General features: G+C 43.6%; 63 protein-coding genes and 1 pseudogene (2 of these 64 only partly in view). 25 read left to right on the top strand and 39 right to left on the bottom strand.

All coding sequences use genetic code 11. From position 1 onward, the window contains the following. Window positions 1-58 carry the 5' portion of a GNAT family N-acetyltransferase gene (locus tag C0J08_RS02765; protein ID WP_212654614.1) on the bottom strand. The gene continues 407 nt to the left of window position 1, outside the view, so 58 of the gene's 465 nt are visible here — the first part of the coding sequence; it begins with the start codon at window positions 56-58; its stop codon lies off the left edge, out of view. A gap of 120 nt (window positions 59-178) precedes the next feature. Between C0J08_RS02765 and C0J08_RS02760 the strand changes: the two genes are divergently transcribed. Continuing rightward, entirely contained in the window at window positions 179-946 is a 768-nt protein-coding gene (locus tag C0J08_RS02760; protein WP_212654613.1) for an ElyC/SanA/YdcF family protein, read from the top strand. Here the strand turns inward: C0J08_RS02760 and C0J08_RS02755 are convergent. The 7 genes from C0J08_RS02755 to C0J08_RS02725 all read right to left on the bottom strand — a co-directional run bounded on the left by C0J08_RS02755 (window position 943) and on the right by C0J08_RS02725 (window position 5569). After that, a complete protein-coding gene (locus C0J08_RS02755; RefSeq protein WP_212654612.1) occupies window positions 943-1455 on the bottom strand; it encodes a ferritin-like domain-containing protein in 513 nt (170 codons plus the stop codon). The two genes, C0J08_RS02760 and C0J08_RS02755, sit on opposite strands and share 4 nt — an antisense overlap. Before the next feature lie 423 nt (window positions 1456-1878). Further along, on the bottom strand, window positions 1879-2178 hold the full coding sequence (locus C0J08_RS02750; protein ID WP_212654611.1) for a helix-turn-helix domain-containing protein: 300 nt from the start codon (window positions 2176-2178) through the stop codon (window positions 1879-1881). Window positions 2179-2318: 140 nt separating this feature from the next. Further along, entirely contained in the window at window positions 2319-2852 is a 534-nt protein-coding gene (gene dhiA, locus C0J08_RS02745; RefSeq protein WP_212654610.1) for a type II toxin-antitoxin system antitoxin DhiA, read from the bottom strand. Further along, window positions 2846-3115: a type II toxin-antitoxin system toxin DhiT gene (gene dhiT / locus C0J08_RS02740; protein WP_212654609.1), complete on the bottom strand. Its 270-nt coding sequence runs from the start codon at window positions 3113-3115 to the stop codon at window positions 2846-2848. Before dhiT ends, dhiA begins: the two co-directional genes overlap by 7 nt. A 141-nt stretch (window positions 3116-3256) precedes the next feature. Further along, complete coding sequence (locus tag C0J08_RS02735) at window positions 3257-3919, bottom strand: anthranilate synthase component II (RefSeq protein WP_212654608.1); 663 nt, start codon at window positions 3917-3919, stop codon at window positions 3257-3259. A 7-nt stretch (window positions 3920-3926) separates the two neighbouring features. Next, entirely contained in the window at window positions 3927-5342 is a 1416-nt protein-coding gene (locus C0J08_RS02730) for an anthranilate synthase component I family protein (protein WP_011978489.1), read from the bottom strand. Further along, complete coding sequence (locus C0J08_RS02725) at window positions 5339-5569, bottom strand: Trp family transcriptional regulator (RefSeq protein ID WP_169458219.1); 231 nt, start codon at window positions 5567-5569, stop codon at window positions 5339-5341. Before C0J08_RS02725 ends, C0J08_RS02730 begins: the two co-directional genes overlap by 4 nt. Before the next feature lie 177 nt (window positions 5570-5746). Here C0J08_RS02725 and C0J08_RS02720 point away from each other — a divergent pair, with 177 nt between their 5' ends. Together C0J08_RS02720 and C0J08_RS02715 are read left to right on the top strand one after the other, a co-directional pair. Then, window positions 5747-6028: a type II toxin-antitoxin system Phd/YefM family antitoxin gene (locus C0J08_RS02720; protein ID WP_212654607.1), complete on the top strand. Its 282-nt coding sequence runs from the start codon at window positions 5747-5749 to the stop codon at window positions 6026-6028. Then, the gene (locus C0J08_RS02715) at window positions 6025-6312 is read left to right on the top strand and encodes a type II toxin-antitoxin system RelE/ParE family toxin (RefSeq protein ID WP_212654606.1); all 288 of its coding nucleotides are present in this window, start codon (window positions 6025-6027) and stop codon (window positions 6310-6312) included. The genes C0J08_RS02720 and C0J08_RS02715 overlap by 4 nt, the downstream gene beginning before the upstream one ends. 10 nt (window positions 6313-6322) lie before the next feature. Here C0J08_RS02715 and C0J08_RS02710 read toward each other — a convergent pair whose 3' ends face one another. Then, window positions 6323-8605, bottom strand: coding sequence for a tetratricopeptide repeat protein (locus C0J08_RS02710; protein ID WP_212654605.1), 2283 nt, complete (start codon window positions 8603-8605; stop codon window positions 6323-6325). 236 nt (window positions 8606-8841) lie between these two features. Between C0J08_RS02710 and C0J08_RS02705 the strand changes: the two genes are divergently transcribed. Both C0J08_RS02705 and C0J08_RS02700 read left to right on the top strand, forming a co-directional pair. Beyond that, window positions 8842-9153: a cupin domain-containing protein gene (locus C0J08_RS02705; RefSeq protein WP_212654604.1), complete on the top strand. Its 312-nt coding sequence runs from the start codon at window positions 8842-8844 to the stop codon at window positions 9151-9153. A 104-nt stretch (window positions 9154-9257) separates the two neighbouring features. Then, window positions 9258-10055, top strand: coding sequence for a GGDEF domain-containing protein (locus C0J08_RS02700; RefSeq protein WP_212654603.1), 798 nt, complete (start codon window positions 9258-9260; stop codon window positions 10053-10055). A 43-nt stretch (window positions 10056-10098) separates the two neighbouring features. Here the strand turns inward: C0J08_RS02700 and feoB are convergent, their stop codons facing one another. The 4 genes and pseudogenes from feoB to C0J08_RS02685 form a co-directional block, all read right to left on the bottom strand. Further along, window positions 10099-11595: a ferrous iron transport protein B gene (feoB, locus tag C0J08_RS02695; RefSeq protein ID WP_502711628.1), complete on the bottom strand. Its 1497-nt coding sequence runs from the start codon at window positions 11593-11595 to the stop codon at window positions 10099-10101. A 156-nt stretch (window positions 11596-11751) separates the two neighbouring features. After that, a pseudogene (locus C0J08_RS22830) lies at window positions 11752-12099 on the bottom strand (FeoB small GTPase domain-containing protein); the annotation flags it as partial. Continuing rightward, on the bottom strand, window positions 12062-12181 hold the full coding sequence (locus C0J08_RS22825; protein ID WP_212654601.1) for a FeoB small GTPase domain-containing protein: 120 nt from the start codon (window positions 12179-12181) through the stop codon (window positions 12062-12064). The pseudogene C0J08_RS22830 and the gene C0J08_RS22825, both read right to left, overlap by 38 nt. A 31-nt stretch (window positions 12182-12212) precedes the next feature. Further along, window positions 12213-12437: a FeoA family protein gene (locus C0J08_RS02685; RefSeq protein WP_212654600.1), complete on the bottom strand. Its 225-nt coding sequence runs from the start codon at window positions 12435-12437 to the stop codon at window positions 12213-12215. Window positions 12438-12704: 267 nt separating this feature from the next. Between C0J08_RS02685 and cysP the strand changes: the two genes are divergently transcribed. The 5 genes from cysP to C0J08_RS02660 all read left to right on the top strand — a co-directional run bounded on the left by cysP (window position 12705) and on the right by C0J08_RS02660 (window position 18057). Continuing rightward, a complete protein-coding gene (gene cysP, locus C0J08_RS02680; protein WP_212654599.1) occupies window positions 12705-13718 on the top strand; it encodes a thiosulfate ABC transporter substrate-binding protein CysP in 1014 nt (337 codons plus the stop codon). A 110-nt stretch (window positions 13719-13828) separates the two neighbouring features. Then, the gene (cysT, locus tag C0J08_RS02675) at window positions 13829-14689 is read left to right on the top strand and encodes a sulfate/thiosulfate ABC transporter permease CysT (protein ID WP_212654598.1); all 861 of its coding nucleotides are present in this window, start codon (window positions 13829-13831) and stop codon (window positions 14687-14689) included. 9 nt (window positions 14690-14698) lie between these two features. Further along, window positions 14699-15586, top strand: a complete 888-nt coding sequence (gene cysW, locus C0J08_RS02670; protein WP_212654597.1) for a sulfate ABC transporter permease subunit CysW — start codon at window positions 14699-14701, stop codon at window positions 15584-15586. Continuing rightward, window positions 15583-16689: a sulfate/molybdate ABC transporter ATP-binding protein gene (locus C0J08_RS02665; RefSeq protein WP_212654596.1), complete on the top strand. Its 1107-nt coding sequence runs from the start codon at window positions 15583-15585 to the stop codon at window positions 16687-16689. The genes cysW and C0J08_RS02665 overlap by 4 nt, the downstream gene beginning before the upstream one ends. Before the next feature lie 306 nt (window positions 16690-16995). After that, window positions 16996-18057 (top strand): GlxA family transcriptional regulator, encoded by a 1062-nt coding sequence (locus C0J08_RS02660; RefSeq protein WP_212654595.1) that lies wholly within the window; start codon window positions 16996-16998, stop codon window positions 18055-18057. 16 nt (window positions 18058-18073) lie between these two features. Here the strand turns inward: C0J08_RS02660 and C0J08_RS02655 are convergent, their stop codons facing one another. From C0J08_RS02655 to C0J08_RS02645, 3 genes are all read right to left on the bottom strand, one after another. After that, window positions 18074-19363, bottom strand: coding sequence for a TRAP transporter large permease (locus C0J08_RS02655; RefSeq protein WP_212654594.1), 1290 nt, complete (start codon window positions 19361-19363; stop codon window positions 18074-18076). Then, window positions 19360-19860 (bottom strand): TRAP transporter small permease, encoded by a 501-nt coding sequence (locus C0J08_RS02650; protein WP_212654593.1) that lies wholly within the window; start codon window positions 19858-19860, stop codon window positions 19360-19362. The genes C0J08_RS02655 and C0J08_RS02650 overlap by 4 nt, the downstream gene beginning before the upstream one ends. Window positions 19861-19926: 66 nt before the next feature. Then, a complete protein-coding gene (locus tag C0J08_RS02645) occupies window positions 19927-20952 on the bottom strand; it encodes a TRAP transporter substrate-binding protein (RefSeq protein ID WP_212654592.1) in 1026 nt (341 codons plus the stop codon). 408 nt (window positions 20953-21360) lie between these two features. Here C0J08_RS02645 and C0J08_RS02640 point away from each other — a divergent pair, with 408 nt between their 5' ends. From C0J08_RS02640 to hxpB, 4 genes are read left to right on the top strand one after another with little or no spacing between them, the layout of a single operon-like run. Beyond that, window positions 21361-22341, top strand: a complete 981-nt coding sequence (locus tag C0J08_RS02640) for a TRAP transporter substrate-binding protein (protein WP_212654591.1) — start codon at window positions 21361-21363, stop codon at window positions 22339-22341. Continuing rightward, window positions 22338-22850 (top strand): TRAP transporter small permease subunit, encoded by a 513-nt coding sequence (locus C0J08_RS02635; protein ID WP_212654590.1) that lies wholly within the window; start codon window positions 22338-22340, stop codon window positions 22848-22850. The genes C0J08_RS02640 and C0J08_RS02635 overlap by 4 nt, the downstream gene beginning before the upstream one ends. Window position 22851: 1 nt before the next feature. Further along, complete coding sequence (locus tag C0J08_RS02630; protein WP_212654589.1) at window positions 22852-24156, top strand: TRAP transporter large permease; 1305 nt, start codon at window positions 22852-22854, stop codon at window positions 24154-24156. A gap of 53 nt (window positions 24157-24209) precedes the next feature. Beyond that, a complete protein-coding gene (gene hxpB / locus C0J08_RS02625) occupies window positions 24210-24866 on the top strand; it encodes a hexitol phosphatase HxpB (RefSeq protein WP_212654588.1) in 657 nt (218 codons plus the stop codon). Between the two features lie 22 nt (window positions 24867-24888). Here hxpB and C0J08_RS02620 read toward each other — a convergent pair whose 3' ends face one another. Further along, entirely contained in the window at window positions 24889-25812 is a 924-nt protein-coding gene (locus C0J08_RS02620) for a histone deacetylase family protein (RefSeq protein WP_212654587.1), read from the bottom strand. Window positions 25813-25983: 171 nt separating this feature from the next. Here C0J08_RS02620 and C0J08_RS02615 point away from each other — a divergent pair, with 171 nt between their 5' ends. Beyond that, window positions 25984-28389, top strand: coding sequence for a bifunctional acetate--CoA ligase family protein/GNAT family N-acetyltransferase (locus C0J08_RS02615; RefSeq protein ID WP_212654586.1), 2406 nt, complete (start codon window positions 25984-25986; stop codon window positions 28387-28389). A gap of 7 nt (window positions 28390-28396) precedes the next feature. Here C0J08_RS02615 and fabA read toward each other — a convergent pair whose 3' ends face one another. The 3 genes from fabA to C0J08_RS02600 all read right to left on the bottom strand — a co-directional run bounded on the left by fabA (window position 28397) and on the right by C0J08_RS02600 (window position 30197). Beyond that, complete coding sequence (gene fabA, locus C0J08_RS02610) at window positions 28397-28885, bottom strand: bifunctional 3-hydroxydecanoyl-ACP dehydratase/trans-2-decenoyl-ACP isomerase (RefSeq protein ID WP_212654585.1); 489 nt, start codon at window positions 28883-28885, stop codon at window positions 28397-28399. Between the two features lie 14 nt (window positions 28886-28899). After that, complete coding sequence (locus C0J08_RS02605; RefSeq protein ID WP_212654584.1) at window positions 28900-29745, bottom strand: helix-turn-helix domain-containing protein; 846 nt, start codon at window positions 29743-29745, stop codon at window positions 28900-28902. Window positions 29746-29813: 68 nt separating this feature from the next. After that, the gene (locus C0J08_RS02600) at window positions 29814-30197 is read right to left on the bottom strand and encodes a septal ring lytic transglycosylase RlpA family protein (RefSeq protein ID WP_212654583.1); all 384 of its coding nucleotides are present in this window, start codon (window positions 30195-30197) and stop codon (window positions 29814-29816) included. 261 nt (window positions 30198-30458) lie between these two features. Between C0J08_RS02600 and C0J08_RS02595 the strand changes: the two genes are divergently transcribed. Then, window positions 30459-31559: an AbrB family transcriptional regulator gene (locus C0J08_RS02595; protein ID WP_212654582.1), complete on the top strand. Its 1101-nt coding sequence runs from the start codon at window positions 30459-30461 to the stop codon at window positions 31557-31559. Between the two features lie 61 nt (window positions 31560-31620). On the opposite strand, the gene cdd is transcribed toward C0J08_RS02595, so the two are convergent. From cdd to C0J08_RS02550, 9 genes are all read right to left on the bottom strand, one after another. Continuing rightward, window positions 31621-32022 (bottom strand): cytidine deaminase, encoded by a 402-nt coding sequence (cdd, locus tag C0J08_RS02590; RefSeq protein ID WP_349304781.1) that lies wholly within the window; start codon window positions 32020-32022, stop codon window positions 31621-31623. Window positions 32023-32032: 10 nt separating this feature from the next. Beyond that, on the bottom strand, window positions 32033-33001 hold the full coding sequence (locus C0J08_RS02585; RefSeq protein ID WP_212654580.1) for an ABC transporter permease: 969 nt from the start codon (window positions 32999-33001) through the stop codon (window positions 32033-32035). Window positions 33002-33010: 9 nt separating this feature from the next. Then, window positions 33011-34108, bottom strand: coding sequence for an ABC transporter permease (locus tag C0J08_RS02580; RefSeq protein ID WP_212654579.1), 1098 nt, complete (start codon window positions 34106-34108; stop codon window positions 33011-33013). Then, window positions 34105-35661 (bottom strand): ABC transporter ATP-binding protein, encoded by a 1557-nt coding sequence (locus C0J08_RS02575; protein ID WP_212654578.1) that lies wholly within the window; start codon window positions 35659-35661, stop codon window positions 34105-34107. Before C0J08_RS02575 ends, C0J08_RS02580 begins: the two co-directional genes overlap by 4 nt. A 92-nt stretch (window positions 35662-35753) precedes the next feature. Beyond that, window positions 35754-36746: a BMP family lipoprotein gene (locus C0J08_RS02570; RefSeq protein ID WP_212654577.1), complete on the bottom strand. Its 993-nt coding sequence runs from the start codon at window positions 36744-36746 to the stop codon at window positions 35754-35756. A 237-nt stretch (window positions 36747-36983) separates the two neighbouring features. Further along, window positions 36984-37802 (bottom strand): bifunctional DNA-formamidopyrimidine glycosylase/DNA-(apurinic or apyrimidinic site) lyase, encoded by an 819-nt coding sequence (mutM, locus tag C0J08_RS02565; RefSeq protein WP_212654576.1) that lies wholly within the window; start codon window positions 37800-37802, stop codon window positions 36984-36986. A 165-nt stretch (window positions 37803-37967) separates the two neighbouring features. Beyond that, complete coding sequence (rpmG, locus tag C0J08_RS02560; protein WP_011978459.1) at window positions 37968-38138, bottom strand: 50S ribosomal protein L33; 171 nt, start codon at window positions 38136-38138, stop codon at window positions 37968-37970. An 11-nt stretch (window positions 38139-38149) separates the two neighbouring features. Further along, complete coding sequence (gene rpmB, locus C0J08_RS02555) at window positions 38150-38386, bottom strand: 50S ribosomal protein L28 (protein WP_063332439.1); 237 nt, start codon at window positions 38384-38386, stop codon at window positions 38150-38152. A gap of 267 nt (window positions 38387-38653) precedes the next feature. Next, a complete protein-coding gene (locus C0J08_RS02550; protein ID WP_212654575.1) occupies window positions 38654-39568 on the bottom strand; it encodes a DMT family transporter in 915 nt (304 codons plus the stop codon). A gap of 126 nt (window positions 39569-39694) precedes the next feature. Between C0J08_RS02550 and C0J08_RS02545 the strand changes: the two genes are divergently transcribed. Then, entirely contained in the window at window positions 39695-40162 is a 468-nt protein-coding gene (locus C0J08_RS02545; RefSeq protein WP_212654574.1) for an Lrp/AsnC family transcriptional regulator, read from the top strand. A gap of 187 nt (window positions 40163-40349) precedes the next feature. On the opposite strand, the gene C0J08_RS02540 is transcribed toward C0J08_RS02545, so the two are convergent. Both C0J08_RS02540 and radC read right to left on the bottom strand, forming a co-directional pair. Then, window positions 40350-41414 (bottom strand): alpha/beta hydrolase family protein, encoded by a 1065-nt coding sequence (locus C0J08_RS02540; RefSeq protein WP_212654573.1) that lies wholly within the window; start codon window positions 41412-41414, stop codon window positions 40350-40352. Window positions 41415-41538: 124 nt separating this feature from the next. Next, window positions 41539-42213, bottom strand: coding sequence for a RadC family protein (radC, locus tag C0J08_RS02535; RefSeq protein WP_212654572.1), 675 nt, complete (start codon window positions 42211-42213; stop codon window positions 41539-41541). A 137-nt stretch (window positions 42214-42350) separates the two neighbouring features. On the opposite strand from radC, the gene coaBC reads away from it, so the two are divergent. The 4 genes from coaBC to slmA all read left to right on the top strand — a co-directional run bounded on the left by coaBC (window position 42351) and on the right by slmA (window position 45921). Then, complete coding sequence (coaBC, locus tag C0J08_RS02530; protein WP_212654571.1) at window positions 42351-43574, top strand: bifunctional phosphopantothenoylcysteine decarboxylase/phosphopantothenate--cysteine ligase CoaBC; 1224 nt, start codon at window positions 42351-42353, stop codon at window positions 43572-43574. A 38-nt stretch (window positions 43575-43612) separates the two neighbouring features. Next, window positions 43613-44071 carry a dUTP diphosphatase gene (gene dut / locus C0J08_RS02525; RefSeq protein WP_212654570.1) on the top strand — a complete coding sequence of 153 codons (459 nt, stop codon included), beginning with the start codon at window positions 43613-43615 and terminating at the stop codon, window positions 44069-44071. 287 nt (window positions 44072-44358) lie between these two features. Beyond that, window positions 44359-45267 carry an acetylglutamate kinase gene (gene argB, locus C0J08_RS02520; RefSeq protein WP_212654569.1) on the top strand — a complete coding sequence of 303 codons (909 nt, stop codon included), beginning with the start codon at window positions 44359-44361 and terminating at the stop codon, window positions 45265-45267. Window positions 45268-45327: 60 nt separating this feature from the next. Beyond that, window positions 45328-45921, top strand: coding sequence for a nucleoid occlusion factor SlmA (gene slmA, locus C0J08_RS02515; RefSeq protein ID WP_212654568.1), 594 nt, complete (start codon window positions 45328-45330; stop codon window positions 45919-45921). Window positions 45922-45967: 46 nt separating this feature from the next. On the opposite strand, the gene pyrE is transcribed toward slmA, so the two are convergent. Then, window positions 45968-46615 carry an orotate phosphoribosyltransferase gene (pyrE, locus tag C0J08_RS02510; protein WP_212654567.1) on the bottom strand — a complete coding sequence of 216 codons (648 nt, stop codon included), beginning with the start codon at window positions 46613-46615 and terminating at the stop codon, window positions 45968-45970. 119 nt (window positions 46616-46734) lie between these two features. Here pyrE and C0J08_RS02505 point away from each other — a divergent pair, with 119 nt between their 5' ends. Then, the gene (locus tag C0J08_RS02505) at window positions 46735-47511 is read left to right on the top strand and encodes an exodeoxyribonuclease III (protein ID WP_212654566.1); all 777 of its coding nucleotides are present in this window, start codon (window positions 46735-46737) and stop codon (window positions 47509-47511) included. Between the two features lie 96 nt (window positions 47512-47607). Here the strand turns inward: C0J08_RS02505 and C0J08_RS02500 are convergent, their stop codons facing one another. Next, window positions 47608-48528 (bottom strand): D-hexose-6-phosphate mutarotase, encoded by a 921-nt coding sequence (locus tag C0J08_RS02500; protein WP_212654565.1) that lies wholly within the window; start codon window positions 48526-48528, stop codon window positions 47608-47610. A 227-nt stretch (window positions 48529-48755) separates the two neighbouring features. Between C0J08_RS02500 and C0J08_RS02495 the strand changes: the two genes are divergently transcribed. Then, window positions 48756-49238: an ATP-dependent zinc protease family protein gene (locus C0J08_RS02495; protein ID WP_212654564.1), complete on the top strand. Its 483-nt coding sequence runs from the start codon at window positions 48756-48758 to the stop codon at window positions 49236-49238. A 14-nt stretch (window positions 49239-49252) separates the two neighbouring features. On the opposite strand, the gene C0J08_RS02490 is transcribed toward C0J08_RS02495, so the two are convergent. From C0J08_RS02490 to C0J08_RS02480, 3 genes are all read right to left on the bottom strand, one after another. Further along, on the bottom strand, window positions 49253-50215 hold the full coding sequence (locus tag C0J08_RS02490) for a GGDEF domain-containing protein (RefSeq protein ID WP_212654563.1): 963 nt from the start codon (window positions 50213-50215) through the stop codon (window positions 49253-49255). Between the two features lie 4 nt (window positions 50216-50219). Then, on the bottom strand, window positions 50220-51239 hold the full coding sequence (locus C0J08_RS02485) for a response regulator (RefSeq protein WP_212654562.1): 1020 nt from the start codon (window positions 51237-51239) through the stop codon (window positions 50220-50222). 170 nt (window positions 51240-51409) lie between these two features. After that, complete coding sequence (locus C0J08_RS02480) at window positions 51410-52594, bottom strand: GAK system CofD-like protein (RefSeq protein WP_212654561.1); 1185 nt, start codon at window positions 52592-52594, stop codon at window positions 51410-51412. 179 nt (window positions 52595-52773) lie between these two features. Between C0J08_RS02480 and C0J08_RS02475 the strand changes: the two genes are divergently transcribed. Together C0J08_RS02475 and C0J08_RS02470 are read left to right on the top strand one after the other, a co-directional pair. Beyond that, a complete protein-coding gene (locus C0J08_RS02475; RefSeq protein ID WP_212654560.1) occupies window positions 52774-53541 on the top strand; it encodes an IclR family transcriptional regulator in 768 nt (255 codons plus the stop codon). A gap of 29 nt (window positions 53542-53570) precedes the next feature. Further along, entirely contained in the window at window positions 53571-54491 is a 921-nt protein-coding gene (locus tag C0J08_RS02470) for a DUF808 domain-containing protein (RefSeq protein WP_212654559.1), read from the top strand. 16 nt (window positions 54492-54507) lie between these two features. On the opposite strand, the gene C0J08_RS02465 is transcribed toward C0J08_RS02470, so the two are convergent. The 3 genes in view from C0J08_RS02465 to C0J08_RS02455 are tightly spaced (at most 31 nt apart) and all read right to left on the bottom strand, a layout consistent with a single transcriptional unit that may run on beyond the window. Further along, entirely contained in the window at window positions 54508-55317 is an 810-nt protein-coding gene (locus tag C0J08_RS02465) for an HAD family hydrolase (RefSeq protein WP_212654558.1), read from the bottom strand. A 7-nt stretch (window positions 55318-55324) separates the two neighbouring features. Continuing rightward, window positions 55325-56083 (bottom strand): DeoR/GlpR family DNA-binding transcription regulator, encoded by a 759-nt coding sequence (locus C0J08_RS02460; RefSeq protein WP_212654557.1) that lies wholly within the window; start codon window positions 56081-56083, stop codon window positions 55325-55327. Between the two features lie 31 nt (window positions 56084-56114). Further along, window positions 56115-56647 carry the 3' portion of a glycerophosphoryl diester phosphodiesterase gene (locus C0J08_RS02455; RefSeq protein WP_212654556.1) on the bottom strand. Its footprint extends 241 nt past the window's final position, so only the last 533 of its 774 coding nucleotides appear in the window; the start codon falls outside the window, past its right edge — the gene reads right to left on this strand; it ends in the stop codon at window positions 56115-56117.

The following is a 56647-nucleotide window of genomic DNA, read 5'->3' as shown; positions in this document are numbered from 1 at the left end:
AAATGGCTAATACACCTGCATTATCTTGTGGAAATCTAGCTGGGTGAATGGAGAACATGTTGTTTCCTTACGTTAAAATTTGATAGCCAAAATAATACTGACAAAATGCACTGTAAAACAAAATTAATAGATTACTTTAAGGAACATGCAGACTCCTTTAATATCTAGGCAAACTAAAATGACAGAATTCACGAGATATAACTCAATGGGCATTGCGCTTTTTTACCTCAAGAAAACCATCGGCATGATGCTTATGCCCATTCCTCTCACTTTGCTGGCCATGTGTCTAGCATTGTTATTGATGAAAAAATGCCCAAAGTTCGCCAAGCTTCTTCTGTTCTGCGCCATACTTTTATTAGGCTTGACCAGCTGGAACCCAGTGGCAAATTCACTCATCGCCACAGTGGAACACGACTACCCTGTTTTCGATATTCAACAACCCGTGGATGTGGTGATCATTCTTGGCAGTGGGCACAAAGATCTCAGCCATATTCCTTCCGTCATGGCTCTTGGCGGTAGTGCTTTATTTCGACTCGAAGAAGGATTACGTATTTTGAAAGCCAACCCCAGCGCACAATTATTCGTTTCGGGTTATGCTGCAGGCATGACGGAGCCCCATGCAAAAGTCATGAAACAGGCCGCCATTGAGTTAGGAGTCCAGCCAGACAGAATCAAAGCCTTCCCCCTCACCAGAGACACGGAGGAGGAAGCTAAAAGCATGAAACCTTACCTAGAAGGAAAACGCGCCGCCTTGGTTACTGAAGCCTCACATCTAAAACGTGCGTCTATTTTCTTCGAAAAAGCCGGCATCAAGATTATTCCGGCTCCAGCCATGTACCTTAGTTCGGAAAAGAGCGACTGGCAAATCGACGCCGCCGGCAATAACAAAAGCCAACGCGCCTTTTACGAATGGCTTGGACGTACTTGGCAGTGGATTAAAGGCTAAAACTTATTTTGCCACTTTTGGAAAGCCGCCAAGTGATTCTCTGAAGCATCATGTAAGCGAATAAACACGTCTCTCACATCACTTGGTAAATCTTGTTTTAAAAAGCGTTCATACATCTCGATATTCGCGATTTCAGCTGCAACACCAACGGCAAATGTCTCGGCATAGCTCGCAGGCATCACCGCGCTTTCCACGCCACGATCCACTGGCAAGACGAAACCATACCGTTCAAACAAAGGCTCTAACCAAGAAATATGTCTTTCTTCGGCCTTAATAATATTAGTAAAAGGTTTCTGTCCACCAAAAGTACGAATCACCTCTTGGTATTCTCCTCGCGCTAAATATTCATCTTCCAAGGCATAATTCAGCATGGACTCCAACGTCAACACGTCATCAGCTTCATTCTGCGCGCCAGCAGCACCATAGCTTTCAGCTGAAGCAATAGACGGAAAAAAAACCATCACCCAAGAGACAAGTACACCACTCAACCATAATTTAACGCTCTTCATTTCACTCTCCTATCCAGCAACAATGCCAGTGCAATAACAAATATTAGAAATTACTAATATATAGATTAAAGCACAAATAATCAGTTACTCCAGCAATAGACAAAAATTTATTGACATAGATCGTGAAATGGATGGAAAAAATGATTCAGCCGAGTTAATTGTTATACGTCATGCTTCTTACTAGCATTTATACGACAAAGGAACTCATAAGGCTCAAGAATGAACTTTATATCTCATACGACCTTGATGAAAAAGATAACCAAATACCTCATGATGCTTGGTTAACACAACAAGTTAACGCCGCTTTCGAGAATATGGAAAACAGCCTTTCAGTATTTGTGTCGAACGAAGAAACCAATGCTCAGATGGCTGAGTTTAAAAAGATAATTCGAGCTAAAAATAATCCTTTATAATTACAGTGCCTTATAAATTAAACCCATAATGGCCATCTGGCAACTCAACATCCAACGTTAGTTTGCCACCAGCACCTTCTACATAACGTTTTAAGGTAGATAGCTTTACATCTCGTCCTTTGCGCTCCATACCTGCAATCGTTGGCTGCTTCACGCCTAGCGTGTTTGCCATATCCTCTTGAGTGATTTGCATGCGTTCACGCAACTGGGCGAGATGAATACCAAGTACCATGTCATCCGCTTTTTTACGGGCATTTTTTACTATTTCAGGCTTCTGATCTGAAATTAATTTATCAAGTGTTCTAGCCATTACTCACCTCGACTTTTTTGATTGGCTAACTTCCACAACTTATAGGCTTAAAACTATATTTTTCAATTCAAAAAAGCAGCACCCATCACTGAGCGCTGCTTGTTCTTCATTTATGAGCAGAAATTATTGAAGCCCATAGATTAATGGGAAACAATGGTCGAGTCTGGCAACGATTCCCCGACTTGCTCTTTGGCAATTTCAATCACGGCATGAGCAAGTTGTACCAAGGTGGCAAAGTTGGGCTTAGTTTCAGGTTTAAGAGAGCGATAAGCACTGGTGCGACTTTTAATACCCGCTCTTGCGATCACAACGCCATGCCCAAATAACTCAACATAGGAACGAATAGCAGCTTGCAAAATATCTGGGCGACCTTCTGTCATGGAGTCCCATGACGCCTGTTTAATCACCTCTTCCATTTGCTCTACATCAAACCGCATAGCAGCAGCCTGATAAGCGCCTTTTACGATGCTTCGTAATGTGCTCGCAGTCAGTTCATTACCATTCCAATTCAAGGCTCCATCTGCAGTTAAAGCAAAGCGTTTAAAGTCTTTCACGTTAGCAAATGGTGGTTTTGAAAAGTAATCTGATAAGTCTGCCTCACCTTCAAATCCGTCACTAAAGGTTAATGCTAAGGTGTGATCTTTAACCCAATCAACATCAATAATTTTTAACATACATCCTCCAATTTCCCCGAATTCTGACCCTTCACAGCTTTATTCCACATCTGCATAAACTGCTCTCTATACATACTGATATGAGTTTCAGCACGTTTACGCTGCTTATTAGGTAAATACCCTTCTAAACATTCACCGGTTTCTATAGCAATAATCAATTCGTAACCACCATATTTCACGTGTAAATGCGGTAGCTTGTGCTGTTGATTATCAAAAAAATATAAGCAAAACGACAATCCTAATAACGCATCGATTTCAGGCATCCTTACCCCTCGATATTTATATAGGTAAAACTATAGGACAGTCTCCTAAAAGAGACAAGTGCATATTATAGACACAAAAAAGCAGCGACCATTGCTGGGCGCTGCTTTTTACTATTTCAAAGGTACTAAACTTCTAATTAATCAAACTTGAAACAAGAAGTTTTTGATCAGGTCTTTTCCGCCTTCGGTAGCGAAGGATTCTGGGTGAAACTGGATGCCTTGGATTGGATATTCTTTATGTCGAACGCCCATCAGCTCGAACTCGCCTCCTTTGTGAATCGTGGCAATGTCTTTGAAGTCCGCTTCTTTTAACTCACCAACAGAAGCGGTAACTTCCAACACATCAGGGAAGCTTTCTGCCTCGGCGATAAGTGAGTGATAACGCATGACTTCCAGTTGGTCTGGAATGTCATGAAAAATACCTTCGCCGTTGTGAGTAATCGGGCTGGTTTTACCATGCATTGGCAAGGGCGCTTTCACGACTTTGCCGCCAAATACATGACAAATCCCCTGCATTCCCAAGCACACGCCCATTAATGGAATGGTTTTACCGAACTCTAGAATGACGTCGGCACACACACCGAAGTACGCCTTGTCGTCTGGGGAGCCAGGTCCTGGAGAAATGATGATGCGATCTGGCGCAGCGGCACGAATGTCGTCTAATGTTACTTCGTCGTTACGTTTTACGATTACGTCAAAGGCGTCGATCTCGCCACGGCTTTTCTCAGTTTCTAACACTTCACCAATAAACTGATACAGGTTGTAAGTGAAGGAGTCGTAATTGTCGATAATATAAACTTTCATGCTTCCCTTACTCCTGATTCGCTTTTGGTGCGAAGCTGTCTAACACGCGTTTGGTGCCAGCAAATTTACGTTGGATTTCTTCGTATTCGTCTTCGGCATTGGAGTCATACACATTGCCGCCACAGGTTTGCACATAGGCTTTGTTGCCCTTGGCAAACACAGTACGAATCGGAATAGCAAACATACAATCGCCATTGAAAGAGAACTGTCCAACCGCACCGCCGTAAGGACCACGACCATCGTTTTCTAAATCGTCGATGATCTTCATCGCTTCGATCTTCGGTGCACCCGTCAAAGTTCCTGCAGGGAAGTTGCTAGCTAACGCTGAGAACATGTCGTGATCTTCCGCCATAATGCCAACAATCTCACTAGAAATGTGCTGAACGTGGCTGAAGCGTTTAATGTCCATCAAACTACGCACTTTCACTGTACCAAAGCGCGCCACGCGGCCAATATCGTTACGATGCAGATCGACAATCATATTGTGCTCGGCGATTTCTTTTGGATCGTTCAACAAAGCACGGGCAAAGGCCGTATCTTCAGCAGCGTCTTTGCCACGCTTCGCTGTACCCGCTAACGGGAAGGTTTCCATTTCCCCTTGGCGCACGCGGAACAAGGATTCAGGACTCGCGCCAATGACTTTTTGCTCAACAAATTTAACGTAATACATTTGCGGCGATGGGTTCACTTCGCGCAATTGCTCATACAAATTAATGGTGTCGCCTTCCATATCAAACCACTTTTTAAAGCCCACTTCGCACTGGAAGACCTTCCCTTCGATGATGTCTTGCTTCACCTTGGCAACGGCATCCGCGTGATCGGTTTTGCTCATGGACTCGCCCGCAGGTGTCACCACAAAAGGGCCATTTTCAGGCGTCGGCTCAGCCATCATGCTATTCACTAATTCAACACGATTCCCAGTAGAATCGTCATCATAGTAGAAGTAGAAAACTTCGCCTGTCATCTTGTCTAGAATCAGACCATCTTTGTACAAACCAAAACGGAACGCATCAAACATATCGCTAGATTGTAGATCCAACGTCGGCTCAAAATAGTTCATGCTGTCATAACCGATATAACCCGTTAAACCACCAGCATAACCGCGCGACAAAATATTCTGCGGCACGATATCGCGCAGCAAATAATACGGATTATCGGATTCGAAAGACTCCGTGCTGCCATCACGTTCTTGAATAAACAACTGCTTACCTTCGGCCCAGATTAATTTTTCAGGGTCAAAACCAATAATCGAATGGCGGGATATGTAACTTTCTTCACCAAGGGATTCCAACATAAAACAGTTGTCAAAACGCTTCTCGACCTTTTTAAACAAATCAAAAAAATCGCAATCGGAACTGATAGTGACATACTTAGGTTTACGCGGTAGCGTGATGCGCTGCGGCTTTTTATTATATGAACTCATATCTCTTTTAATTCCTTCAATGCACGGGAACCACGGGTCACAGTGGCAATACCCACACCCAATTGTTTGGCAATATCTCGCTGCGGCACGCCTTCGTCTAACAAGGCAATAATCTTCAAACGACTTACCATTTCACTAATTTCATTCGGTGTCAGCAGCACTTTTAAACGCTTCTCTAACACAGATTCATCGTCTACTTCAGTTAAAAACTGGATCAAGTCCTTCATAGGATTCAACTCTCACAAGAAGGTTTGTATTCATGTACTAGTACATTATAGATTTTAAGGGAGATAAGCAAGATAGAAATACAGTATTGTTTAGGCGCGTCAAAAAATACTTCAACTTGTTAATATACAAATATTGCACTATATTTTGTACAAATAAACGTACAATGGTAACTTCACATGAGCCGCATAAATTTAGATCAAGACATACAACCATTATCAGAATTTCGTTCTGGTGTGACTTCATTTATTAAACAAATTAACGAAACTCGTCGCCCTTTGCTCATCACACAACATGGCAAAGGTGTCGCTGTCATGCTCGATGTGGCTGAATACGAAGCCATGCAAGAAAAAATAGAATTACTCGAAGAAATACGCACCGCTGAATCACAATTTGCCGAAGGATTAGGCATTTCGAATCAGGAAGCAAGAAAGCAAATCTTAGGACGCTTGAAAAAATGAAAGTAAGTTGGTCACCTCTCTCTATGGAAAAGCTTGGGCATGCTGCCGATTTTATCGCTCTAGATAATCCTAATGCCGCTGAGAAATGGGTAAACGATTTATTCGATAAAACAGACCTACTCAGCCACCAACCTGAAATGGGACGACTTGTCCCAGAGCTACAAAAAGCAAATCTCCGTGAACTCATTTTTGGTAACTATCGAATCATCTACATGATCAGCACCGAAATCCGAATATTAACGGTGCGTAACTGCCGACAGATACTCACCGAAAATGATTTATAGCCCTAATCGACTAGAGTTTAGAGATCTGATCTAACTCTTCTTTTAACTTAACCTTGTTGTGATGGTCTTCGAAATAGCGAGCAAAGGCTTCGACTTGTTCTTTCCGAGGTGATTCTAGGCTTTCAATGACTGAGCGAATAGGGTCGAAGCTCTGATCAATCTCTTCATCTGAAATAGCATAAATATGTCCTAGCACCTCATCTGTCGTCGAATCCTCGATAATAAAGCTCAGCATTTCCATTACAGCTCTTTGCTCTTTATAACCATCTTTCATAAAGGTAATCGCATCATATATCGCCTTTTTCGCTTCCTCTTTGCTATTTCCTGCAATTACCAACTCTGCTTTATTACATAAAGCAGTCACTACTTGTCTTTGTATAACGGCTTCTTCATTATCTTTGAATCGTTCCTGCAACGCGTCATACACCGTAATCGCTTCTTCTGAACGATTCAATTTACCTAACGCAACTGCTTTATAAAACAGTGCTTTCGCTATCGATTCCTGTAGCGCCAGTTCGTCACTGTCTTTGAATCGCTCTAGCAAGGCGTCATACACCACAATCTCTTCTTCTGAACGATTCAATTGGCCTAACGCAATCCCTTTGTTTACCAGTGCTGTCGCTATCGGTTCCTGTAGCGCCAGCTCGTCGCTGTCTTTGAATCGTTCCAGCAAGGCGTCATACACCACAATCTCTTCTTCTAAACGATTCAATTGGCCTAACCTATCCCCTTTGTTTACCAATGCTATCGCTACCTGCTCCTGTAGTGCCAGTTCGTCGCTGTCTTTGAATCGTCCCAGCAACGCGTCATACACCGTAATCGCTTCTTCTGAACGATTCAATTGACCTAACGTAGCGCCTTTGTTTACCAGTGCTTTCGCTACCTGTTCCTGTAGCGCCAATTCGTCGCTGTCTTTGAATCGCTCTAACAAGGCGTCATACACCGCAATCGCTTCTTCTGAACGATTCAATTGGCCTAATCTAATAGCTTTATTTACCAGTGCTTTCGCTACCTGTTCCTGTAGCGCCAATTCGTCGCTGTCTTTGAATCGTCCCAGCAACGCGTCATACACCGTAATCGCTTCTTCTGAACGATTCAATTGACCTAACGTAGCGCCTTTGTTTACCAGTGCTTTCGCTACCTGTTCCTGTAGCGCCAATTCGTCGCTGTCTTTGAATCGTCCCAGCAACGCGTCATACACCGTAATCGCTTCTTCTGAACGATTCAATTGACCTAACGTAGCGCCTTTGTTTACCAGTGCTTTCGCTACCTGTTCCTGTAGCGCCAATTCGTCGCTGTCTTTGAATCGCTCTAACAAGGCGTCATACACCGCAATCTCTTCTTCTGAACGATTCAATTGGTATAAAGTAATGGCTTTGTTTTTATAAGCTCTAGCAACATACATTTGAGTATCGAAATCATTCGATTCTTCATACAAAGTTACTAAATCCTCATAGGTTTTAATTTCTCTGTCTGGTAGACTACCTGCATCAAAAATCAGTCCTTTGAAGAACAAAGCCTTAGCATTCATTCTTTGATGTTTTAGCGAATTACTCTTTTGGGAACCGCGTATGACGCCATTAATTCGACGAAGAGCATCATCAATACGTTTATTATTTGCTAGAGAGTAAGCTTCATTTATATCGTTATCAGCAGCTTGTTCTTCCATGTCATCACGCATTTTTTCTAACTCTTTTTCATGATACTCCTTCTGCTCTTTCAACTGCTTACTCTGCTCATTCAGTTTGATATCAAACTTTTCTGTTAACTCATTTTCTTTTCTCTGTACCCATCCATCAAATGCATTCTCAGCTTCTAACTTAGCAGTTGCTATAGCTGCTAATCTTGCATTCCAGCTAAAAGCATATGCAACAATAGCGATCACAATACCCAATCCCCCAGCAACGATTCCAAACCAAGTTGTTGTCCATGACACTTGAGATAAAGAACTATCATAGGAGTCTTTTAAATCACCAATACGCCCACTCTGCTCATTTAGCTTTCCATCAACTCGCAATTGAGATTCTTCAAGGCGCACCTCTACTTTTCCAATCCGTTCTTTCAGTTCTTGGATTTGTCCTTTCAATGCACCAGTTTCATCGAGCACGTTGACTTTATCTTGAATAGATATTAGTTCCCGGTAAAACCACTCAGGAAGTTGGGAGTTCGATATGGGCGGTGCCATGTTTGAAGCACTTGGCTCTTTGGAGCTAAGCGCATCATCTGCCGAGAATGCAGCTGTGGTGGAAAATAGAAAGCTGATAAAGACAAAACGAATGAGAGAGATGAGCACTCTGAAACATCCTTGTGAGTAAATAAAAGTGGTACAAGAGTAGCGCCTAATGACACTTTCAGGCAATTCATACCGACCTTTTTAGCCATATAAAAACAACATATTCCCTCTCACCCCGATAAAACGTCGCTTTCACCGTCAAAGTGATGTTTTATCGCTTTCTCGATTGTCTAACGATTAAGTAACTTGTACTTTTTACTTATCAAACCATTTATCAACGTCCAAAAGGCCTACTCATGACATTCATCAAAGCCAAAGACTTCACTGCCGATCGCGCTTGGGGCGCGTTGGACATTGCCAATATGAATGGCGTGACGACGCGTTTGCACTGGACAGATCAGCCGTATAAATGGCATATCAATGATGGTGAAGAAGTGTTTGTAGTGTTAGACGGCGAGGTAAATATGCATTATCGAGTCGATGGCAAAGAGCATATTCAGCGGATGACGATAGGTGATATTTTTTATGCTGCAATTGGCACAGAACATGTGGCGCACCCAATTGGTGAAGCGCGTATTTTGGTGATCGAAAAAGAAGGCTCTATTTAAAGCGGAACTAGATAAATATATAACCCTCTTGTTTATCTTCACATTTTATTACAGAAGCACCACAGATCTAGACAACAGATACAATTATTGTGAGGTAAACAATAATGCGAACCTCACCAATGCTCCATCAGCCGTCTTCAGATTACAATCCACCATCCTCCCTTAGCACTACACAGGTTATCTTTCGCATTACTCTAATCATCATGGTGTGGGAATTTATCATCATGTTGGCATTAGGCTCTTTAACCATAGACGTTGGTATCTATTGGCTGGCCACATTGGATATTTTTATTTTATCTACGCTCTCTGCTCCTTGCATTTATTTGTGGGTAATTCGGCCTTTTACTCAGGCGCGAGATCAAGCCATTATGCAAATTCACTACTTGGCGCATACCGACCCTCTTACACAACTAGCCAATCGCCGTGGTCTAACAATTTGTTTAGAGAAGCTAGTCGCGTTGACAAATAATCATGACATATCTGGTGCAGTGCTTCTGATTGATCTAGATGGTTTTAAAGTTATTAACGACATTGAAGGTCATGCTGCTGGTGATGCCGTACTCGTCAAAATTGCGCAGCGTTTACATAACCATATTCGCCCTGAGGACAGTGTTGGACGTTTAGGAGGTGATGAATTTATGGTTCTATTAACCAACCTAAATAGCGATGAAGAAATCTCGCAAGACTTCGCTATGCAGGTAGCCAACCAACTTTGCGACAAAATTAAAGAACCCATTGCATTTGAAAATAGGTTGCTTAATGTTGGAGCAAGTATTGGTATTCGCATTTTGGGGTTTGAAGAGTTAGATACTGATAAAGCTATTAAAGACGCCGACACAGCCATGTACTTTGCCAAGCAAGCAGGTAAAAGCTGCGCGGTTGTCTACACCCAGCATCACTAATACCTGGGCTCTTTCTCAAGCTCTATCTTAGGCAGTATTCAAATCATCCAACAGCGATGATGTTGCTTTCTATCCTCGGTTTCACCCAAATTTTCAATCCTATAATAAAGAGAATTAAAAAGACGGCTGCAATGCCAATGGTGATCAACGAACGAATCGGATGATCGCCAAAAGTTAATAGCTGAAAGCTGAATACCGCAGCAACATAAGCCACCGTCGTACTCCAAGCTACAACCACGCTAGACCAAAGCATTCCACCTTCTTTTACCAAGGCGCCAATAGTCGCGGCACAAGGTGTATAAAGCAGTACAAAGACCAGATACGAAAACGCGCCTTTCCAACCTTCAAATAAAGACACCATGTTACGATGTCCAGGCGTCATGGCTTGGCCTTTGGCTTCGCTGACACTGGTCAAACCTAACGGGTCGGTTAATGTGGTTACAATGCCTGCAAGGTTACTGCCTAATAAGGTCACAGCGCCGACGATATTACTTATTGGGGATTCATATTCAATATTGCTCGGCTCATTGTCGGCATTGGAATACAAGGCATCCATAGTACCAACCACGGCTTCTTTAGCTAAGATACCAGTAAACACACCAACGGCCGCGGGCCAATTATCGTCACCCATGCCAATCGGAGAAAACACTGGCGTGATGACTTGACCGATTTCAGCCAAGGTAGAAGGCTTACCACCTTCGTCTGCGGCGCGCCAAGATGGCACTGAATTCAAAATAGTTAGAATCGCTGAAACAAGCACTATGGTCTTGCCAGCGCGCAGAATAAAGCTGCGCACTTTATGCCAACTCGACAAACCGACATTGCTCCAACGTGGACGATGATAATGGGGCATTTCCATCAAAACACTTACTCGTACATTACGAAATAATTGCTTTCTGAAAATCCACGCTGTACCAACCGCCATGATGATGCCAAACAGGTATAAACCGAACACCAGAAGCCCGCCGTACTCGCGGAAGAATACCGACACAAACATCACGTAAACGGCCAAACGCGCACCACAAGACATAAAAGGCGCCATCGCCATGGTCAGCATGCGTTGTCGAACATTGGTCAAACTGCGTGTTGCCATAATGGACGGCACATTACAGCCAAATCCTAATAACAAAGGAATAAACGCCTGACCAGGCAAACCAATCGACGACATAATACGATCAACAATAAATGCCGCTCGTGCCATGTATCCGCTGTCTTCCAAGATACTTAAACATATATAGAGGAAGCCAATGACAGGGATAAAACTCGCCACCAACTGAATACCACCGCCTAAGCCATTGGCAAGTATGATAATGATCCACTGAGGAATGCCTAACTGTGTTAACCAGTAGCTTGGAAAGGTCACAAACCAATATCCTGCAAACATATCGATAGGATCGATAAATAAGGTGCCAACACCAATAGCCACCGCAAACATGGCGTACATAGCAAACAAAAAGATCGGAATACCAAACCAAGGATGCAGCACGATTTGATCTATTCTGTCAGTAAAATTTTTCGCCTGCGCACGTCCTTTGGTCACGTTAGACAACCAGACTGCCACACTCGGAACGCTTAAAGAATCGGAATACTCATCTCTGAGGCTTCGTTGCAGGGCCAATTCACGATCCGTTGGCAAAGCATGAAAATGTACTAATAGTTGGCGTTGTAAATCAGTTACTGACAACTGATGACCATCAACGACTGGCACGCCGATATTCTTCGATAATATCTCTAGATTCGGCATGATATTCAGCTTGCGGGCCAAATCGGTCATGGTAAGCACAATCACCATAGGTCGACCCAAGGCGACCAGTTCTTGCGTCAATTTGAGGTTACGTTTTAAGTTGGTTGCATCCACTACATTAACGATAACATCGTAATCATTCTCGGTTAAAAAACGTCGCGCGATTACTTCATCCATGCCGCCAGTCTGGTTATTCAAACTGTAAATGCCCGGCAAGTCTGTCATGTCGACACGTTGATTCGAACTCGTGAAAAATCCAGTCTTACAATCCACTGTAACGCCGGCCCAATTGCCTACTTTTTTGCCGAGTTCCTGCCAGCTTATTAAATAAAGTCGTTTTCCCTGTATTTGGATTACCGACTAAAGTGATGTGGAATGTCATGTTTGTAGTGATCTCTTATTGAAGCTAAACACTAATCGCAGAGGTGAATATAGCTTGCGTCATCAGAATGAATGGCGACCAAAGTAGAGCCGACCTTTATTTGCAAAGAATGACCAAATGGTGCTTTCGTCATCAGCTGCACGGTTTCTCCGGGGTCAAAACCTAATGCTAAAAGCTGGCGTTGCATGTCTTCTTGAGGGTGTGACACAGAATGAATATTAGCAACATGGCCTTTTAACAACTCAGATAACACCATAAACGCTCCAAGGAACTGATAACAATTATTGATACTCAGTATATTATCACTAAGATCTTGTAAGAATAACCTGACAAGTAAGAACAAATATAAGAAAACGATGCATTTTTCGGCTTGCTCAACGATTTATAACAAAGCCTAAAAAAACCTTGGTAGAAAAGTCCTTATACTTATTCCATAAAAGTTTATAAAACACAGTTGTAATAACTAAATCTTTTAAGTAACCTTTCGGTCAATAACCATTTAAGCTTCTCTGATGAGGATACTATGAAAACTAAGCCACGTTTTTTGAAATCGATTATTGGTACATTATTGTTGAGCGGTGCTGTTCAAGCATCCGCTGCAGATCAAACGATTCTGAACACTTCTTACGATATTGCTCGTGAATTGTTCGCCACTTACAACCCGACCTTTGAAAAACATTGGCTAGAAAAAACGGGCAAAACCATTGAGATTAAACAGTCTCATGCTGGTTCTTCAAAACAAGCCAATGCCATCATGAATGGCTTATCAGCAGACGTAGTAACCTTTAACCAAGTAACGGATGTGCAAGTTCTGCATGACAAAGGCAAGCTCATTCCTGCTGACTGGAAAGACCAATTCCCAAATGCCAGCTCTCCTTATTATTCCACCACGGCCTTCCTTGTTCGCAAAGGCAACCCAAAGAATATTAAAAGCTGGGGCGATCTAGCACGTGATGACGTAAAATTGGTCTTCCCAAACCCGAAAACATCAGGCAATGGTCGTTATACTTTCCTTGCCGCTTATGGCTACGCACAAAAAACCTTCGGAAAAGACAACGACGCTAAGATCAATGATTTTCTAGGAACCTTCCTAAAAAACGTTTCTGTGTTTGATACGGGTGGCCGTGGTGCGACAACCACTTTCGTAGAGCGCGGCATTGGCGATGTTTTGATTACCTTCGAATCAGAAGTGAACAACATTCGTAACCAGTACGGTGCTGATAAATACGAAGTGGTCGTGCCAAAAACCTCTATCCTAGCGGAGTTCCCTGTCGCCGTTGTGACGAAAAACGCGAAAAGAAACGGCACTCAAGAGGTTTCTCATGAATACCTAAACTATTTATACAGTGAAGAATCTCAGCGTTTATTAGCTGGTTTCAATTACCGCGTACACAACGATGTGGTGAAGAAAGAATTCGCAGAGAAATTCCCTGAAGTAGAATTATTAACCGTAGAAAATATTGCTGGTGGCTGGCCAAAAGCGACTAAAGAAATATTTTCAAATGGTGGTAAACTAGACCAACTTCAGCGCCGCTAATATCAGAATGATAACCTCTAGCCGGATACGCTTGCGTGTCCGGCTTTTCTGTCTCTAACACAGCTGGCGTTTTATCAAATACTCTGATTACGACCATCATAGGCAAACACATGGCAACACATTTAAGCGCGGCCGATACCAGACCTCGCCATAAACGAGTCTTGCCCGGACTCAGTTTAAGTTTAGGTACATCTCTTCTCTTTATTAGTTTGATTCTATTGCTCCCAATGAGCGGCCTAGTCATGCAATCGGTCGATATGGGCTGGGATAGATATTGGCAAGTCATTAGCGACGAACGCGTGGTGGCCAGTTACAAAGTCACACTTTGGGCGGCTTTGCTTGCTTCGGTTTTTAACGGCTTTTTTGGATTATTGCTTGCTTGGGTGTTAGTGCGATACGACTTCCCCGGACGCCGTATTCTAGATGCCTTGGTGGATTTGCCTTTTGCCTTGCCAACCGCGGTTGCCGGTATCACGTTAGCCACTTTATATGCACAAAACGGCTGGTATGGGGAAATACTCGAAAGCCTAGGAATCAAGATTGCTTACACCCCTTGGGGAATTGTACTTGCCATGGCGTTTACCAGTATTCCTTTTGTTGTACGAACAGTACAACCCGTTTTGGAGGAGTTGTCTCCAGAAGAGGAAGAAGCTGGCATGACCTTGGGTGCATCCGATTGGTCGGTGTTTCGTCGAGTGATTTTTCCTGCCTTGTGGCCAGCCTTAATGACCGGCATTGCCTTGTCGTTCACCCGTAGTTTGGGTGAGTTTGGCGCGGTCATTTTTATCGCAGGCAACATGCCATACGTCAGCGAAATTACCTCTTTGATGATTTTCGTTAGCTTACAAGAGTTCGATTTCCCCGCCGCCAGCGCCATTGCTTCTGTGGTTCTCATGGCATCGCTTATTCTCTTGTTCGCCATCAACATCTGGCAGGCGCGCTATTTACGCCGCCTTCATGGACGCAGCTAGGAATCTATTATGTCATCTTCTAAATCGTCATCTGGGCAACACCAGCTGCGAGTCGGCGACAGCCCGCTGGTAAAAGGTTTGCTCATTGGTATTACCTTATTTTTGACCGCCATCTTGCTGGTTGTGCCGCTGATTGCCATATTCCAACAAGCTTTTGTAGAGGGCGCAGGGCATTACTTTAACAGCTTGCTGGAAGCCGATACCCTGCACGCCATTGGCTTAACCTTGTTCGTGGCCGCTTTAACCGTGCCAATCAACTTGGTCTTCGGCGTGATGTTAGCGTGGGCGGTAACCCGATTTGAATTTCCTGGCCGCAAAATACTGATGACCCTGATGGATATTCCATTTGCGGTTTCCCCAGTGGTCGCGGGTTTATTGTATCTCTTGTTGTACGGCAATAACGGCTGGATTGGCTCTTGGTTGTACGATCAAGATATCCAGTTGATGTTTGCATGGCCGGGTATTGTGATGGTCACCGTGTTTGTAACCTGCCCATTTGTTGCCCGAGAATTGATTCCTTTGATGCAACAACAAGGACGAGAAGACGAAGAAGCCGCCGTCATTCTGGGCGCTTCTGGCTGGCAGTTGTTCCGTCGCGTGACCTTGCCCAATATCAAATGGGCGCTGATTTATGGCGTCATTCTAACCAACGCTCGTGCCGTCGGTGAATTTGGCGCGGTATCTGTGGTCTCGGGCAACATTCGCGGCGAAACCAACACCTTGCCGCTGCACGTTCAGTTGCAATATGAGGATTACCAAGCCGCTGCGGCGTTTGCCAGCGCATCGCTATTGGCGATGATCGCCCTACTTACCTTGTTGTTGAAAGCCTTCATCGAATGGCGTCAGGAACGTAGTTTAAAAATTGAAGCTGAAAAAGAAAGACAGGTGACACAATGAGTATTTTGATTGAAAACATTTCCAAACACTTTGGGCAGTTTCAAGCCTTGTCACCTTTGTCAGTGGATATCAACGAAGGCGAAATGATTGGTTTGCTTGGCCCATCGGGCTCAGGAAAAACCACGTTATTGCGCATTATCGCGGGTCTAGAAGGCGCGGATACAGGTCGCATTCAATTTGGTAACCGAGACGTGACCAACTTGCATGTGCGAGATCGTCGCGTGGGCTTCGTGTTCCAAAACTACGCTCTATTCCGTCACATGACAGTGGCTGACAATGTGGCCTTTGGCTTAGAAGTCTTGCCACGTAAGGAACGACCAAGCTCGACTGAAATTAAAAATCGCGTCATGCATTTATTGGAAATGGTGCAGCTTGAACATCTTGCTAACCGTTTCCCGTCACAACTTTCTGGTGGCCAAAAACAGCGTATTGCTTTGGCACGCGCCTTGGCGACTCAGCCGGAAGTCTTGCTACTAGACGAGCCCTTTGGTGCGTTGGATGCCAAGGTTCGTAAAGAGCTGCGTCGCTGGTTGCGCGGATTGCACGATGAACTGGGCTTCACCAGCGTCTTCGTTACTCATGACCAAGAAGAAGCCTTGGAACTGTCTGATCGCGTTGTGGTGATGAGTAATGGCCACATAGAACAGATCGACCAACCTGATGCGCTTTACGCCTCCCCTAACAGCCGATTTGTCTTCGACTTCCTAGGCAATGCCAATGTCTTTGAAGGCAAAGTGGAAAACGGCAAATGGCAAAATCAGCAAGCCAGTATCGCTCTGCCAAATGGTGCGGAACAGAAAGACGGCCAACTCTACATTCGCTCCCATGAGTTCTTTGTATCAAGAGAACCGACCGCTCAATCCAACTTGCCTTTGCGTGTCATTGCCATCAACCCAATTGGGGCCGAAGTTCGCTTAGAACTGACGCCAATTGATTGGCAAAGCAACGACGTATGGGAAATCGATCTGCCTCACAAGGCGTTCGATAAAAACTGCTTCGAAAAAGGACAAACCTTATACGTCACGCCAAAAGCCGGTTATTTCTTTGCCCATGATGCACAGCAACCTGTGCTATTGAATTGGGAAACAGAGAAAGCAAATTGACTGAAAAATCGTAGTTTAAACAAGTAAAAAGCGATACTCATTGTATCGCTTTTCTTTGATAAGCTTGCTCAAAATGGAATAAAAACTTTTCTAAAAGGTATCATTCTTGTTTTATCCTTGGTGATTTTTCCACTATTCCAGAAAGCCATCCAATTAAAAAATATGGTAGCAAGCAACAAAAGCAACACGCCATTATGTAGGTAGCCTTTTTAGAATATAGATAGCTTATTAGATTAGCGGCATTTTTTTTGCATCAAAGATTGTGAGGCATTGTGCTTGTAAAAAATCTAGTAAGAGGTCAACGTAATGTTAGAAGCTAGTAGCAATCAAAATACGTGCTATTTTCAAAGTCATTTAAAACGCTCCAATCTCGCTTTTACACACTCCCCCCAATTTGAAGCAGTATCAAAACCACTAAGAAAAGTAAGCTTTGTATTGCTTGATCACTTTTCCATGTCGTCCTTTTCCGTAGCTTTAGATACGTTAGTGACGCTTAACCTATTACATGACAATCCTATCTACGAATGCAAAACCTACGGTGTAAACAGCAACAAGGCACTATCTGATATTTCTATAGAAATAGCAGCAGATGGCCATATAGAAGACATTGAAGTAAACAAAGACGCTATTTTAGTGATTTGTGGTGGCTTTCGTAACTCGCTCAGACCAGAACCATTACTTAACAAAGTATTAGTCAAAGCTGCCCAGTCAAATACAACCATCATAGGTATATGGAATGGAAGTTATTATGTCGCAGATAGCAAAATCAAAACAGGGAACACTATCTCTATTCACCAAGACAATAAAGCCATTATGGAAGAACGGTTTCCAAAGTTAAATTTATCGACATCCTCTTTTACTGAAGAAGGTTCTTTATTAACCTGCTCTGGTCCTAACAGCACCTTAGATATGATGCTCCATTATATTAAAAGCTCACACGGTACAGACTATTCACAAGCTATTGCGGAAGTAATTGGCTCTGATCGACCAACTAAAAAAGACATTAAAAAAACAAACCGTTTTCTGCTTCCAGAATCGCACATTCCAAACTGTATAAAAGATTCTATTCAGTTAATGGAAAACAATGTAGAAGACCCTTTAAGCATAGATGAGCTAACAAAACTGGTGGGCATTTCTCGACGACAAATAGAAAGACTATTCAAGAGTAATGTTGGCGTGACCCCTGCCCGTTATTACATGGAGTATCGTTTAACTCATGCTAGACAACTAATACAACAATCGAACCTTAGTATCTTTGAAGTATCCGTTGCTTGTGGTTTCGTAAGCTCTGCTCACTTCAGCCGTACTTACCATAGATTCTTTGGCCAATCCCCAATGGATTCTCGTCGTACATCTCAAGCGAGCTGAGCCTTCACCCGCTCCATCAATTCAAAATATTAGGTAACCACAAAACAATATCTGGAAACAAAGTAAGGACACCCACAGCAGCAAGAAGTATCAGCCAATATGGCAAAGAGGCTTTTGCTGCGCTAGTGACACTTACATCTCCTTTAGTAATAGAGCTAAGAACAAATAAGTTAAGTCCTACCGGAGGTGTAATCATGCCAACTTCCATTAATAAAGTAACAATGACACCAAACCAAACTGGATCAAATCCCATGCTGGTTACCATAGGAAAAGTAATCGGCAATGTCATTAATAGTAGTGAAATACCATCAAAAAAACACCCAAGCAAAAGATAAACCAGAACGACCATAACGAGTACGCCATATTTATCTAATCCTAGATCATTTATTGCTCCAACCGCAGATCTCGGTAAACCGAGTAAACTCACAGCTTGAGCTAGAATCACCGTCCCAACCAATATTAAAGCGACAGCACTAAACATCATCGATGCTCTACAGAACGCTTCCCAGAGTTTCTTCGTCGTCAAATCGCCCCAAAAGAAACCTAAAATAATGGCTACACCAACACCCATCGCAGCAGATTCTGTTGGCGTGGTAATACCCATGTAGATGGTACCCAAGACAAAAAATATTAATATGGGTAAAGGCCATACTTGCGCCAAACCTCTTATTGCATCTCCCCAGCTAAACTTTTCTTTTTCCTCAGGTGTAACAGAGCTACCAAACTTAGATCGAAAATATATCCAAGCAAAAAAACCAAATGAAATTAAGGCGCCAGGAATCAAACCAGCCATAAAAAGACGACCAATCGAAACATCTTGCGTTGCCCCATAGATCAATAAAGAAAGACTAGGTGGTATGAGTAATCCAAGAGTCCCCCCTGCTGCTAAGGTTCCTACCACCATATTGGAGTCATAACCACGCTTCTTAAGCTCTGGGTAACTCACAGAACCTATCGCTGCCGCAGTGGATGTACTCGAACCACTAACTGCACCAAATAGAGTACAGACTGCTATATTAGTGTGCAGCAATTTTCCTGGCACATTACGAAATAAAGGAACCAACCCGTTATATACCCGAGTAGATACTCCACTCGCCAATAAAATATCACCTAAAATAATAAATAGAGGCACTGCACTTAAAGTAAAATCTGAGAGCAAATTCCAAGCTGAATTAATCGCTAATGCGCTCGCACCACCAGCTTGAAAATGTAATAAAATAAACCCAGTTAATCCGAGAGCTGCACCTAGAATAGCGCCACTCCCCAATAAAACCGCTAAACTGGAACCTAAAATCAACCAACTCATACTGAATGCTCCGAAACGGGGCTATCTTTAAGGATGCGGAAAATAGCTCTTAACTCAACCAAAACACATAAAACCATTGAAATAGGCATTAAAGCCATCCAAGGCCAAAGTAAAATACCACTAACATCTGTTCGCGATGAAATCATGCGAGAAAAATCCATGAAGGCCCATGACTGATAAATAAAAACAATGGCAAAAGCGAATAAAATTAGCGAAGCAAAAATACGGCAGATACGCTGGGCACCATGACTTAATTTTTCAGTTACGATAGACAACTGTATATGTTCAGAACGGTCCATGACCAAAGGGAAGGTAGTAAAAGCCAAAGTAACAAACAGCAGCCCCGCCAACTCATCAGAAAATGAAATAGGCGAACCCACAATATAACGCAGTAATGAACTAACAAGGATCAATGCAGCCATAACGATGCCTGAGATGACCCCTATATAAAAAATGATCCGTATTAATCGATCAAACGCATTTGAAATAAAAGACATCATATCTCCTAATAAAAGGCACTTAGAAAGGCAAAGAAAGGGCACATTACATGCCCTTTATTGTCCTTACTTTTGTTGCTCTTTTGCCAATGTAGAGACAGTTTCATAATATTTCATGCCTTCAGGCCCAGAGGCTTCTGCCATATCTTTCCATGCACTCATCGCGGCACCAACGAAGGTTTGTACATCTTTTTTACTAAATGGTTCTAATATGGTGATCCCTAAAGATTTACGCTCCTCTCGTGCTGCGGCTTCTCGTTGTGGATCGACTGCAAGCAACTTGGTTTCCTTCCAAACTTCTTCACCCGCCTCGGTCAAAGCTTTTTGCTGATCTGCAGTGAGAGACTGCCATGTTTTATCACTTACCCCAAACATCCAAGGAGACGCCGCCCAAGGGTGAAGGTATGATTCATATTTGGTTACTTCTTGCAAAGAAACCGTTTTAGCTACAGTCGATAGATAATAAGCACAATCTACAACTCCTGTTTGTAATGCAAGATACATATCATTTTGACCAATAACTTGAGCAGATATGCCTAATTTTTTAAAAGTGTCGACAAGATGCCCTGACCACACTCGAACTTTTTTATCTTTTAACTGAGCTAAAGAGTTAACCGGCTCTTTACAATGCAAACCAACATCAAAAACTGGCGCCACAACACCACCTACAGTATGAATATCCCACTTTGCATAGGCATCTTTATATATTGAGCGCAATGTAGGTAGTAATGCCAAATGCTGCTCAGCTTTTGTAATGGCTCCTTGCGCATAAACAGATGCTAAAGCTGGCGCGTCTCTTTTATAATATTCACCATACATCAAAGCTAAATCAACCATTCCACCTTTCATTATTCGAAGCATATCAGCTTCTTTTAGGCCAAGAGATCCGGCATGATAAACATCGATTTGTAGTGATCCATTAGATTTTTCTTTAACTAAATCAGCAAACTCTTCTATATATTGAGCTTCTGGTCTTGTTTGAGCCAATCCACTATGGAATTTCAATACTCTAGTATCAGCTTGCACCTGAAGAGAAATACTCCAACCCAAAGTGGTTAATACCATCAAACACAAATAATTTACAAATTTCATATTTTCCCTTTCTCATTAAATGTTAAAAAGATAAAAAATGGATTAATAAATTACTTATAAATAATTTCAGACTTCATACCTCTTTATCTCGATAATATTGGAAATGAAGATAGAATAGATGAGCTAAGAATTACTTATAAATAACTTAATCATTTTCATAGTAAAGGCAGTCTAAAAGGCAAGATGACTCCATACGTCATTGCGCTGACTCCATACGACAAACGGAGTGTAAAGGTGATGAGAGGTATTTAAAAAAGGAGGTAGATAGTCATTACTTAATTAAACCAACTCAGCCTCAAACGTGTGAGAATTGTCGCATTGCGTCATCCTTTCGCCGCAATAAGTAACATAAGTAAAAGACAAGCGGTCTAGAGTCGATAGACCCCAACCGTTGAAGGAAAGAGTCGTATGCGCTATCCAAGTTTATTATTAGTTTCTGTCGCTTTGATCCAAGCTCCATTTGCTTTATCTGCCGCGAAGTTTGATTTCTCTAATGAATATAATGCGACATCGATTCATGCCGAAGGGGACAAATATTTTATTGATCAAGTAACGAAACTGAGCAAAGGCGACATAGATATTACGCTTCATACAGGTGGATCTCTTGGCTTTAAATCCGCTGACAATTTTTACGCTGTTGCCGACAATGCGATTCAAATCGCCGATACCTTAGCTGGTAGTATTGCCGGCATAGACCCTATATTTTTACTGTCTTCATTACCTTTTATCGTTGAAAATGAAGATCAAGCCGAAAAACTTTATCAAATAGCCAAACCCTATTACCAAAAAGTCTTTGCCCAAAATGGACAAATTCTGCTTTATGCTTCCCCTTGGCCAGCAAGCGGCATTTGGTCACAAAAACCAGTTACTACCAAAGCTGAATTGGCTAATTTAAAAATTCGTACCTATGACAAAAATGGCACATTAACCCTACGTGAAGCAGGCGCAGAACCGATTAAACTGTCTTGGGGGGATGTTGTTCCTCAACTCTCTACAGGTGGAATTAAAGCCGTTCTCACTTCAGCAGATGCAGGAGCAAGTGGTAAATTCTGGGAACACCTCGATAACTACAGCGCCATCCAATACGCCATTCCTCTTAACATGGTGCATATGAACAAAGAGGTATTTGATGACCTATCCACAGAAGAACAAAGCGCCATACTAAAAGCCGCTGCATTAACGGATAAGCACAATTGGCAAACGGTAAGAACTCGTGTCGCTGACAACTACAAAGAATTAGTTGCGCATAACGTTACTATTCATCAAAACCTACCTAAGTCTTTCATCAATTGGCTTCAGGAATCGGCAAAACCTTCTTTAAAAGAGTGGTTAGACGATACGGGGAAATCCGGTAGCGATATCATGGCGGATTTTGAGAAAAGTAAATGATAGTTCATTTATTATCAGGGATATCCAGACGGCTTAACCAGCTGTCTGGTGCTTTGGCAATGCTATTAATCGCCTACCTGCTGTGCCATATATTACTAGAGATTGTCTTACGCTTATTCGGCACCTCAACCTATGTTCTCGATGAATTTGTCGGTTACGCTATCGCCACCATCACTTTTCTTGGTTTAGGTTATAGCTTAGAGCGCGATGGATTGATTAAAGTTAATATACTCAGTGACCGACTTCCTGAGCGCTATCATTGGTTACTAGAGTCTGTTATTTCCCTTGTTTCCTTGGCTCTTTTTTCATGGATTTTATACTACTGGTACATCAATGTGGCCAGAAGCTTCAAACGTAATATCACCAGTGAATCCATTGCAGAAACACCATTATGGATCCCTGAGGGCATGGTATTGGTTGGCTTAAGTCTTTTGTGCTTAACACTCTTTGTCAGAACACTTGTCCTTATTTCTACCCATAAAGTTCCCCACATCGAGACAAACAAATAAGATGGAAATTGTATTATCAGCCGTAGGTGTCATTACTCTCATTCTCTTAGTACTTGGACTTGGAGTTTGGGTATTTTCCGGCCTAGCCATTGTTGCCTTGTTGTCGCTTATTTTCATTGGTGATGTAAGTTTGGATCGCGCTGGCGCCATACTCAGCCGTATTCTGTTTCGGTCCGCCAACTCATGGGAGCTATCCGCCATTCCGCTTTTCATCCTTATGGGTGAGCTGATATTTCGCTCCGATATCTCAGATCGTTTGTTTAGAGGGTTAGAGCCTTGGGCGAAAAAAATTCCTGGCGGCATTCTACATACCAATGTATTTGGTTGTGCGATGTTTGCCGCGGTCAGTGGCTCCAGTGCCGCCACAACCGCAACCGTTGGAAAGATCACCACAACTGAGCTCAAAAAACGGGGTTATGATAGAAAACTGTCTGTAGGCTCCTTGGCGGGAGCAGGCAGTCTTGGGTTGTTAATTCCACCCTCCTTAGTGATGATCGTTTATGGCATTCAGTCCGAAGTATCGATTAGTAAACTCTTCATGGCAGGCATTTTACCTGGCATTTTGATTGCCGCACTTTACTCTGGCTACATCGTACTAAGAGCCATTTTAAACCCTTCCTTATGTCCACCAGAGCAATCCCACACAGCCAGTAAACTGGAAAGTTTGGTATTGCTGTTACCCGTTATCTCCTTGATCGTTATCGTTATGGGCGCTATTTATACAGGTATCGCAACACCATCTGAAGCGGCGGCGGTCGGAGTGTTCGCCACTCTTATTATCTTGATAAAAGAACGTCAGTTGTCATTCAAAATGATCCAAGAGGCGATGATTGCTACCTTGTTGAGTTCAACCATGGTCTGCAGCATATTGGTATCAGCGGCACTTTTGTCGACCGCGATGGGCTTCCTACATTTGCCTTCTGAGCTAGCAAGCTATATCGCCAGTTTGGATCTTACTCCAGCATTTTTACTGTTAGCGCTGGCGGTGTTTTACGTCATACTCGGCTTATTTCTAGATGGTATTTCTATCACCGTAATGAGCCTACCCATTACCTTACCAATCGTCATCCAAGCTGGCTTTGATCCTATTTGGTTTGGTGTATTTCTTGTAATACTCATAGAACTTGGGCAAATAACGCCACCGGTTGGTTTTAACCTCTTTGTGCTTCAAGGCCTTACTGGGGAAAAGATAGGACAAGTCGCAAAAGCCGCTTTTCCATTCTTTGTACTGATGTGCCTAGCGGCATTAATACTTTGCTTAGTACCAGACATCGCCTTGTGGTTACCAACAGCGCTTTCAAATTAGAGCCTATCCATGTTAAATAAAGCATTAATCAACAAACAGAGAAACAGACGATTATGCAGGCAGTCATTTTTGACATGGATGGATTACTGATTGATTCCGAACCCTTCTGGAAACAAGCGGAGTTTGATGTATTTTCGTCTGTAGGTGTAAACGTGACCGAAGATTTAACTGCGCTTACCGCTGCAATGACAACAAGGGAAGTTACTGAATTTTGGTTTGCAAAACAGCCTTGGAAAGATGCTTCTCTTGAGGAAGTCGAGAATCGTGTCGTTGAGCGAGTCAAATATTTGATCGAGACTCAAGGGCAAGCCATGCATGGCGTTCACAACCTACTCAACTCATTACAAGAAGCCAAAGTAAAAATTGGCCTTGCCACCAACTCACCAAAAGACATTATACCCAGCGTATTGCAACGCCTTAATATTGCGGACTATTTTATGGCCTACAGCTCAGCAGAGGAAGTAACCAAGGGCAAACCCGCTCCTGATGTTTACCAACTAACACTGGAAAAACTTGGTATTGAAGCTCATCAATGTATTGCTTTTGAAGATTCTCTCGGCGGGGTCAAAGCCGCATTAGCAGCTGGAATAAAGCCTATAGCGGTGCCGCATACTGACGAATATGATCATGAAAAATTTGACCTCGCGTCATACAAACTTAGAAGTTTATCTGAATTCAATCATCAGATTGGTAAATCACTTTTGGCTTAATGTTAAAGCTCAATGTCGCATTTCAGAGCTTCATTAAACTTTTGACATGACAAAACGCCGCACGACCTAGCGCGTCTACGTTGTATCCGCCTTCCAAAACCGATACCACTTTGCCATCGCAATGACGATCGGCCACATCCATCAATAAATCGGTAATCCAAGTAAAGTCAGACTCGCTTAATCTTAGCTGCCCCATTGGGTCTTCTTTGTGGGCATCAAAGCCAGCGGAAATCATAATAAGTTGCGGTTTAAAGGCTTCCAGCGCTGGCAATAATTGCTCAGTCATGATGTTTTGAAAAGCCTCGCTGCCCGATCCTGCTGCCAGCGGCATATGAAGAATATTATCGTGAGACGCACCCGGGTCACTGTAGGGATAAAACGGATGCTGATAGCTGGAGGCATACAATACTTTTGAGTCGGTTTTAAAAATATCTTCTGTGCCATTGCCATGGTGCACATCGAAATCGACGATAGCGACACGCTCTAGACCATATTGTTCAATGGCATAGCGGGTTCCCACGGCAATGTTATTGAACAAGCAGAAACCCATGGCTTTGTCGTATTCCGCATGATGACCCGGTGGACGAATCGCGCAAAAAGCATTGTCCATCTCACCTTTCATCACAAGATCCACCGCTTTAATGACTGAGCCTGCGGCGTACAAAGCGGCATCCAAAGTATGCGGCATCATCAAGGTTTCTGGTTCTAATTCCACATGACCTTCTTCTGGCGCTCGGGCAAAAATGGAATCCACATAAGTTTCGTCGTGGGCAAGAAGCAGGTGTTCTCGGGTTGCGGGATCCGATTCCATGCGGCGTAAAAAATCCATCAACTGCCCCATGATTAAACGATTTTGAATGGCACCAAGACGCAAAGGAGATTCCGGATGGTCGGCTCCCATATTGTGCCTATCGCAATAAGAATGTGTGATGTACGCCGTTGTCATTGAAGGTCTCTGAATTATTATTTTTCGATATTCGCAGTCACTGTGTCTTATATCAAACCACAAACATAGTGAAACAATCTATCCTACCATGGTCTACAATTCGCTCTATAGATGAGTGTGATACAGTGCTTAATATCACTCTTGCCACACAAGAACTCAGGAGAAAACTCTGTGAGCCAACACGCATTACATCCGCTACTCGCCCCAAAGTCTATGGTAATACTCACCGGTGACGATGCAAACGATCCTCTAATGTTGGCTCTTTTGACTTCTCTTTCCCATGCGACAAAATCCTGCCCTGTGAGTTTAGTCGGCGTACAACCGGCTGGTGAATTCTCATTTCCGCTTTACACCACACTCAGCGAATTACCCAAAGGCCCAGATCTTGCGGTATTGGTTGGTGCTTATTCCAACACGGAAAAACCAGTCACCATGGAAGACATCATTGCGGATTGTGGTGCGGCTGGGATTGGCTCTTTACTTATGTTGTCTTGGACGGGAGACAGCCAAGAATCCTTGGTGGAGTCTCTTCGCAAACACAATGTGCGCTTACTCGGACCAAACAGCTTTGGCATTTGCCGCCCGAAACAAGGCGTATTTGCTTGGCTGGGTTTAACTCAACCCTTATCGGGGCGCTTGGCTCTGATGTCGCAATCAGGCACCGTCGCTAGTGCCTTGGTCGACTGGGCAACGTGGCAAGGCATTGGATTTTCTCAAGTGGTCGCCATGGGAACTCCGGTCGATGTGATGCCATCACAAGTACTGGATTATTTATCCACCGACTTCGATAGTCAGGCCATTTTGATGTATTTGCAGAAGATTGGCCGCCCCACACGATTTCTCAGCAGCTTACGCGCCACAGGACGAAGCAAACCTGTTGCCGTGGTCACCGAGCATTCCGTTGGTGCCGATGAGCGAGTACTCGACGCCGCACTCAGCCGAACGGGGGCAGTTCGTGGTCGACGTCTGAATGATTTGATTGCGGCCGCTTCGGTGATGACCAACGCTCGTCGGGTCAAAGAGGGTTCGTTACTCATTATTGGTAACGGTGCTGGCCCTGGCGAACTGGCCGCGCAACGTGCCATGGAGCTTGGCATTGACTTACTGACACCACAAGACGAACTGCACGACCGATTAGAAGCCACCATGGCGGGTCGAGGAGGTATTGGCCCTGTCACTACCGTTTGGGCCAGCAGCGCGACGGATCTCTTTATTAATCTTGCGGAAGATGCTCTACAAAGTGAAGAATGTGGTGCGGTGTTACTGACGCTCAGCCCAACGGCCTTGATCGACATCGACTCCTTGTTCGACTTGATTACCAAGCTACATAAAACACAGAAAAAGCTGGTGATGGTGTGTTTGCTTGGCGGTGGCAATATGACCACCATGCGTACTCGTATTAATGAAGCCGGTATTCCAACCTTTAGAACCCCAGAAACCGCCATTGAAGGCTTTCAATTCTTGGTGCAATTCCAACGCAATCAATTACTCGCGAAACAGTCCCCCGATAGCCACGCCTTTCGCTTTAAAATTGATGTTTCTGAGGCCACCAACACACTGAATCAGCTGTTTAAGCAGGGTGAAAAAACACCTCATGCGGACGCCTTACGCGATATTTTTGAGCTCTTCCATATTCGCTTAATCACACGTCGACAAGCATCAAATCTATTGTCTGCGCCCATTCATTTACGCGTTTTTCAGGACAAGGTATTTGGTCCTGCCATTGGCTTGTCCCTTGAGGGGGTGCAACAACATAAACACGCGGAAGCTGTTGCTCTACCGCCATTAAACACCATTCTGGCCAAAGACCTTATTCAGCGTGCCTTTCCTGGCGAAGAGTCGTTTGAGTTAGAAAGTTTACTGCGCAACTTATCCACCATGGTGTGTGAATTACCTGAGATAGAAACCCTAGAATTGGCCGATGTGAGGCTACACGACAGCGGCAGTGTGTACGCGGATGTCACAGCCCAGCTTAGGGTTTGCAAGAATTGGCGCCGCTATGAACATCTCGCCATTCACCCTTACCCAAGACAGTGGGTATCAGAGCGGGCATTAAAGAATGACGAGATCGCCACCGTTAGACCCGTTTTACCGAGAGATTCAGGAATTTTGGCCGATTTTGTGCGCAGCATGTCCCATGAAACGCGCTACTTTCGTTTTATCTCCAACATCGAAGAGCTGACACCGCGCATGCTCGCCAGCCTCTCGCATATCGACTATGACCGCGAAATGGCACTGCTTGCTGTGATTCAACGAGATGGACACGATGTGTTGATCGGTACTGCCCGCTACATCGACAACTTTGATGACCAAAGTTGTGAATTCGCCGTGGTACTTGGAGATGAGTTCCAAGGGCTAGGATTGGCGTCCTACCTCATGCGCCGACTCATGCAAGTCGCCGCAGACAAAGGCATTCGAGTAATGAAAGGCATCGTCTTGGCCGAAAACAAACGCATGATCGACTTCTGTCGTCACCTAGGCTTCACCATCCAACGAGATCCAGAGGACTTCGGCCAAGTTGTTGCGAGTATCAAGCTGACGCCCAAGCTTCTCAAAGAAACAGAAACAAAGCTTTAATCTTGATTCAGCGGATCAAACCAACTTTTAAATCATGTGCTTCGTAAATAATATCGCCACCTAGTAATACGTAGCCATCAGCAATTCCCATTCCTAAAGGGGCTTTTTTAACTCGTTTAATATGAATTTTATATTCGATAAATGAAGCTGTTGGATAAATTTGACCTGTGAAGCGAACTTTACCAACGCCTAAAGCACGACCCTTTCCCGGCAAGCCAGACCAGCCAAGAAATACACCTAACAATTGCCAAAGAGCATCCAAACCTAAACAGCCAGGCATTACAGGATCACCTTTGAAGTGACAGTCAAAAAACCAATGCTCAGGTCGAATACTAAATCGCGCTTCCAATAAACCTTTATTATAAGACCCGCCAGATGAATCAATTTGAGTAATTTCATCGATCATTAACATTGGTCCGCTCGGCAGCTGAGCGTTTCCCTCACCAAAAAATTTACCTTCAGACATTGCTAATATGTCAGTATTCGAAAACATCATCATCTCCTTCTATTTCAGAAGAGTATGTTGCGTTCCTTTTGATGGGGCTTGTAAAAAGCGGACATGAATTGCTGAGTTTGTAACGACAATGACGATAAATCATGCTGATTCAAAGATCTCAAAATATGAGACTGGTCGTAGAAACCCAGATCTAATCCACAATGAAAAATCGATACATTCTTTTTATAACAACAACTTAGTAAGCTTTGAGAACGTATGAGCTGTGAGAATGACTTCGTTGATAAACCCGTATGCAGTGAAAATAATCGATTTAGATGCCGCCGACTTAATCCAACTGACTGAGCCAAAGTTGTCACACTAATACTACCTAAACTTTGATAAATAAGCGTTAATGCGTGACTTAATGCTGGTGGAGGTTGCTGGAATAACGACTTTAAAAAAAGAGACTCACATAAAACAACTCGTTCTGAAAAAGTTTCCTTTTCGTATAATCGCTCGCTCAAATAGACAAACTCTCGGTGCGATAAAAAGTCATCTCCAACAAGCGATTGTGTAATCTCCAATAGGTCGACATCAAAAAACTGTCTTAGCGAACCCGGTGCAAACCAGACCCCAAAATAATCACCCGGCTCTATGAGTTGAACTTCCAAAATAGATAAACGAGTTCCCCCAACCCAACCACGAAGTGGAGAAAAAAGCAGAACATTTGTTCCATCAGGAATCATTGAGTAGGGAGTTGGTTGCTCAACCCTTACTTGAAGAAAAGCCAAGATAGAGTTCGACAATGCAAGAATTGGGCGCTGCATATCTACAGATAAACCGAAATGGGACATACCTTGAGCAGTCAACGTCGGTTGGAATGGCGTATAACTTTGAGTTAAAGGTGTTTGAATATGCATTAAAACTCAACCCCTATATTTCCCAATACTTACAATCAAACTAAACAGTCTAAAATTGATGTAACAATTTAACGCAACACTTCAATTTCTACCTCGATAACCCCATGACGTGTGTTACCAATACGCTCAAAAGCCGATTTACTTAGGTCAATAATTCGGCCACTGACAAATGGCCCTCGGTCATTAACTCGCACCACGACACTTTTGCCATTATCTACATTGGTGACTTTTACCTTAGTACCAAAAGGCAGACGTTTGTGCGCGGCGGTCATGGCTTTTTGATTAAACCTTTCACCGCTAGCGGTTTTACGTCCTTGATACTTATTCGCGTAGTAACTGGCACCACCGCTCTCTTCGAACCCAACCGCATCCGAGCGGCTGATTGGGCCACTTGCACAAGCGGTTAAAAAAAGAGATAAGATCACACAACATAAGATACTGATTTTTCGCATTGTTTTTACTTTTCCTGTAAGCAAGTTTTCAATCGGCCGTCATCTTAGCAGATCCTACGCTTCAACAAACGCAAGTTAATGCAACATCCGTCAGGGTCTTGTCAGTCTTGTAGAGTATCTTTTCATATTTTAAAAAATTAACACACAACACTGGCAGCATAAGCTTAAAATATGCTTACTATCACCATTAAAGATCAATCAGAGCAAAGCGATTGAGGTATACTTTTTGACATGCACGCAGACGGATCTTAACCACTAGAAATGGCTTCATTTTTTACTAAACATTTCCCACCACTCTCAAGCTGGCCCGTTATTTGGCGCTTTATCGTCTTACTTATAGGCTCTTTTCTGCTTGTTGTTCTGTTTGAATTAGCCCATATACCGGCGGCACTGCTACTTGGCCCCATGATCATGGCCATTAGTATGGCAATTAGTGGTGCTGGCATCGCTTTGCCAAAACCAACTTTTTTGATGGCACAAGGCATGGTGGGCATGATGATAGCAAACAGCCTCCCACTTGCCGTCTTTGCTAAAATCTCTCTGGAGTGGCCCCTATTCCTGATTGGCACAGTATCCACTATTGTCGCGTCAAGCTTCTTAGGGTGGTTACTGAGTCGGAGTCGGTTATTGCCTGGCACAACAGCCATTTGGGGATCTTCACCGGGTGCTGCCGCAGCCATGACGGTTATGTCTGAGTCCTATGGAGCCGATATGCGGCTGGTGGCCTTCATGCAATATTTGCGTGTGGCTTGCTGTGCTGTTGCCGCCACCATTGTGGCTACCGTGTTTCATGTCGATGGCTCAGCCGCTGTAGCAATAGACTGGCTTGGCGTTTCCTCATGGTCTGGGTTTGCCATTACACTCAGCATCATTGCTTTAGCGACCATTGTGGGAGTAAGACTACGCCTTCCCAGTGGCCCATTACTGCTTTCATTGGCTGTAGGTTTGGTCATTAAGTTTTCTGGCATACTGCCTATCGTCTTACCCCAGTGGTGCCTCGCCATCAGCTTTGCCATCTTAGGTTGGAGCATAGGTTTTCGTTTTACCCGCGCAGTTCTAAAACACGCTTGGTATGTCTTCCCTCACGTCCTAGGAGCGATTCTGGCGTTGATTTCGATTAATGCCTGCTTGGCCGTACTGTTGATTCTATTTGCCGATATAGACCCGCTTACTGCTTTTTTAGCCACCAGCCCAGGTGGAGCTGACTCGGTGGCCATTATCGCAGCTTCAACCAATGCGGATGTGTCCTTTGTAATGGCGATGCAGGTTGCTCGATTTTTGTTGGTATTACTAGCGGGGCCTATGCTCGCCCGCTGGCTTTCAAGGAATGAAACAGCCAAAGACCACAAACAAACTCCATAAAAAAACCACCCGAAGGTGGTTTTTATTAACGTTATATTTCAACCAAGAAATGCGAACAAGGTTATTGCTCTAAATTTTCAGGGCCAAATGAATAAGGCAACAACTCATTCATGGTGAAGGATTTTCTCACGCCTTCAGCACCACATATGTGGATCTGGGTATCTGCAGAAGCGAACTCGCGAATTTTCTGACGACAACCACCACACGGTGTGACCAAAGCATCGCCATTTCCAATCACATAAATATCTTTGATCTGCGTTTCGCCACCCAATACCATGGATGCAATCGCACCCGCTTCCGCACAAGTTCCTTCAGGAAAAGCGGCGTTTTCTACGTTACAACCAGAATACACTTGGCCATTCGCCGTTAGAATCGCAGCGCCAACTTGAAAGCGAGAATAAGGCACATAGGCTTTATTCATCGCTTCTGTTGCCATCTCAAGCAGCTCAGTACTCTGCTTCACATCAGCCACTCTATGCCCGCTCTTTCACATAGGGTCGGCCAATCGCTTTTGGCCCAATTGCTTTGCCGATAAAGCCAGCTAATAACAACACAGTTAATACGTAAGGCAAGACTTCGATGGCTTGAACAGGCACTTCGCCAATCCCCGGAATCACCACACCTTGCATGCGAATGGCCACGGCGTCCAAGAAACCAAACAGCAAACAAGCAAGCAAGACAGGAACAGGACGCCATTTACCAAAGATCAGTGCCGCCAAAGCCATATAACCTTTACCCGCACTCATGTCTTTCAAGAAGCCTGCGTTATGAGCGGTAGACAGATATGCGCCAGCAAAGCCACACAAGATGCCACAAATAATTAACGCACGGTAACGAATGAAAGACACCGAAATACCCGCTGTATCGACCGCATGAGGATTCTCACCCACGGCACGAAGACGCAAACCAAAGCGGGTTTTATAAACCACCCAGTAAGTCACAGGCACCATAGCAAAAGCCAAGTACACCAGAATGTTATGGCCACTCAATAGGTTTGAATAGATCTGCCCGATAACCGGCACACTTTCTAGCGCATCCGCAAATGGGAAAGTAATGTCTAAGAAGCGAGCGTCGCCAGATAAGGCAGGGGTTTGTCCTCCCATACCAAACCAATACATCGACAAGGTAACCGTCAAACCAGCCACAATGGTATTGATTGCCACACCAGAGACGATGTGATCACCACGGTGAGTGATACAAGCAAAACCATGAATCAGCGCCAAGCAAACAGAAGCCAACACACCAAAACACAAGCCGATCCAAGCAGAGCCAAATACCGCCGCCGCTGCAGCCGCCGCAAACGCACTGCCTAAAATTTTCCCTTCTAGACCGATATCAACAATACCCGCACGCTCAGAATATAAGCCAGCTAACGCAGCAAAAATAAGCGGCGTAGAAACGCGCATTGTCGCGTCCAACATAAGTATCAATGTTTCAAACATAGTTTTCCCCTACGCGACCGCTCTGCGAATAAAAAAGCCTTCGATACGATCTTTAAGCATATGCTCAAGCGCACCAGAGAACAAAATAACCAAACCTTGAATCACCACGACAATTTCAGGTGTAATCGTTGGAATTTCAAAAGCCAGCTCAGCACCGCCTTGATACAAGGCACCGAACAGCGTAGCCGCTAAGATAATACCAATTGGGTGATTACGCCCCATCAAAGCCACTGCGATACCAGCAAAACCATAGCCAGCAGTAAAGTTAAGCAATAGGTTATGGTTCACGCCCATGATTTCATTAAGACCAACAAAACCGGCCAAACCACCAGAAATCAACATCGCCCAAATCGTCACTTTCGCCGTATCAATACCCGCATAGCGTGCCGCTGTTGGGTTCGTACCTAGAGTACGCAGCTGATAGCCCCAACGGGTATGCCAAATCAATCCCCACACAAACACACAACATAACAAAGCCCAAATAAAAGCTAGGTTAAGTGGAGAATCACCGATATCGATACCAAGCGGAGAAAGCAGTTCATGCAAGTATGGAAGCCAAGCGTTTTCTTCAAAAGTTCGGCTGTTTGGCGCCATACGCCCATCTTCTTTTAACCAGTTTACGATCAGGTAAACCATTAACGAAGAGGCAATAAAGTTGAACATGATGGTAGTGATAACAATATGGCTACCACGACGAGCTTGTAGATACGCTGGAATATACGCCCATGCGGCACCAAAGATGGCCGAGCCAATTACAGCCAAAGGTGCGATCACGTAAAATGGCATCGTATGGTCCAAAGACAAACAGATCAAACCCACACCTAAACCGCCAATGTATGCCTGACCTTCACCACCGATATTGAATAATCCGCCTTTAAAAGCGACAGATACGGCCAACCCAGTGAAAATAAGGTTGGTGGCATAATAAAGCGTATAACCTATCCCTTCATCGTATCCAAATGCGCCGAAGATCAAATAGCCAGCCGCTTCAATCGGGTTCTCACCAATGGCCAGAATGACGAGTCCAGAAACAATAAACGCCAATGCAATATTGAGCATAGGAATGAGGGCGATATTCACCCAAGCAGGTACTTTTGCCTGACTCATGCGGATACCCCTTCTTGCTCTTCGTTATAGGCATTCGCCATCATCAAGCCTAAGGTTTGCTCATCAGCGTCTTTTGCATCAAGTTCGCCAACAACCGCACCATCAAACATCACAATAATGCGATCACTCAGTGCCATAATTTCATCCAATTCAACAGACACAAGTAAAATGGCTTTACCTGAATCTCTTAGTTTTACAATTTGTTCGTGAATGTTTTCAATTGCGCCAATATCAACGCCACGGGTAGGCTGGCCAATCAATAACACTTCTGGGTTTTGCTCAACTTCACGGGCAATAACGATTTTTTGCTGATTACCACCAGAAAAATTCGCCGTTTTTAGGTGAGGGTTTGGTGGACGTACGTCCCACGCGGCCATACGCTCGTTGCATTCATCAAGCATGGCTTTGCGGTTCATCAGGATTTTTCCGTTGTAATCCTGAGAATTATGGTAACCCAACACCGCCGCTTCATAGGCTTCGAAGCCTGTTACTAAGCCCATTTTATGGCGATCCTCAGGAACATGCGCCATTTTTAGATCGCGCATCTGCGCCGCATCTTTTGGGGCTGCCGATGTGATCACTTGTCCGGCGAAATGGATCTCTCCTTCGTCCATGGACGAGATACCTGAAAGGACATTTAACAATTCGCTCTGACCATTACCGGATACGCCTGCGATCCCTAGGATCTCACCGGCACGCAGCTCTAAACTGACATTCTTTAGACGCTTAACACCTTGGCTATCGAACTGAGACAAATTTTTCGCAGACAGTAAAACATCACTTGGCTTCGCTTCATCTTTATCGACAGTAAGACGGACTTTTTTGCCCACCATCAATTCCGCCAAATCTTCCTTACTGGTTTGAGTCGTTTCACGGTGAGCGACCATTTCACCTTGGCGCATCACTGATACATTATCAGTGGAAGCCATGATTTCACGCAACTTATGAGTAATTAACAAAACGGTAACGCCCTGATCTTTGAGCGCTTTTAGGATACGAAACAGATGGTCTGCTTCTTGTGGTGTCAATACACCTGTGGGCTCATCCAAGATAAGAATACGAGCACCGCGGTACAGCGCTTTTAGTATCTCAACACGCTGCTGTAAACCAACCGGTAGATCCTCTACGATTGCGTCTACATCAATATCTAAACTGTATTCATGAGCTAAACGTTGCAATTCTACACGTGCAGCGCCAATGCCTTTTTTCAGTACTGCACCACCTTCTGCACCTAAGATAACGTTCTCAAGAACACTAAAATTTTCTACCAGCATGAAATGCTGGTGTACCATACCTATGCCTGCATTAATCGCATCCTGAGAGCTACGAATTTCAACGCGTTTACCATCCACTTCAATATGCCCAGTATCGGCTTCATAAAAGCCATAAATGATACTCATCAAAGTAGATTTACCCGCGCCATTTTCACCAATAATACCGTGAATCGTGCCAGCCGGAACTTGTAAGCAAATGTCTTTATTGGCCTGAACCGCACCAAAACGTTTACTGATGTCTCGCAATTCAATTGCGTATGGCATTGTTTTATTCGTCATATCTAAAAGTAATTCATCTGCTTAAAATGGAACACACTAGAGCAAAAAAAACAGTTACCTATACAATATAGATAACTGTTTTATGATGTAACTTAGTAGTTACAAGTGTTGTCTGACATGTAATCGTGAACTTTAATGTCACCACTGACAATTTTTGCACGAATGTCTTTCATTTTCGCTTTCATGTCTTCGGTGATCAAGCTAGCGTTATTTTTATCCAGCGCCCAATCGATACCACCATCTGACAAACCAAGCACAACTAAACCTGATTTCCACTTACCAGCCGCAGCATCTTCGTAAGTCTTAAATGCCGCTTCATCAACACGTTTTACCATGGACGTTAACATAGTGCCCGGTTGGATGTGGTTTTGGTTAGAGTCAACACCGATAGCGTACTTGCCTTCGTCTTTAGCCGCTTGGTATACACCGATACCTGAACCGCCTGCCGCCGCGAAAACAACGTCAGCACCTTGTGAGAACTGGCTCTTAGCCAATTCGGAACCTTTTGTTGGGTCGTTAAAAGCTGCACCAGTAGAGCCAATCATATTTTGTAGCACTTTCGCATTTGGCGTTACGTATTTCGCGCCTTGCTCGTAGCCGCACCCAAACTTACGAACAAGAGGAATGTCCATACCACCAACAAAGCCCACTGTGTCAGTTTTAGACTTCATCGCTGCCAAAGCACCAACAAGGAACGAACCTTCTTGCTCTTTAAAAACAACTGACTGTACGTTTGGAAGGTCGATAACACCATCAATAGTTGTGAAGTTGATTTTAGGGAAATCTTTAGCGACTTTCTCAACAGCGGAAGTCATGTTAAAGCCAACTGTAACAATTGGAGAATAACCACGTTTAGCAAGACGACGAAGACCTTGTTCTACCTGAGCTTCGTTTTTCGGTTCAAATTCACGAACTTGAACGCCCGTCTCATCTGTGTATTTTTTTACGCCATTCGCCACGCCTTCGTTAAAAGATTTGTCGAATTTACCCGCTTGGTCATACACCACCGCTGGCCCTGACGCAGCGTGAGCTATGGTTGATGAGATAGCAAGCGCTGTAACAGATGCAAGAAAGACAGCTTTCATTCCAATTCCTCTTAATATATGTAATGTAATCTAGGCATTATAAACCTTGCCTAACTGGTCAAAAATAAACCGATTAGCAGAATACCGCAATGTAATCTGCACATTTTAAGCAACATTTTTACTCATATCACTGATAAAAAAACTTTTTCATCAATGGCGATGTCGTTAACTCTTTCATTCACAGTAATAAATAGCAATTCTTATGCCGCCATTCTCATGTGGAAAATAAAGTGCCAATCATGATTGGCACTTTGTGCAGAAAACCGTACTTCTCTGAGCTTGACGGATTTCTTTTAGTGGTGTTTGACAAACGATACAGGCTTTGTCGGCTCGACCATAAACAGCAAGCTCTTGCTTAAAGTAACCAGGCTTACCATCACCGCCAACAAAATCTTTTAGCGTTGTCCCGCCCTGTTTAATGGCAGCCGCGAGCACCACTTTAATGCACTCAACTAAGCGAGCTAAACGCACTTTACTAATCTTACCCGCTAAACGATCAGGACGAATACCTGCCTTAAATAAGGCTTCATTTGCATAAATATTTCCGACACCCACTACCACCTTACTGTCCATGATAAATGTCTTAATCGGGACTTTTCGACCCTTCGCTCTGGCATACAGCATATCGGCATTAAAAAGCTCAGAGAGCGGCTCCGGCCCTAAGTGTTTGATAAGCTCATGCTCGTTCCAATCTTCCTTTGTCCACAAAATGGCGCCAAAACGGCGTGGATCAGTATACCTTAGCCATACATCATCGTCGGCAAAGCAAAAATCCACGTGATCATGAAATAAAGGTGGCGTATCGGCTGGCACGAAATACAAACTCCCCGACATACCAAGGTGAATAATTAAGGTACCTTTTGCAGTATGAATACCAATGTATTTACCTCGACGAGAAAGATGGGTGATTTTCTCTCCGACTACTTCCGAACTTAATTCTGGTGTGATTAACCAACGCAACTTAGGCTGTCGAATATCGACTCGAGCAAGTGTACGCCCAACTAGTTTAGGTTCGATACCACGCAATGTGGTTTCCACTTCTGGTAATTCAGGCATGGTTGACCTCAATGATAGCTAAATACACCCAGGCAAGACTGAGTAAACGAAAAAAAGCACAGCAACAAGTTGCTAACGAAAATTTTGACCAAATGAACAAGGTGTTTCTATTAGATACAAAAAAACCGACTCACTGAGTCGGTTCCTTTTGACAAAGACCGAAAATTATTTAATTTTCGCTTCTTTATACATAACGTGCTTACGTACAACTGGATCAAACTTTTTCATTTCAAGTTTGTCAGGAGTATTTCGCTTGTTCTTGTCAGTTGTGTAAAAGTGACCAGTACCAGCAGAAGATACCATGCGAATTAAATCGCGAGCGCCTTTAGAAGCCATGATTCAGATCCTTATACTTTTTCGCCGTTGGCACGAATTTCAGCAAGAACTGATTCAATACCTTTTTTATCGATAATACGCATACCTTTAGAAGATACACGTAAACGGATGTAGCGGTTTTCACCTTCGACCCAAAAACGGTGCCAGTGAAGGTTAGGAAGAAAACGACGCTTAGTACGGCGTTTTGAGTGAGAAACGTTGTTACCTGTAACAGGACGCTTCCCAGTAACTTGACATACGCGAGACATAATTAAATACCTTTTGCTATCCAGAAAGATTATTGGAAGTGTTTCACTTCCTCAGGCGGAGCATGATTCCTTATGAATCAAAAAAATCCCATACCGAGGATATAGCGGCGCGCATTTTCCCATAACCCTGACCATTGAGCAATTCTTTTGTTAAAAAAATGATCAACAGCCACACTTCAATAAAAACCTAGTGATGCACCTTATCTAAACGAGCGCCAACCTCATTCGGAGCATCCCTATAATTCCCTAAAAGAAATTCACCAATAACTAGACTCCAGCAGGCAGCCTTTTCTTATAAGAAAGCTGAATTAGCCCCAGAGCAAACAACATCCCTAAAACGACACACGCAATACCTGCGACTTCCACCCAAGTCACCACTTCATTTAAGATCATGACACCCAAGCAAAGCGCAAAAGGAGGAACCAGAGCAGCAAATACAGAACCTTTTGCGGCACCCAATAAAGAAACACTTTTCGAATAACTATACAGGGCAAAAATAGCCACCAATACTCCTTGAAAGGTCCCATGCATCAAAAGTGTAGGAACCGAAAGATTGGTAAACAAAGAGTCGTGGTTAAAAGCGTATAATGGTAAACACACTATTCCAGAGACGACAGAAACCATTGACGTCGCTAGCCAAGCACTAAGCTGCCAATATTTACAACATAAAGTAAAACTGGCCCACAAGACACCACAACCAACAAACATCAAATCCCCTATAAAAACCTGCGGACTCATACTGTTAAGGCTGTTCCAACCAACGAACAATACCCCAAGCACAACCACAAACACTCCAGCCAGCCGTTGACGAGACAAGGTCTCAGACAGAAAACACACACTGCCTAAGGTCGATACAACCAACATACAACTGGGAGCAATAATGCCAAAATGAGCACTTGACGAAAGTGAAATACCTTTCATTGCCAACAAGACATAAGGCATACCCGCACCAATAGACAACGCGACACCTTTGGTAAAAAATATTCGCCAAGATACAGAGTGATAAAATAAAACGGGTAATAATATCAAACCGGAAATGCCAAACCGTAAAATAGAAATTTCAACAGAGGTAACGCTCTGAATTTGAGCCAATTTCGATATAACAGGCCAACTGCCCCAAATTAGAGATGCAATTAACCCCATACCAATCCCCAAAAAAACATCTTTATCCTTAACCAGCATCTATCTACTCCCCATTATTTGGCTTTTCTCTATTTTAGTAGCACACTTAGAACGGTTCGCAGAAAAACGGCCATTTAAACGCCGATTAACTGCGTATATTTTTATTTTTTGGGGATTTTATGCGCCATGGATTCTTTTGATTACCAACTATTAAAACTAATGCAATCCAATGCCCGAAGAACAACAGAAGAAATAGGTCAACTTATTGGTTTGTCGGCGACCGCCGTGCAAAGAAGATTAAAAACATTGAGACAGTCAGGAGTCATAGAAAAAGAAATTGCGGTACTAAGCCCGGTTGAATTAGACGGTCATATATTAGTCATTGTTGAAGTCGTCTTAATACAAGGTGGCAGTTCGGTAATAAATAACTTCAAACAAAAAACCCTAAACTACCCTGAAGTACAACAATGTTATTATGTTGCCGGAGACAATGACTTTATTTTAGTGATCGCCGCAAAGAGCATGCAACGATACGATATCATTACCCAAGAGCTATTTTTGGACGACAAAACCATACTCAAGTTCCATTCCAATGTGGTAATGGGAAATGTCAAAGTGAGCTTAGAAGTACCATTACCCTCAAGCTCACGTTGACTGACTAAGTTTTTCTATTAAGAGCTTTCTCCACCAAGGAAAGCGGCGAGCCATCACCAACAATAAAGTGGTCTGGCAGTCGTATATCAATACAATAGCCGTTTGATTTTGCTTGCAATGCTGATATCAATCTAACCTGACTCAGTAAACAGCATCGTCTTTTATAAAAACCGTCAATACTGCTCTTTTATTTCAGCGTTTGCAGCAAAGAGGTTTCGATCAAACTCTCAAGTTCTGCATGAATATCTGAGCGAGCACGGGTTCCACCATCCTCACAAAGGGGGTCGATTTCTCCTATCTTCTTTAAAAAAGCCTTAGCGCTATTTTGACATTCAGGTAGAAAGCTAAAATGCACGGCATCATTCACATTTACTATTGTTCCTTGAGGTGCCTCTTTAGCAAGAGTCTTGGCAGCCACTGAGACAGGTACAGTCTCTGGACGACCCAAATTAATAAACGTCATAGGAATATGGATATCTTCTAAACTCTGCTTGTTAAAAGCCATTGCAACAGAAGGGTCTACAAGCACTGCCGATTTTATACGTACATCTCGGTTTGACTGCTCAAACAAGGCTCGATCAACCTGTCTTAAATCAAAAGCATCCACCTTCACTGGTCGTCCATCAATATAGGCTTGACCAGAAGCAAACCAATGACAATCCGCCATTGTTGGAAATTTTTCACAATAATGCACATAGTCATCAAGGTCGGCTCTTGCCCCGGCTATTTCCATTGCCGCCGCCCCTCCTAATGAAAAACCAATAACGCCAATGCGATTCACATCAACATACTCATGCCACTTGTTATCTGAAGTAAGGAAACTTATTAATGTCGAAAGATCATGAGTACGCTCCCACAACTTGGGCGTATCTTCGGGAGTGGAATCGCCTGTCGTTGTCCTTGGATGATTGGGGCCAGCGACAATAAACCCTGCTTTTGCGAGACTTGTTGCCAGCCACGCCATACTTTGAATGTTAGACCCAGAGCCATGAGATAGAACAACAAGCGGATGACTTCCTTTAGTAGGTAAAGCGTTTTCAATAGCAGACACCCCTTTAAAAATTTGAGTGTTACCGACTTGAATCCGCTGTCCATTTTTATCACTTGGATACCAGACAGTTATCGCTAAATTTTTCCCTCTTAATGATGAAAATACGTCAAAATTTTGCACGCCAACATAATCATCAGCCCAAGCAAAAGATCCTCCAAACAACAACATCAACCCACTAAAAAAAATAGTTCGAACTTTCATATCAGCCTCTCTGTCTAGACAATGGAAGCTAAAATATTAAGTACGATATAGTTAAAGAGCGCCCTAGATCACGATCTAGGACGCTCTTAGCATTCTCTATTTTGAAAACCTAAATTAATCAAACCTATAAAAGCCCTCTCTCTGCGAGAGATACAGGCGAGCCATCTCCAACAACAAAATGGTCCAGCAACCTCACATCAACGAGATCAAGAGCCCGTTTGATTCTTTCTGTAATGCTGATATCAGCCTGACTCGGCTCGGCCACGCCGCTAGGATGATTGTGGGCGAGAATCACCGCGGCAGCGTTGAATTGCAAAGCGGCTTTAACCACCTCACGAGGGTAAACAGCCGCGGCATCGATGGTGCCCATAAAAAGTTCTTGGTAGCGGATCAACCTGTGTTGTGTGTCTAGAAACAACACGGCAAACACTTCACGCTGTGAATGTCTTAACTGTGAAGAAAGATAGGTTCGGACTTGCTCAGCACTGCTAAAGACAGTTTCGCGCATCAACTGCTCCTGCAAATGCCGCTTCGACATTTCCAAGACAGCCTGTAGCTGAGTGTATTTTGCATCCCCCAACCCAAAGCCTTGGCAAAACTCCTCTCTCGTGGCAGACATTAAAGCGCGCAAACCGCCAAATTGAGACAATACTTGCCGAGCCAGCTCAACAGCACTCATTCCTTGGGTTCCGGTACGAAGAAAAATGGCTAAAAGTTCAGAGTCACTTAAGGCGTCAGCGCCTTGGTGAATTAGTTTCTCACGTGGCCTTTCCTGCTCAGGCCAATGCTTAATACTCATGATCTACTCCTTGATACATGATAATCTTGCTCATATTTAGACATGCAAATAGCAAAGCGGTGATGTAAAACAACCGCAAAAGGCTTCCCGCCTTATTTGTAACCTTATCTATCACAAATCGAATTGAGAAGTTTTTTATGTCAAATCTCGTTCAAAAACGCATTTTATTAGGCATTACAGGCGGCATCGCAGCCTATAAAAGCATCGAGTTAATTCGTTTATTGACCAAGGCTGGTGCTGAGGTGCAAGTCGTATTAACCGACGGTGCAAAAGCTTTTGTGACCGAGATGACACTGCAAGCCATTTCGGGCCACCCAGTACGTAGCACATTATTAGACCCAAATGCAGAAGCGGGAATGGGACATATTGAACTCGCTAAGTGGGCCGATTTAATTGTCATAGCGCCAGCTTCCGCCGATTTCATGGCACGCTACGCTCAAGGCATGGCTAACGACTTATTAACCACTTTGTGTTTAGCCACCGAATCCCCCGTCTTACTCGCGCCAGCCATGAACCAAGCCATGTGGCGACACCCGGCCACTCAAGCCAATGCCGCCCTTCTTACTGAACGAGGTGTTTTGAGCATTGGCCCTGCCGATGGCGCGCAGGCTTGTGGTGATATTGGCCCTGGGCGAATGAGTGAGCCGAGCGATATTTTCAACGCCATATCGACTCACTTTGAAGACACATCCATCGCACAAGACTTAACTGGACAACACTGGGTGATTACCGCAGGTCCAACCATGGAAGCCATCGACCCTGTTCGCTTTATCAGCAATCACAGTTCTGGAAAAATGGGCTATGCCCTAGCTACGGCGGCATTAGCACGCGGAGCAAAAGTCACTTTAGTTAGCGGCCCAGTACAGCTCACACCACCAGATGGTGCCAATGTTATTGCCGTGAAAAGCGCTGATGAGATGCTAGCCGCATGCAAGCAAAGCATGCAACCACAAGCCGATGTGTTCATTGGTGCTGCCGCCGTGGCTGACTTTAAAATGAAGATCGCCAGTGAACAAAAGATGAAAAAGCAGGCTGATACAGAAGAGCTAACACTCACCTTGGTCAAAAACCCAGACATCATCGCCACACTTGCCCAGCAAAAGCTTGCCAAATCCATTGTTGGTTTTGCAGCAGAAACACAAAATGTCATCGAATACGCGAAAAGCAAACTCGAGCGTAAGGGACTAGACATGATCATTGCCAACGATGTCTCACGTGCCGATATTGGCTTTAATCAAGACGAAAACCAAGTCACTGTGATTACTCACAACAAGACCTGGTCGCCAGACAAAGCCGCAAAAAGCGAGTTAGCCAGCCAGCTCGTTGAATGTATTCAGCAACACATTCAATCACCGTCTTAACACGATTTACTTATATTAAGAGAAAAAGAGAAATAGCTATGAAACAAGCGATTCAATTAAAGATCCTGAGCGATAAAATCGGCAAAGAAATTCCACTCCCGACCTATGCAACAGAAGGTTCTGCTGGATTAGATTTACGCGCCTGCCTTGACCAAGCCATCGACCTAGCTCCGGGCGAAACGACCCTACTGCCAACGGGCCTGTCTATTTATATTCAAGACCCAAATCTAGCGGCTACAATTTTGCCTCGCTCAGGTTTAGGACATAAGCACGGTATAGTGTTAGGTAATTTAGTGGGACTTATCGATTCTGATTACCAAGGTGAGCTCATGGTGTCTTGCTGGAATCGTGGACAAACCACCTTCACTATCGAACCCGGCGAGCGCGTTGCTCAGTTGGTCTTATTACCGGTTGTTCAAGCGGAATTTGATATCGTTACCGAATTCGAAAGTACAGAACGTGGCGCAGGTGGCTTTGGTCACACAGGCACAAAATAAGTACCGGCTGCTCAAAAAAGATGAGAATATTTCATCTTTTTTGAGCGACTTACAACATTCATTCACTCATCTCACCTAGTAAAAAAGAAATTAACTTTCATAAGTCAAAACTTCGTAAGTTTCATACAAATTTATATAGTTAATCCGCTAATATCACGTTATCATTTTAACCATAAGTGGTTGCTTACACTCGTTGTCAGCCTTGACTGTCATCAAGTTGCCACAATTATAAAAAATTTTTATCATTTTCTATGCGAACCATTTTTGTTAACAGGAGTATGTAAAACGTGGCTTTTTCTCGTGAGTCTGCTTTAGATGTTGCCAAGGTTTTAAGTGAGTCTCTGCCTTACATTCAACGCTTTGCCGGTAAAACACTGGTTATTAAATACGGCGGCAATGCCATGACAGACGAAATGCTACAAGCTGGGTTTGCACGAGATATCGTTTTAATGAAAGCCATTGGCATAAACCCCATCGTTGTGCATGGTGGAGGGCCACAAATTGGCGACATGCTGACGAAACTAAACATAGAGTCTAAATTCATAAATGGTATGCGTGTCACAGACACTGCCACCATGGATGTGGTTGAGATGGTGCTGGGTGGTCAAGTAAACAAAGAAATTGTTAACTTGATTTGTAAAGCAGGTGGCAAAGCCATTGGCATTACAGGTAAAGACAGTCGCTTTATTAAAGCAAAAAAGCTGTTTGTAAAACACCAAGCTGAAGGCATGACTTCACCAGAGCAAGTAGACATTGGCCATGTTGGCGAAGTCGCTAGCATTGATACAAGCTTCTTAAAATTTTTTGAGAGCAGCGATATGATTCCAGTCATCGCACCGATTGGTGTCGATGATGAAGGTCACTCTTATAATATCAACGCAGACCTCGTAGCGGGTAAAGTGGCTGAAGCGGTAGGTGCTGAGAAACTCATGCTGCTAACCAACATTTCTGGCGTACAGGATAAACAAGGCAATGTACTGACGGGCTTGAGTACGGCGCAAGTGGACACCTTAATCGCCGACGGCACCATTTACGGCGGCATGTTACCTAAAATTAGCTGTGCACTTTCCGCTGTTAATTCAGGTGTAACAAGTGCTCACATCATTGACGGTCGAGTACCACACGCGACCTTATTGGAAATATTCACTGATACCGGTGTTGGTACACTAATATCAAATACCAAAGTAAGTGAATAAAGTATTCGCGTTTGTTGATAGCCTACACTAACAACTATGGTAAAAAACTGGGTAAGAACAATGAGCAACAAAAAAAACGATCGCCGAACACAAATACTGCAAGCACTAGCTCAAATGCTAGAGACGAGTCCTGGCGCACGCATCACGACGGCATCACTAGCAAAGCAAGTTGGCGTATCTGAAGCCGCGTTGTATCGCCATTTTCCCAGTAAAGCGAAGATGTTTGAAGGCTTAATTGAATTTATCGAAGAAAGCCTTTTCACTCGAATAAACCGTATTGTTCAAGATGAAAGTAGTGCTCTTACTCGCATCGAGATGATTGTCACACTGATATTAGGTTTTGCAGAACAAAACCCAGGTATGTGTCGATTACTTACCGCTGATGCCTTAGCAGGTGAGACAGAGCGCTTACGTGTTCGTATTACACAAGTATTTGACCGTATTGAAACTCAGTTAAAACAAATCATTCGTGAAGCAGATTTAAAACAAGGTTTGCGACCAGCAATGGGGGTTGCACCTTGTGCGAATTTTTTGATTGCGATTGTTGAAGGAAAAATACGCCATTACGTTCGTAGTGAGTTTAAAGTGAAGCCAATGGAAATTTGGCAGGAACAATGGACAGTATTGGCACAAAACTTGATGCTAAATCGCTAAGGATTGAAGCAAACCTCAAACCTTAGCGTATTTGGTGTTATTAGCATTAAATACCGTACTTAAGACGATAGGCTTTAACGGCATCAAGATGTTTAGCAAATTCAGGGGAATCCTGTTCTGCCAAATAGGTCATGATGTCATTTAAAGATACGATGCTAATAACCGGCATACCGAAGTCTCGTTCGACTTCTTGGATGGCTGATAGCTCGCCTTGACCTTTCTCTTGACGGTCTAGCGCGATCAATACACCAGCAGGAGTTGCATTAGCTTCTTGAATAATAGACATTACTTCTCTAATGGCCGTTCCAGCGGTGATAACGTCGTCAATAATCATGACGTTACCAGCTAAAGGAGCCCCCACAAGAGAACCACCTTCACCGTGAGTTTTTGCTTCTTTACGGTTGAAAACGTATGGTGTGTCTACATTATGATTGTCATAAAGAGCAACAGCTGTCGTTGTCGCCAACGGAATGCCTTTGTAGGCTGGACCAAATAGGACATCAAATGGAACATTAGCTTCCATTAGTGAGGTAGCGTAAAACCGTCCTAATTTTGCTAACGCTTGACCTGAACTAAATAGGCCAGCATTAAAAAAATAAGGGCTTACGCGACCCGATTTAAGCGTAAATTCGCCGAAGCGCAATACATTTTGCTCAATCGCGAATTCGATAAAGTCTCTTTGGTAAGGTTTCATGCCAACTCCAGAAAGATGATAAATTGTAAACAACACAGCGTCGCCAAGATCGAGCGAAGCCATGCCAACATTGGATAGGCGCTAATATAACACACGGCTAGGAATTGTAGGGACCAGAAATGAAGGTCATCAGCCTTAATGTAAACGGTATAAGACAAGCAGCAGACCGCGGCTTTTTTGAATGGATGGTTCGTCAGGACCCAGATGTTGTATGTCTGCAAGATATACAGGCCGACGAACGCACGCTAAATGATAGTGTGTTTTTCCCACCTGGGTATAACACGTACTTCTTTGACTCTCTGGAGAACCCTGAACAAGCAGGGGTTGCCATTTATTGTAAAACCATGCCCAAAGCCATTATGACAGGCATGGGATTCCCAGAGTGCGACTTTGAAGGCCGCTTTATTCAAGCAGACTTCGATAAAGTGAGCATAGGTGCCTTTTTAACACCTCATGGATCAAACCATGAAGAGGCACTGCAAGACCACAAATACCGTTTTATGGAAGGGTTTAAAAATCATTTAATTAAAACCCGTCGCAAACGCCGAGAATTTATTTTCTGTGGTACCGCCAATGTCGCTCGCTCTCCTATCGATGTGAGCAGCTGGTTTGTCAATCAACGTAACTCAGGCTTCTTGCCAGAAGAACGTAAATGGATAAACGAGATTTTCAATGAAATGGAATACATTGATGCATTCCGCCAAGTGAATAAGCAAGACAAGCAATATACTTGGTGGCCTGACTATGAACGTGCTTGGAAACTAGATGAAGGCGGTCGTTTAGATTACCAAATTACGACTCCTGGCATCAAAAACTTGATTCAAGGTGGCACTATTTATAAAGGCCAGCGTTTTTCAGATCATGCTCCATTGATCATGGAATACAATATTGATTAAGTCTTTCTTCTTTTCATAAAGTTTTCGTTAAATGGTCAACAAACATCCCGCTGGAATATTCCAACGGGATGTTTGTTGACCAAACTATCTGTTTGATTATTCATCCACTAGAGACTTACATTTCACTTTTAATTTAAGCTGATGGATTTCACCTGGTGGAATATTGTAAGCATCACTAAGCGCATTAGCCGCTTCAACACAAACAAAACGTCGATAGTCCTCGTCTTCCATATCAGTACGTTGCTTTGCCAGTTCCGCACCTGGATTCCATAATACAGTGCTATTGCTACCTTCTGTGCTAATCACTAAACGTCTGTTTAACCCGACATCTCGTATTTCACATTTTTCTGGAGCTGATGTATACACTCTATCCATTAACTCACAAGGAGTCACTACACCTTGCTGCAACTGACGATTGCCATTATCGAACTTATCCACATAACTGACCTGATCCAACCCATGAATCTCAGCCAATCGATTGTCCGATACATTAAAATAAGTGTGAAGCGCTTCGCTAATTGGCATCGCTTTTTCAGATAGGTTTGCTGCCGAAAAGTTCACACGAAAGCCTTTATTTGAGAAACGAAAAACTTGGCGTAATTCAAAGGCAAATGACCACATTTCTTCAATCAAAGGATGATCTTCAGAAGCGAGACGGATGACTATTTTTACATCACCATTTTTAAAACGTCCTGCTTCAATCAACTCCCATCGAAAATAACGCGCCAAACCATGTGCAGGAAAGTCTGCATGCATTTCATGTGCGCCAAACCAAGGCCAACATACAGGTACACCAAAATGACGACGTCCAAAACGCCCTTCTCCACCTTGGTTTGTAGACTGAAATAACAAATCCTCTTGACCAGAAGGAATAAAGCTTTCCAAATGTCCGCCCCAAAGTGCAATCACTGCACTAAAGCCCGGTTGCTCGATAATGATCTCATCGCACTTTCTTAAGCTTGCTGGGCGTATTTCACCACCCAACTCTTCCAACTCTTGCATCAATCGGCCATTCATCTACAACTCCAATAAAGTATTTTTGTACGCTCATATTAACTTCACATAAGATGATTACAATAGCTGAAATTAATACTGACAATTCAGGAAAGCAGTTAACCTTGCTATGCATCAATAAAGGCTTAACCTAGACGTATTTTTAGGCTATAAATCACCTCTATCGGAAAGCAGGTTTTCACCACAAATAGCGCATTCCGTTTTTTTATATAAAAGGTGTCATATTGTTTATGAATCAGAAAAACGAAGCCAAAATGATCATTGGTAGTGATGAATGGTGTGCCTTTCCATCTCTCAATATTCCCGCTATCAAAGCCAGAGTGGACTCTGGAGCCAAAACATCTTCAATACACGCCATTAATATTGTACGTTTTTCTCGCGATGATGAACATTGGGTGCGTTTTGAAGTTCATCCTCTCCAAAAAAATCGTAAAGTAACCGTGAATTGCGAAGCGCAACTGATAGACCAGCGTATTATAAAAAGCTCAAGTGGCGACAAAGAAAGTCGACCTGTTATTCGCGTGCCGCTGTCTCTTGGCGAGAAAACATGGGAAGTCGAAGTTACACTGACTAACCGAGATAGTATGGGTTATAGAATGCTATTAGGACGTGAAGCAATGAAAGGACGAGTTCTTATCGACCCTGAAGGGTTATGCCTACAGGGTGATAAGACAGAAGATAACTTAGCCGCATTGTTCTTACCGGCGAATTAAAGAACGATATGATGCTAACTTTTAGAAGCGACAACAGACTGGTTTCTGCCATTTTCTTTGGCTTTATATAAAGCCTCATCGGCTACTTTAAGCCAATTGCATGCGCTTTTACATTGGCTATGAACTTCAGCAATACCGAAACTCATAGTAACTGAGATTTCTACACTGGCTGTTTTAATTTTCAAATCGGCGACTTTCTTTCGCACCGACTCACAGAAAAATAGCGCCCCAGCAGCATCCGTATTAGGTAAGAAAATAATAAACTCCTCACCGCCATACCGCCCGACAAAATCTGTTTTGCGAATACTTAATGAAAGTACTTTAGATACCTCTTGCAAAACCAAATCACCAACCGGATGGCCATACTGATCATTTACTTTTTTAAAGTAATCAATATCCGCCATCACCAAAGAATAAGAGCCGCCATCACGTGTAAATTGCTCAAATGCACTTGTCAGTTTTTTATCCACACTGCCGCGATTAGGTAAATGCGTCAATGAGTCCATTTTACTAAGAAAATCCAACTTGCTATTGGCATTGGATAAAGATTCTTTGTTAGTAGCGACATCTGTTACATCATAAATCACCATACAAACATACTTTACCGAACCATCAGCATTGGTAATGGGACGTAAGGCGACATTCTGAAACATTTTATCAGCCATCCCAGTAATTGGGCGATATCCCTTAAAAGGAAAAAGATGCGGCCGCTGCTCCCAAGAAATAAAAATCGACGTTCGTAGAGCAATTACATTATCTAACTTTCGCTCTAGCCAGTTGCTGTTGATATCGGGAAAAACGCTAAAAAGAGACTGTTCTTTAGCAATAGAAGAACTGACACCACTGTGGTTTTCCATAAAACTATTCCACAGTTTAATTTCATATTTCTCGTTAAGTACTACTAAGCCTACATCGATATGTTGAAGCATATCGAATAGCCAGTGCAGTTCCATCATATCTTCTGCGTTACTGCTCATTTATCTATTCTTCCTCAACCAAATAGGACAGCAAGTTCTCTAGCATGGATACAGAGTCTTCTGTAAACAACATCATCAAATCACAACTGATTTGATAGTTTTCCACTTCATAAACAATTTCAACGGATAGTGTGCGCTTCCATTTGGCCTTTTTGGCATTGACCAAATCAGAGACTTTGGCATGTTGTGCCAAAAGGACGGGGTGACTATGACTAAAGTCGATATTCAATTGTTTGCCAAACGCATCAATAAATGGTCCGACTAACACAGAAGACACATCCATTAAAAGTTCAACTTCTACGATACCATCAATTTCTTCCGTCACATTAAGCAATTTGGCCATGTCAGGAAAACTGGAATCACTAAAAATCAACAAGGTTTCAAAAGCAACTCCGGAACCGACAAAACCTTGAGACACGGCGGAACAACTGTCTTCTTTAACACTGTACTCTAAAGCCATTTGCAATTCGCCCACTTCCAAGACATTCACTCTTGGCACTGGCAATTTAACAAACACATTCAGCATCTCAGCTAATACACTTGCGGCACGCCCCATGGCTATGTTCGATACTTCTTGCAAGCAATCATTGAAGGTAAATTGCTCTGCTGCAGTAGGTTGCTCGACAACCATTTTTTGCTGTTCTTCATCTTCTCCCGCCGAAAAGAGATTCAAAGAAATCAGTAAGCTACGTAACTCTTCGGCAGATGCGGGCTTTTTATGAAAAGCAACAGCCCCCATCTCTTTTACACGTTGAATAGCCTTTGGTTGAACATCGCCAGATACAACAATAACGTCGGGAGACTGATCAAAATTTTGCAAAGCTTCAAGAGTTTCATAACCATCTTTTACCGGCATATTCAAATCTAAGAATAAAATGTCGAACGTCGAAGAAGACAAAATATCTAAAGCTTCTTGGCCATCTTCAGCAAACTCAACTTCCACATCCCAGTCAGTCGGTAAGATTCTAGCCAGTTGCTTACGAGCAATCGTTGAATCATCACAAATCAGTACTCTTGTACTCATTACCACTCTCTTTTTGATCAGTGCCACATGCCATATACTATGACACTTAAGACATTGTTTTTAAAAATACAAAAATGTTACGTCACGTAACCAGAATTAATCTTAGCTATGTTTCTTCATACCCAATTTAAAGGTAGCACAAAGTTTTTTGCTACCTTATCGCTGTAAATTCAAACAAACGATAGCAAGGCTCTAGCAACAAGGTGCTCATCATATTTGTATGGTTTATCGCCAATCAAGGGAGTTCTAATGACAGCAACATTTAAACGCCCCAAAAGCTCGCGGTCCAGCTCACCATAATTGTATGAATCATCGAGCAACAAATAATCTAACGCTGAAAATGGTTGAGTACCATCAGTATCGGCCATTACTTTAGAAACTAAACGTTTTACTTGCTCCATTAACGATAAACCTAGTTGCTCAGGGTCAACCCCTAAGTTTGGTAAATACACTTTAGGATTAGGGTTTTGACAAATTGACCGCCCAACTCCCTCTGGTAAAAGATTGGCCAATAAGCTGCTGTAAAAACTACCAGGTGGATAACAAATTAAATCTGCTGTTTCTATGGCGTCTTTACGATCATCTGCAATATGGCAATTGGTCGGTATGATCTTACTCAGTCCCTTATTAAGCCACATACGCTTAATAGGGCTTGCCAAGGCATCGGTTTCTTTACCTGTAATCAAATGTTGACCTAGAACCGTATCGCCGTTATCAAGCTCTACACCTAAATGCAGGCTAGCGTCTAAAGTGGTTTTCACTTCCCCTAACGCTTTAACTAATCGCGAGAATAAAAACACAATGGGATCTAGCTGCTGCTGATTATTTAGATAACCACCAGCCATAATCAGATTACCAATACTAGCGCCGCGCAAATCAAACTCATCATGAATACGCTCTTGAGTCACCGCCAGTTGGGTCTGAATCAACGCTTTCATGGGATTAGGAATACTTTCAATAAGCGGATGTTCGCCCAAAACCAATAACTGTAACTGCTCTTTTAGTTCTAACGCCTCCGCTTGTTGAGGAAGTCGATGCGTAAACAATTCATAAACTTCAGGCTGCCCCATCACGGTTTCATCCGCTAAAGCCATCAAGCGACTACGCAGGTCTCCTACAGCTGGAATATCAAATTCAGCACGCAAGCGTGCCGAACTGCCACCGGAATCAAAAGGCGTCACTAGATGTACAGAGTGATGTGTGTACTCTTTAAACACTCGACTTATTTTATTCAGCGCAGAGCCGCCACTAAAAAACAACACTTTCGGGCCTTGCTCTGGCAAGCTCTGATAGCGATGAACACGGACGAGATCAGGCATAATCATGCGACGCCAAATACGCATAGAGCTTGTCATACAAATCCTCATCAAGGGTAAACTAAGACAACAATACAGCTATAGTAACAAATCAAAAAATAAAGCGTTGTGACAATACATTTAAACAAAGGGATATTATCTTCCCTACAACGCAAATGCTAAAATGCGGCTTAAAAAAGCACTCTCAACAATAGCACGTATTACGAATAGGAAACGCCATGGAAACCAAAACCTCGGGGTCATCCCTTAGCAAAGCGTTAAATATGCTGAATCACGTTTGCACCTCTCCTGTGCCATTACGTTTTGCGGAGCTAGTTGAGCTGTCTGAACTGCCTAAAGCCACCGCTCATCGACAACTCAACACCTTACTGGAACATGGCTTAGTTCGCTTTGATGAACACAAACAAGCCTATTATCCAGGTTATGGTTTACTCGCTCTTGCTCACCGCACTTGGGCCAATTTAGACATCCGTGATGTGGCCGCGACGCCAATGCGAGATTTATGGTCAAGCACCCAGGAAACCATTCACCTTGCTGTTTTAGATGGCGCCGACGTTATTTATATCGACAAGCTAGAAAGTCCAAAAAGCCTGCGTTTGTATTCCGCCGTTGGCAAAAAAGGTCCCGTTTATTGCACTGGTGTGGGCAAAGCCATACTGGCCTTTCTACCGCAAGAAAAGCAGCAGCCCATTATCGAAGCGCAATCATTTTTTCGCCATACCGAACATACATTAGACACAGCCGAAGCGCTCAAAGCCGACCTTGAGCTTATTCGAGAAACGGGCATTTCGCTCGATTTAGAAGAACATGAACTGGGTATAAAATGTGTCGCGGCACCCATCTTTAACTCACGACATGAAGCCGTGGCCGCCATCAGCGTTACAGCCCCTGCTTTTCGTACTGCCGACGACGTTTATGAAGAGATGAAAATACAAGTCAAACAAGCCGCAGAGACAATATCCAAGCGATTAGGCGACTGCGAATAATAAGAAATTATCTTTTAGGGAAATCGATCATGGCAATGACAGGTTTATTAGCACTTCTGGATGACATCACCACACTATTAGACGATGTTGCCGTTTTTTCTAAAATAGCCGCCAAAAAAACCGCTGGCGTACTGGGAGATGACCTTGCTTTGAACGCAGAGCAAGTGTCTGGTGTAAAAGCAGATCGAGAGTTACCCGTGGTCTGGGCCGTAGCAAAAGGCTCTTTTATCAATAAATTGATCCTAGTGCCCCTTGCTCTCGCCATCAGCGCTTTTATACCTTGGCTGATTCAACCTCTCCTAATGGCCGGGGGGTTGTATTTATGTTTCGAAGGGGCCGAAAAAGTTCTTCACGCTTTTAGCGATAATCACGAAGAAAAAGAAGCGTTACGCAAGAACGTCAAACAAGCCACATCAGCCAAAGAGCTCGTTGCGCTAGAAAAAAGAAAAGTAAAAGGTGCCATTCGGACCGACTTCGTCTTATCTGCTGAGATTATTGTTATTGCCCTTGGCACGGTAACCGGACAAACCTTATTAACCCAAGCCATCGTTGTCAGCTTAATCGCTTTTCTTGTGACCGTCGGCGTGTATTTCTTAGTGGGTTTAATCGTACGACTTGATGATATTGGCTTGTACCTAACTCAATCCAAAACCACACTGATTAAACAGCTTGGGCGTTTCATCTTAAGAGGTGCCCCAATACTGATTAGACTGTTAACCATTGTCGGCACCATTGCGATGTTTTTGGTTGGCGGTGGTATTTTTGTGCATGGTTTACCCGCTTTACACCACGTCGCGGATATAGCGGTCTCTGGTGACATAGCTCAACTGCCGCTTATGACAAGCTTGATCAATACAGGAATCAGCTTTTCCGTTGGCTTCATTCTCGGCTGTGCTGCGGTGGGCGTGGCGTCTCTTTTCGAAAAAATGAAAGGCAATAGACAGAAGTAAGCGGTCAAACCACGGCCTACGATTGTCTTGAGGAAAGAATCACCCCAGTCAGCTCAGCAAAACCCAAACCACCCGGCTGCATCGTCTGATATCTAGGGCGGTGCTGCATATTTTGCAAATGCTGAGCGATATTCGCCACACCGACACTCAATGGAAAACGTGCAAACATACTCTCATCATTAGGCGCATCACCAACATACAACACTTGCTTTTGTTGCTGCGCCTCACTCAATCCATACACCTCACTTAACACACGCTGGGCCATGGAAAACTTATCGTAACCTTCAGAACACACATTAATGTGTATCGAACTCGCTTTGGCATTCAGCCCCATTTTACTCAGAGCCGCCAAACAAGCGTCTTTATCCGCAACCGCTGCCGGTTTTACATCTTGTGCATAATCTATCGCGACATCCGTTAGACGATAAGCCTGATCTCTCGCTAAACGTAAACGCGGGAATTGTATTAATACTGGATTAACCTGAGTCAATATTCTCGCCTGTTCTGCACGCATTTCCGATTCATCTCGCCAAAAAGAATACGTCAGATGACGATCTGCCATTCTGCGAATAAAGCAGGCTCCTCCTTCGGTGATCACGCCATCCACGGGCAGTGTTCTGGCCATCATGTCTGACCAGCCTGCACAGCCGCCAGTGACCGGAATCACCTTGATCCCATCGGCCTCCAGTTGCACTAGAGCCTGTAATGTTTCTACCGGTAATCGCCCTTCCCATGTCAGCGTGTCATCGAAGTCCGTCAAAATAAAACGCACACCTTGGCAATCAGTGTGTTTCAAAGCAGAAAGAGGTAAAGCAGAAATCGACATAGTCGTCCTAAGAACAGAGTTGAATTTGAACACCATGAGAAGCAAGCAGCTGTGTTTGCGACGCGCTTAGACTATCGGTAAATAGCCAATCTATCGTAGGAAAAGGCTGCACTCGTGCCATGGCTTTTCGCCCCCATTTATGCTGATCCGCCACCAGCAAGCTGTAGCGACTTTGTTCGATCAAAACACGACTCACCGCCGCTTCTTCAGGGTCAAAATCCAATATACCCTGCTTTTCATCCATGCCACCACAACCTAAAACACCATAATCAAAATAATACTGGCGCAACCCTGATAAAGTGTCTTCACCCACTAAGTCATGATGTTGATGACGCAATTTTCCAGCCAACACACGTACGCGTACCTCTGGATAATTACCTAAAATGGTCGCCACGGTTAGATTGTTAGTGAACACCTGTAAATCACGATGAAACACCAGTGCTTTGGCAACATACTCCACTGTGGTACCAATACCTAAAAACACGGAGGCACCACTTGGAATAGTTTGAGCAACCTTAGCCGCAATTGCCTCCTTGGCATCGCTGTTTAAAAACTGACGATGGTCAAAAGGCAAATTTTCCGTACTGGAAACGGGAGCAATTCCTCCATGAGTACGACGAACAAGGTGTCGCTCGGCCAACTGATTAATGTCTTTACGAATGGTTTGTGATGACACATTAAAACGCGCCACCATGTCTTCCACCAATAACACGTCTTCTTGTTGTACCCAGTTTAGTATCTGGTTTTGTCGCTCATTCAAACCCACAAAACAACCCTAATAAAATAATTAAAAAAAGCTAAGCCGATAAAAAAGCAAACTTGGTTGGGTCGTCGGTAATCACGGCATCCATTCCCCAGTCCCAATGCGCAGCCACTTTTTCAGGATCATTAGCGGTATAACATAACAACTTGTAACCTGCGGCTTTTACCGCCCGCGCTTGGCTTTCGCTCAAGCGTGAGTAATCACAATTCAAACTGTACGCTTTAATAGCAGCAAGCTGCTCTTGCCAATTATCTGGAATATCTTCATACAAAGGCGCAAGATGGCGTTGTGGATCTATCTCATAACACAGCTCTAACGCAGCGAAATTGAAACTGGAAATCATGAGCATATTATTGTCTTGCCAGTGGTCGCGCAGCATTGCCATGACCGCAGGAACAATGTTTTCCACATCCACACCGTCGTGTTTAATCTCAAGGTTCAACCCCAAGTTTAACGATTGAATACATTCCAGTGCGTCCAACAAAGTGGGGACTTTTTCTCCCGCGAACGCCTCTGAGAACCAAGAGCCAGCGTCCAGTTGCGCAACCTCGATAGGATGAGCGTCAC

It is taken from the genome of Marinomonas sp. CT5, from assembly GCF_018336975.1.
Lineage (GTDB): Bacteria > Pseudomonadota > Gammaproteobacteria > Pseudomonadales > Marinomonadaceae > Marinomonas.
The sequence above is the reverse complement of the archived record's forward strand: the minus strand, read 5'-3'. Positions and strand labels throughout refer to the sequence as shown.

Coding starts and splice junctions, on each gene's coding strand:
- C0J08_RS02760 (WP_212654613.1), top strand. CDS start 179: ATGACAGAATTCACGAGATATAACTCAATGGGCATTGCGCTTTTTTAC.
- C0J08_RS02755 (WP_212654612.1), bottom strand. CDS start 1,455: ATGAAGAGCGTTAAATTATGGTTGAGTGGTGTACTTGTCTCTTGGGTG.
- C0J08_RS02750 (WP_212654611.1), bottom strand. CDS start 2,178: ATGGCTAGAACACTTGATAAATTAATTTCAGATCAGAAGCCTGAAATA.
- dhiA (WP_212654610.1), bottom strand. CDS start 2,852: ATGTTAAAAATTATTGATGTTGATTGGGTTAAAGATCACACCTTAGCA.
- dhiT (WP_212654609.1), bottom strand. CDS start 3,115: ATGCCTGAAATCGATGCGTTATTAGGATTGTCGTTTTGCTTATATTTT.
- C0J08_RS02735 (WP_212654608.1), bottom strand. CDS start 3,919: ATGAAAGTTTATATTATCGACAATTACGACTCCTTCACTTACAACCTG.
- C0J08_RS02730 (WP_011978489.1), bottom strand. CDS start 5,342: ATGAGTTCATATAATAAAAAGCCGCAGCGCATCACGCTACCGCGTAAA.
- C0J08_RS02725 (WP_169458219.1), bottom strand. CDS start 5,569: ATGAAGGACTTGATCCAGTTTTTAACTGAAGTAGACGATGAATCTGTG.
- C0J08_RS02720 (WP_212654607.1), top strand. CDS start 5,747: ATGAGCCGCATAAATTTAGATCAAGACATACAACCATTATCAGAATTT.
- C0J08_RS02715 (WP_212654606.1), top strand. CDS start 6,025: ATGAAAGTAAGTTGGTCACCTCTCTCTATGGAAAAGCTTGGGCATGCT.
- C0J08_RS02705 (WP_212654604.1), top strand. CDS start 8,842: ATGACATTCATCAAAGCCAAAGACTTCACTGCCGATCGCGCTTGGGGC.
- C0J08_RS02700 (WP_212654603.1), top strand. CDS start 9,258: ATGCGAACCTCACCAATGCTCCATCAGCCGTCTTCAGATTACAATCCA.
- C0J08_RS22825 (WP_212654601.1), bottom strand. CDS start 12,181: ATGACATTCCACATCACTTTAGTCGGTAATCCAAATACAGGGAAAACG.
- C0J08_RS02685 (WP_212654600.1), bottom strand. CDS start 12,437: ATGGTGTTATCTGAGTTGTTAAAAGGCCATGTTGCTAATATTCATTCT.
- cysP (WP_212654599.1), top strand. CDS start 12,705: ATGAAAACTAAGCCACGTTTTTTGAAATCGATTATTGGTACATTATTG.
- cysT (WP_212654598.1), top strand. CDS start 13,829: ATGGCAACACATTTAAGCGCGGCCGATACCAGACCTCGCCATAAACGA.
- cysW (WP_212654597.1), top strand. CDS start 14,699: ATGTCATCTTCTAAATCGTCATCTGGGCAACACCAGCTGCGAGTCGGC.
- C0J08_RS02665 (WP_212654596.1), top strand. CDS start 15,583: ATGAGTATTTTGATTGAAAACATTTCCAAACACTTTGGGCAGTTTCAA.
- C0J08_RS02660 (WP_212654595.1), top strand. CDS start 16,996: ATGTTAGAAGCTAGTAGCAATCAAAATACGTGCTATTTTCAAAGTCAT.
- C0J08_RS02655 (WP_212654594.1), bottom strand. CDS start 19,363: ATGAGTTGGTTGATTTTAGGTTCCAGTTTAGCGGTTTTATTGGGGAGT.
- C0J08_RS02650 (WP_212654593.1), bottom strand. CDS start 19,860: ATGTCTTTTATTTCAAATGCGTTTGATCGATTAATACGGATCATTTTT.
- C0J08_RS02645 (WP_212654592.1), bottom strand. CDS start 20,952: ATGAAATTTGTAAATTATTTGTGTTTGATGGTATTAACCACTTTGGGT.
- C0J08_RS02640 (WP_212654591.1), top strand. CDS start 21,361: ATGCGCTATCCAAGTTTATTATTAGTTTCTGTCGCTTTGATCCAAGCT.
- C0J08_RS02635 (WP_212654590.1), top strand. CDS start 22,338: ATGATAGTTCATTTATTATCAGGGATATCCAGACGGCTTAACCAGCTG.
- C0J08_RS02630 (WP_212654589.1), top strand. CDS start 22,852: ATGGAAATTGTATTATCAGCCGTAGGTGTCATTACTCTCATTCTCTTA.
- hxpB (WP_212654588.1), top strand. CDS start 24,210: ATGCAGGCAGTCATTTTTGACATGGATGGATTACTGATTGATTCCGAA.
- C0J08_RS02620 (WP_212654587.1), bottom strand. CDS start 25,812: ATGACAACGGCGTACATCACACATTCTTATTGCGATAGGCACAATATG.
- fabA (WP_212654585.1), bottom strand. CDS start 28,885: ATGATGTTTTCGAATACTGACATATTAGCAATGTCTGAAGGTAAATTT.
- C0J08_RS02605 (WP_212654584.1), bottom strand. CDS start 29,745: ATGCATATTCAAACACCTTTAACTCAAAGTTATACGCCATTCCAACCG.
- C0J08_RS02600 (WP_212654583.1), bottom strand. CDS start 30,197: ATGCGAAAAATCAGTATCTTATGTTGTGTGATCTTATCTCTTTTTTTA.
- C0J08_RS02595 (WP_212654582.1), top strand. CDS start 30,459: ATGGCTTCATTTTTTACTAAACATTTCCCACCACTCTCAAGCTGGCCC.
- C0J08_RS02585 (WP_212654580.1), bottom strand. CDS start 33,001: ATGTTTGAAACATTGATACTTATGTTGGACGCGACAATGCGCGTTTCT.
- C0J08_RS02580 (WP_212654579.1), bottom strand. CDS start 34,108: ATGAGTCAGGCAAAAGTACCTGCTTGGGTGAATATCGCCCTCATTCCT.
- C0J08_RS02575 (WP_212654578.1), bottom strand. CDS start 35,661: ATGACGAATAAAACAATGCCATACGCAATTGAATTGCGAGACATCAGT.
- C0J08_RS02570 (WP_212654577.1), bottom strand. CDS start 36,746: ATGAAAGCTGTCTTTCTTGCATCTGTTACAGCGCTTGCTATCTCATCA.
- mutM (WP_212654576.1), bottom strand. CDS start 37,802: ATGCCTGAATTACCAGAAGTGGAAACCACATTGCGTGGTATCGAACCT.
- rpmG (WP_011978459.1), bottom strand. CDS start 38,138: ATGGCTTCTAAAGGCGCTCGCGATTTAATTCGCATGGTATCTTCTGCT.
- rpmB (WP_063332439.1), bottom strand. CDS start 38,386: ATGTCTCGCGTATGTCAAGTTACTGGGAAGCGTCCTGTTACAGGTAAC.
- C0J08_RS02550 (WP_212654575.1), bottom strand. CDS start 39,568: ATGCTGGTTAAGGATAAAGATGTTTTTTTGGGGATTGGTATGGGGTTA.
- C0J08_RS02545 (WP_212654574.1), top strand. CDS start 39,695: ATGGATTCTTTTGATTACCAACTATTAAAACTAATGCAATCCAATGCC.
- C0J08_RS02540 (WP_212654573.1), bottom strand. CDS start 41,414: ATGAAAGTTCGAACTATTTTTTTTAGTGGGTTGATGTTGTTGTTTGGA.
- radC (WP_212654572.1), bottom strand. CDS start 42,213: ATGAGTATTAAGCATTGGCCTGAGCAGGAAAGGCCACGTGAGAAACTA.
- coaBC (WP_212654571.1), top strand. CDS start 42,351: ATGTCAAATCTCGTTCAAAAACGCATTTTATTAGGCATTACAGGCGGC.
- dut (WP_212654570.1), top strand. CDS start 43,613: ATGAAACAAGCGATTCAATTAAAGATCCTGAGCGATAAAATCGGCAAA.
- slmA (WP_212654568.1), top strand. CDS start 45,328: ATGAGCAACAAAAAAAACGATCGCCGAACACAAATACTGCAAGCACTA.
- pyrE (WP_212654567.1), bottom strand. CDS start 46,615: ATGAAACCTTACCAAAGAGACTTTATCGAATTCGCGATTGAGCAAAAT.
- C0J08_RS02505 (WP_212654566.1), top strand. CDS start 46,735: ATGAAGGTCATCAGCCTTAATGTAAACGGTATAAGACAAGCAGCAGAC.
- C0J08_RS02500 (WP_212654565.1), bottom strand. CDS start 48,528: ATGAATGGCCGATTGATGCAAGAGTTGGAAGAGTTGGGTGGTGAAATA.
- C0J08_RS02495 (WP_212654564.1), top strand. CDS start 48,756: ATGAATCAGAAAAACGAAGCCAAAATGATCATTGGTAGTGATGAATGG.
- C0J08_RS02490 (WP_212654563.1), bottom strand. CDS start 50,215: ATGAGCAGTAACGCAGAAGATATGATGGAACTGCACTGGCTATTCGAT.
- C0J08_RS02485 (WP_212654562.1), bottom strand. CDS start 51,239: ATGAGTACAAGAGTACTGATTTGTGATGATTCAACGATTGCTCGTAAG.
- C0J08_RS02480 (WP_212654561.1), bottom strand. CDS start 52,594: ATGACAAGCTCTATGCGTATTTGGCGTCGCATGATTATGCCTGATCTC.
- C0J08_RS02475 (WP_212654560.1), top strand. CDS start 52,774: ATGGAAACCAAAACCTCGGGGTCATCCCTTAGCAAAGCGTTAAATATG.
- C0J08_RS02470 (WP_212654559.1), top strand. CDS start 53,571: ATGGCAATGACAGGTTTATTAGCACTTCTGGATGACATCACCACACTA.
- C0J08_RS02465 (WP_212654558.1), bottom strand. CDS start 55,317: ATGTCGATTTCTGCTTTACCTCTTTCTGCTTTGAAACACACTGATTGC.